This is a genomic window from Streptomyces sp. NPDC002911, from assembly GCF_053591835.1.
Genome location: NZ_JBSFUO010000033.1, coordinates 1 through 52226, shown reverse-complemented (window position 1 = coordinate 52226; position 52226 = coordinate 1). Strand labels below are relative to the sequence as shown.

General features: G+C 67.5%; 53 protein-coding genes and 8 pseudogenes. 29 read left to right on the top strand and 32 right to left on the bottom strand.

Annotated features, from left to right (window positions below):
* Together ACWD04_RS30010 and ACWD04_RS30005 are read left to right on the top strand one after the other, a co-directional pair.
* Positions 1-155 (top strand): annotated as a pseudogene (locus ACWD04_RS30010) (IS630 family transposase); the annotation flags it as partial.
* 158 nt (positions 156-313) lie between these two features.
* Positions 314-1308 (top strand): annotated as a pseudogene (locus ACWD04_RS30005) (IS3 family transposase); the annotation flags it as partial.
* Between the two features lie 85 nt (positions 1309-1393).
* On the opposite strand, the gene ACWD04_RS30000 reads toward ACWD04_RS30005, so the two are convergent.
* The 3 genes from ACWD04_RS30000 to ACWD04_RS29990 are packed head-to-tail and all read right to left on the bottom strand — an operon-like array spanning position 1394 to position 4197.
* On the bottom strand, positions 1394-2479 hold the full coding sequence (locus ACWD04_RS30000) for an alkene reductase (protein ID WP_451136879.1): 1086 nt from the start codon (positions 2477-2479) through the stop codon (positions 1394-1396).
* Between the two features lie 51 nt (positions 2480-2530).
* Positions 2531-3133 carry an NADPH-dependent F420 reductase gene (locus ACWD04_RS29995; protein WP_451136878.1) on the bottom strand — a complete coding sequence of 201 codons (603 nt, stop codon included), beginning with the start codon at positions 3131-3133 and terminating at the stop codon, positions 2531-2533.
* 20 nt (positions 3134-3153) lie between these two features.
* Positions 3154-4197, bottom strand: coding sequence for a zinc-binding dehydrogenase (locus ACWD04_RS29990; RefSeq protein ID WP_451136877.1), 1044 nt, complete (start codon positions 4195-4197; stop codon positions 3154-3156).
* Positions 4198-4268: 71 nt separating this feature from the next.
* On the opposite strand from ACWD04_RS29990, the gene ACWD04_RS29985 reads away from it, so the two are divergent.
* The 6 genes from ACWD04_RS29985 to ACWD04_RS29960 all read left to right on the top strand — a co-directional run bounded on the left by ACWD04_RS29985 (position 4269) and on the right by ACWD04_RS29960 (position 6471).
* Positions 4269-4877: a TetR/AcrR family transcriptional regulator gene (locus tag ACWD04_RS29985; protein ID WP_451136876.1), complete on the top strand. Its 609-nt coding sequence runs from the start codon at positions 4269-4271 to the stop codon at positions 4875-4877.
* 210 nt (positions 4878-5087) lie between these two features.
* The gene (locus tag ACWD04_RS29980) at positions 5088-5294 is read left to right on the top strand and encodes a hypothetical protein (protein WP_451136875.1); all 207 of its coding nucleotides are present in this window, start codon (positions 5088-5090) and stop codon (positions 5292-5294) included.
* 98 nt (positions 5295-5392) lie between these two features.
* Complete coding sequence (locus ACWD04_RS29975; RefSeq protein WP_451136874.1) at positions 5393-5545, top strand: hypothetical protein; 153 nt, start codon at positions 5393-5395, stop codon at positions 5543-5545.
* Between the two features lie 43 nt (positions 5546-5588).
* A complete protein-coding gene (locus ACWD04_RS29970) occupies positions 5589-5774 on the top strand; it encodes a transposase (RefSeq protein WP_451136873.1) in 186 nt (61 codons plus the stop codon).
* Between the two features lie 23 nt (positions 5775-5797).
* Positions 5798-6082: a hypothetical protein gene (locus ACWD04_RS29965; RefSeq protein WP_451136872.1), complete on the top strand. Its 285-nt coding sequence runs from the start codon at positions 5798-5800 to the stop codon at positions 6080-6082.
* The gene (locus ACWD04_RS29960) at positions 6079-6471 is read left to right on the top strand and encodes a transposase (protein ID WP_451136871.1); all 393 of its coding nucleotides are present in this window, start codon (positions 6079-6081) and stop codon (positions 6469-6471) included. Before ACWD04_RS29965 ends, ACWD04_RS29960 begins: the two co-directional genes overlap by 4 nt.
* 748 nt (positions 6472-7219) lie before the next feature.
* On the opposite strand, the gene ACWD04_RS29955 is transcribed toward ACWD04_RS29960, so the two are convergent.
* From ACWD04_RS29955 to ACWD04_RS29940, 4 genes and pseudogenes are all read right to left on the bottom strand, one after another.
* Positions 7220-8662, bottom strand: a complete 1443-nt coding sequence (locus ACWD04_RS29955; RefSeq protein WP_451136870.1) for a cytochrome P450 — start codon at positions 8660-8662, stop codon at positions 7220-7222.
* A gap of 443 nt (positions 8663-9105) precedes the next feature.
* The gene (locus ACWD04_RS29950) at positions 9106-9321 is read right to left on the bottom strand and encodes a hypothetical protein (RefSeq protein WP_451136887.1); all 216 of its coding nucleotides are present in this window, start codon (positions 9319-9321) and stop codon (positions 9106-9108) included.
* A 96-nt stretch (positions 9322-9417) separates the two neighbouring features.
* A pseudogene (locus ACWD04_RS29945) lies at positions 9418-9666 on the bottom strand (DDE-type integrase/transposase/recombinase); the annotation flags it as partial.
* On the bottom strand, positions 9666-9977 hold the full coding sequence (locus tag ACWD04_RS29940; protein ID WP_451136886.1) for a transposase: 312 nt from the start codon (positions 9975-9977) through the stop codon (positions 9666-9668). The pseudogene ACWD04_RS29945 and the gene ACWD04_RS29940, both read right to left, overlap by 1 nt.
* A gap of 1155 nt (positions 9978-11132) precedes the next feature.
* Here ACWD04_RS29940 and ACWD04_RS29935 point away from each other — a divergent pair.
* From ACWD04_RS29935 to ACWD04_RS29925, 3 genes and pseudogenes are all read left to right on the top strand, one after another.
* Complete coding sequence (locus ACWD04_RS29935) at positions 11133-11432, top strand: hypothetical protein (protein WP_451136869.1); 300 nt, start codon at positions 11133-11135, stop codon at positions 11430-11432.
* A 248-nt stretch (positions 11433-11680) separates the two neighbouring features.
* Positions 11681-11968 carry a YciI family protein gene (locus ACWD04_RS29930; RefSeq protein WP_451136885.1) on the top strand — a complete coding sequence of 96 codons (288 nt, stop codon included), beginning with the start codon at positions 11681-11683 and terminating at the stop codon, positions 11966-11968.
* Between the two features lie 94 nt (positions 11969-12062).
* Positions 12063-12380 (top strand): annotated as a pseudogene (locus ACWD04_RS29925) (RNA polymerase sigma factor); the annotation flags it as partial.
* 491 nt (positions 12381-12871) lie between these two features.
* Here the strand turns inward: ACWD04_RS29925 and ACWD04_RS29920 are convergent.
* Complete coding sequence (locus tag ACWD04_RS29920; RefSeq protein WP_451136868.1) at positions 12872-13261, bottom strand: hypothetical protein; 390 nt, start codon at positions 13259-13261, stop codon at positions 12872-12874.
* 25 nt (positions 13262-13286) lie between these two features.
* Here ACWD04_RS29920 and ACWD04_RS29915 point away from each other — a divergent pair, with 25 nt between their 5' ends.
* Positions 13287-13445, top strand: coding sequence for a hypothetical protein (locus ACWD04_RS29915; protein ID WP_451136867.1), 159 nt, complete (start codon positions 13287-13289; stop codon positions 13443-13445).
* 37 nt (positions 13446-13482) lie between these two features.
* Here the strand turns inward: ACWD04_RS29915 and ACWD04_RS29910 are convergent, their stop codons facing one another.
* Together ACWD04_RS29910 and ACWD04_RS29905 are read right to left on the bottom strand one after the other, a co-directional pair.
* Positions 13483-14070 carry a TetR/AcrR family transcriptional regulator gene (locus tag ACWD04_RS29910; RefSeq protein WP_451136866.1) on the bottom strand — a complete coding sequence of 196 codons (588 nt, stop codon included), beginning with the start codon at positions 14068-14070 and terminating at the stop codon, positions 13483-13485.
* Between the two features lie 911 nt (positions 14071-14981).
* Complete coding sequence (locus tag ACWD04_RS29905; RefSeq protein ID WP_451136865.1) at positions 14982-15191, bottom strand: DUF6193 family natural product biosynthesis protein; 210 nt, start codon at positions 15189-15191, stop codon at positions 14982-14984.
* A 337-nt stretch (positions 15192-15528) separates the two neighbouring features.
* Here ACWD04_RS29905 and ACWD04_RS29900 point away from each other — a divergent pair, with 337 nt between their 5' ends.
* Positions 15529-16779, top strand: coding sequence for a ParA family protein (locus ACWD04_RS29900; RefSeq protein WP_451136864.1), 1251 nt, complete (start codon positions 15529-15531; stop codon positions 16777-16779).
* Positions 16776-17864 carry a ParB/RepB/Spo0J family partition protein gene (locus ACWD04_RS29895; RefSeq protein WP_451136863.1) on the top strand — a complete coding sequence of 363 codons (1089 nt, stop codon included), beginning with the start codon at positions 16776-16778 and terminating at the stop codon, positions 17862-17864. The genes ACWD04_RS29900 and ACWD04_RS29895 overlap by 4 nt, the downstream gene beginning before the upstream one ends.
* Positions 17865-18293: 429 nt before the next feature.
* Here ACWD04_RS29895 and ACWD04_RS29890 read toward each other — a convergent pair whose 3' ends face one another.
* Positions 18294-18506, bottom strand: coding sequence for a hypothetical protein (locus tag ACWD04_RS29890; protein ID WP_451136862.1), 213 nt, complete (start codon positions 18504-18506; stop codon positions 18294-18296).
* Between the two features lie 145 nt (positions 18507-18651).
* On the opposite strand from ACWD04_RS29890, the gene ACWD04_RS29885 reads away from it, so the two are divergent.
* Positions 18652-18840 (top strand): hypothetical protein, encoded by a 189-nt coding sequence (locus ACWD04_RS29885; protein WP_451136861.1) that lies wholly within the window; start codon positions 18652-18654, stop codon positions 18838-18840.
* Between the two features lie 152 nt (positions 18841-18992).
* Positions 18993-19241, top strand: coding sequence for a hypothetical protein (locus ACWD04_RS29880; protein ID WP_451136860.1), 249 nt, complete (start codon positions 18993-18995; stop codon positions 19239-19241).
* A 219-nt stretch (positions 19242-19460) separates the two neighbouring features.
* On the opposite strand, the gene ACWD04_RS29875 is transcribed toward ACWD04_RS29880, so the two are convergent.
* Positions 19461-19955, bottom strand: a complete 495-nt coding sequence (locus ACWD04_RS29875) for a haloacid dehalogenase-like hydrolase (protein ID WP_451136859.1) — start codon at positions 19953-19955, stop codon at positions 19461-19463.
* Positions 19956-20402: 447 nt separating this feature from the next.
* On the opposite strand from ACWD04_RS29875, the gene ACWD04_RS29870 reads away from it, so the two are divergent.
* The gene (locus ACWD04_RS29870) at positions 20403-20687 is read left to right on the top strand and encodes a hypothetical protein (RefSeq protein WP_451136858.1); all 285 of its coding nucleotides are present in this window, start codon (positions 20403-20405) and stop codon (positions 20685-20687) included.
* A gap of 174 nt (positions 20688-20861) precedes the next feature.
* Here the strand turns inward: ACWD04_RS29870 and ACWD04_RS29865 are convergent, their stop codons facing one another.
* From ACWD04_RS29865 to ACWD04_RS29850, 4 genes are all read right to left on the bottom strand, one after another.
* Positions 20862-22598, bottom strand: coding sequence for an immunity 49 family protein (locus ACWD04_RS29865; protein WP_451136884.1), 1737 nt, complete (start codon positions 22596-22598; stop codon positions 20862-20864).
* 383 nt (positions 22599-22981) lie between these two features.
* On the bottom strand, positions 22982-25525 hold the full coding sequence (locus ACWD04_RS29860; protein ID WP_451136883.1) for a Helicase associated domain protein: 2544 nt from the start codon (positions 25523-25525) through the stop codon (positions 22982-22984).
* 38 nt (positions 25526-25563) lie between these two features.
* Complete coding sequence (locus tag ACWD04_RS29855) at positions 25564-26025, bottom strand: hypothetical protein (RefSeq protein ID WP_451136857.1); 462 nt, start codon at positions 26023-26025, stop codon at positions 25564-25566.
* Positions 26026-26306: 281 nt separating this feature from the next.
* Positions 26307-26912 carry a TetR/AcrR family transcriptional regulator gene (locus ACWD04_RS29850; protein WP_451136856.1) on the bottom strand — a complete coding sequence of 202 codons (606 nt, stop codon included), beginning with the start codon at positions 26910-26912 and terminating at the stop codon, positions 26307-26309.
* A 58-nt stretch (positions 26913-26970) separates the two neighbouring features.
* Here ACWD04_RS29850 and ACWD04_RS29845 point away from each other — a divergent pair, with 58 nt between their 5' ends.
* On the top strand, positions 26971-28005 hold the full coding sequence (locus ACWD04_RS29845; protein WP_451136855.1) for a hypothetical protein: 1035 nt from the start codon (positions 26971-26973) through the stop codon (positions 28003-28005).
* A 26-nt stretch (positions 28006-28031) separates the two neighbouring features.
* Here ACWD04_RS29845 and ACWD04_RS29840 read toward each other — a convergent pair.
* The 4 genes from ACWD04_RS29840 to ACWD04_RS29825 all read right to left on the bottom strand — a co-directional run bounded on the left by ACWD04_RS29840 (position 28032) and on the right by ACWD04_RS29825 (position 30263).
* A protein-coding gene (locus tag ACWD04_RS29840) for an IS5 family transposase (protein ID WP_451136854.1) occupies positions 28032-28852 on the bottom strand; the annotation gives its coding sequence in 2 pieces (ribosomal slippage) (positions 28032-28517 and positions 28520-28852; 819 coding nt in all).
* A gap of 60 nt (positions 28853-28912) precedes the next feature.
* Positions 28913-29095, bottom strand: coding sequence for a hypothetical protein (locus ACWD04_RS29835; protein WP_451136853.1), 183 nt, complete (start codon positions 29093-29095; stop codon positions 28913-28915).
* A 215-nt stretch (positions 29096-29310) separates the two neighbouring features.
* The gene (locus tag ACWD04_RS29830; RefSeq protein ID WP_451136852.1) at positions 29311-29457 is read right to left on the bottom strand and encodes a hypothetical protein; all 147 of its coding nucleotides are present in this window, start codon (positions 29455-29457) and stop codon (positions 29311-29313) included.
* A 293-nt stretch (positions 29458-29750) separates the two neighbouring features.
* Positions 29751-30263, bottom strand: a complete 513-nt coding sequence (locus tag ACWD04_RS29825) for a hypothetical protein (protein ID WP_451136851.1) — start codon at positions 30261-30263, stop codon at positions 29751-29753.
* Positions 30264-31250: 987 nt separating this feature from the next.
* Here ACWD04_RS29825 and ACWD04_RS29820 point away from each other — a divergent pair.
* The 5 genes from ACWD04_RS29820 (at position 31251) to ACWD04_RS29800 (ending at position 35498) form a co-directional block, all read left to right on the top strand.
* Entirely contained in the window at positions 31251-32327 is a 1077-nt protein-coding gene (locus ACWD04_RS29820) for a bifunctional DNA primase/polymerase (protein WP_451136850.1), read from the top strand.
* Positions 32324-33892, top strand: a complete 1569-nt coding sequence (locus ACWD04_RS29815) for a DNA primase family protein (protein WP_451136849.1) — start codon at positions 32324-32326, stop codon at positions 33890-33892. Before ACWD04_RS29820 ends, ACWD04_RS29815 begins: the two co-directional genes overlap by 4 nt.
* Before the next feature lie 126 nt (positions 33893-34018).
* Positions 34019-34402, top strand: coding sequence for a DUF6009 family protein (locus ACWD04_RS29810; RefSeq protein WP_451136848.1), 384 nt, complete (start codon positions 34019-34021; stop codon positions 34400-34402).
* A 479-nt stretch (positions 34403-34881) separates the two neighbouring features.
* Positions 34882-35121, top strand: a complete 240-nt coding sequence (locus tag ACWD04_RS29805; protein ID WP_451136847.1) for a hypothetical protein — start codon at positions 34882-34884, stop codon at positions 35119-35121.
* The gene (locus tag ACWD04_RS29800; protein ID WP_451136846.1) at positions 35121-35498 is read left to right on the top strand and encodes a fic family toxin-antitoxin system, toxin component; all 378 of its coding nucleotides are present in this window, start codon (positions 35121-35123) and stop codon (positions 35496-35498) included. Before ACWD04_RS29805 ends, ACWD04_RS29800 begins: the two co-directional genes overlap by 1 nt.
* A gap of 216 nt (positions 35499-35714) precedes the next feature.
* Here ACWD04_RS29800 and ACWD04_RS29795 read toward each other — a convergent pair whose 3' ends face one another.
* The 4 genes and pseudogenes from ACWD04_RS29795 to ACWD04_RS29780 all read right to left on the bottom strand — a co-directional run bounded on the left by ACWD04_RS29795 (position 35715) and on the right by ACWD04_RS29780 (position 37764).
* Positions 35715-36269 (bottom strand): hypothetical protein, encoded by a 555-nt coding sequence (locus tag ACWD04_RS29795; protein ID WP_451136845.1) that lies wholly within the window; start codon positions 36267-36269, stop codon positions 35715-35717.
* Between the two features lie 115 nt (positions 36270-36384).
* Positions 36385-36618 carry a hypothetical protein gene (locus tag ACWD04_RS29790; protein WP_451136844.1) on the bottom strand — a complete coding sequence of 78 codons (234 nt, stop codon included), beginning with the start codon at positions 36616-36618 and terminating at the stop codon, positions 36385-36387.
* Between the two features lie 74 nt (positions 36619-36692).
* The gene (locus ACWD04_RS29785; RefSeq protein WP_451136843.1) at positions 36693-37547 is read right to left on the bottom strand and encodes an oxidoreductase; all 855 of its coding nucleotides are present in this window, start codon (positions 37545-37547) and stop codon (positions 36693-36695) included.
* Positions 37544-37764 (bottom strand): annotated as a pseudogene (locus tag ACWD04_RS29780) (Atu4866 domain-containing protein). The gene ACWD04_RS29785 and the pseudogene ACWD04_RS29780 overlap by 4 nt, the downstream one beginning before the upstream one ends.
* Before the next feature lie 202 nt (positions 37765-37966).
* On the opposite strand from ACWD04_RS29780, the pseudogene ACWD04_RS29775 reads away from it, so the two are divergent.
* A pseudogene (locus ACWD04_RS29775) lies at positions 37967-38811 on the top strand (helix-turn-helix transcriptional regulator).
* A gap of 100 nt (positions 38812-38911) precedes the next feature.
* Positions 38912-39721: a transposase family protein gene (locus tag ACWD04_RS29770; protein WP_451136842.1), complete on the top strand. Its 810-nt coding sequence runs from the start codon at positions 38912-38914 to the stop codon at positions 39719-39721.
* Positions 39722-39732: 11 nt separating this feature from the next.
* On the opposite strand, the gene ACWD04_RS29765 is transcribed toward ACWD04_RS29770, so the two are convergent.
* Both ACWD04_RS29765 and ACWD04_RS29760 read right to left on the bottom strand, forming a co-directional pair.
* Positions 39733-40812 carry a lytic polysaccharide monooxygenase auxiliary activity family 9 protein gene (locus ACWD04_RS29765; RefSeq protein ID WP_451136841.1) on the bottom strand — a complete coding sequence of 360 codons (1080 nt, stop codon included), beginning with the start codon at positions 40810-40812 and terminating at the stop codon, positions 39733-39735.
* Positions 40813-41692: 880 nt separating this feature from the next.
* Positions 41693-42343: a TetR-like C-terminal domain-containing protein gene (locus ACWD04_RS29760; protein WP_451136840.1), complete on the bottom strand. Its 651-nt coding sequence runs from the start codon at positions 42341-42343 to the stop codon at positions 41693-41695.
* 216 nt (positions 42344-42559) lie between these two features.
* Between ACWD04_RS29760 and ACWD04_RS29755 the strand changes: the two genes are divergently transcribed.
* Positions 42560-43486 carry an NmrA family NAD(P)-binding protein gene (locus tag ACWD04_RS29755; protein WP_451136839.1) on the top strand — a complete coding sequence of 309 codons (927 nt, stop codon included), beginning with the start codon at positions 42560-42562 and terminating at the stop codon, positions 43484-43486.
* A 114-nt stretch (positions 43487-43600) separates the two neighbouring features.
* Here ACWD04_RS29755 and ACWD04_RS29750 read toward each other — a convergent pair.
* A pseudogene (locus ACWD04_RS29750) lies at positions 43601-43870 on the bottom strand (Tn3 family transposase); the annotation flags it as partial.
* A 278-nt stretch (positions 43871-44148) separates the two neighbouring features.
* Here ACWD04_RS29750 and ACWD04_RS29745 point away from each other — a divergent pair.
* Positions 44149-44348 (top strand): annotated as a pseudogene (locus ACWD04_RS29745) (mycothiol transferase); the annotation flags it as partial.
* 640 nt (positions 44349-44988) lie between these two features.
* On the opposite strand, the gene ACWD04_RS29740 reads toward ACWD04_RS29745, so the two are convergent.
* Positions 44989-45909 (bottom strand): LysR family transcriptional regulator, encoded by a 921-nt coding sequence (locus tag ACWD04_RS29740; protein ID WP_451136838.1) that lies wholly within the window; start codon positions 45907-45909, stop codon positions 44989-44991.
* A gap of 170 nt (positions 45910-46079) precedes the next feature.
* On the opposite strand from ACWD04_RS29740, the gene ACWD04_RS29735 reads away from it, so the two are divergent.
* The gene (locus ACWD04_RS29735) at positions 46080-47087 is read left to right on the top strand and encodes a DMT family transporter (protein WP_451136882.1); all 1008 of its coding nucleotides are present in this window, start codon (positions 46080-46082) and stop codon (positions 47085-47087) included.
* A gap of 643 nt (positions 47088-47730) precedes the next feature.
* On the opposite strand, the gene ACWD04_RS29730 is transcribed toward ACWD04_RS29735, so the two are convergent.
* From ACWD04_RS29730 to ACWD04_RS29720, 3 genes are all read right to left on the bottom strand, one after another.
* Positions 47731-48219 (bottom strand): IS5 family transposase, encoded by a 489-nt coding sequence (locus ACWD04_RS29730; protein WP_451136881.1) that lies wholly within the window; start codon positions 48217-48219, stop codon positions 47731-47733.
* The gene (locus ACWD04_RS29725) at positions 48201-48593 is read right to left on the bottom strand and encodes a transposase (protein ID WP_451136837.1); all 393 of its coding nucleotides are present in this window, start codon (positions 48591-48593) and stop codon (positions 48201-48203) included. The genes ACWD04_RS29730 and ACWD04_RS29725 overlap by 19 nt, the downstream gene beginning before the upstream one ends.
* Positions 48594-48790: 197 nt before the next feature.
* Complete coding sequence (locus ACWD04_RS29720; protein ID WP_451136880.1) at positions 48791-49714, bottom strand: aldo/keto reductase; 924 nt, start codon at positions 49712-49714, stop codon at positions 48791-48793.
* A gap of 230 nt (positions 49715-49944) precedes the next feature.
* On the opposite strand from ACWD04_RS29720, the gene ACWD04_RS29715 reads away from it, so the two are divergent.
* The gene (locus ACWD04_RS29715) at positions 49945-50580 is read left to right on the top strand and encodes an LAETG motif-containing sortase-dependent surface protein (protein WP_451136836.1); all 636 of its coding nucleotides are present in this window, start codon (positions 49945-49947) and stop codon (positions 50578-50580) included.
* A 172-nt stretch (positions 50581-50752) separates the two neighbouring features.
* Here the strand turns inward: ACWD04_RS29715 and ACWD04_RS29710 are convergent, their stop codons facing one another.
* Positions 50753-51343 carry a hypothetical protein gene (locus ACWD04_RS29710; RefSeq protein WP_451136835.1) on the bottom strand — a complete coding sequence of 197 codons (591 nt, stop codon included), beginning with the start codon at positions 51341-51343 and terminating at the stop codon, positions 50753-50755.
* Positions 51344-52226 lie beyond the last annotated feature (883 nt).

Sequence of the window (52226 nt, the reverse complement as noted above, 5' to 3'; positions counted from 1 at the left end):
TCTGGTCCCTGGTGAAGCGAACGATCGGCAACCTCGCCGCCGCAAACCTCGACCAGCTCGCCGCCGCAGTGAAGCGCAGCCTCAAGAAGACCCAGCACCGACCACACCTCATCGACGGCTGCCTCATAGGAACCGGCCTGACCCTGACCAGCTGACACGATCAAGCCGACATCACACATTCAAGTTCAGCATGAGGCGGTTTTGAAGCCTCCCCCCGCAGGGCGACTCCGAAGGGCCAAAACCTTCATCTTTCACACAGCACCATGATCGGGAGCTGCCCTACAAACAACCCCTTCTCACGCTCAGGACACACGAGAACAAGCAGCTCAAGGCCCGGGTCACTCGAGCTCGAGCGGGAAATCCTGCACCGGGCGGCCGAATATTTCGCGGGCGAGACGAACTGGTGATCCGCTTCCAGTACGCCGACCACCACGACGCCTACGGCGTGAAGCGGCTGTTCACCCCCTCCTGGCCATCTCCCGCTCCGGTTTCTACCGCTGGCGAGAAGCAGGCCAGGCCCGCGCCGAGCGCGAGCGGGCCGACCGAGTCCTTACCGAGCGGATCGCTGGGATCCACCAGGAGTCCGACAACACCTACGGTAGTCCGAGGATCACCGCCGAGCTGCGGGACGAGGGACAACCGGTCAACCACAAGCGCGTCGAGCGACTGATGCGCCGGTCTGGCATCGTCGGGGTGCACCTGCGCAAGAAGGTCCGCACCACGATTCCCGTACCCGACGCGACGCCGGTGCCGGACCTGCTCCAGCGGGACTTCGACGCCGCCACACCTAATCAGAAGTACGTCGGGGACATCACTTACCTCCCCCTCGGCGACGGACAAATCCACTACCCCGCAACGGTGTTGGACCTGCACTCCAAGCGCTTGGTGGGCTCGTCCATCGCCGACCACATGCGCACCGGGCTCATCGCCGACGCGCTACGGGCCTCCGCCGGCACGCGGGGCGGGAACCTGCGCGGAGCGATCTTCCACAGCGGCAACGGAGCCCGATACGCGTCCAGGGAGTCCGCGGCGCTCTGCGACCGGTTCGGCGTGATCCGATCACGCGGAGCCGTCGGCACCAGCGCCGACAACGCCGCTGTGGAGTCGTTCGACGCCAGCATGAAGCGCGAGACGCTCCAGGGCGCGAAACGCTGGCCCGGGGCTCGCGCCGCCCGCCTGGCCGTCTTCCGCTGGGTCACCCGCTACAACACCAGACGACGGCACTCCGCCCTCGGCCAACAGGGCCCGATCACCTACGAACTACGATCAACTACGCTGACTGGCTTCGTTGATCTCTCGTCGTATTGAGGAGGTGTGCGAACGCCGAAGCTCCGGGACGTGCGAGGGCTCTGCACGCGTCTGGCATGCTGCGGGGCACTTCCCTGTTCCTTGCTCAGCCGGTGGTGAAGGCGGGGTAGTCGGTGTAGCCCTCGGTGTGACCGGCGTAGTGGGTGTCCCGGTCGCCGTCGGCCAGCGGGTGGCCCTGTGCGAAACGCTCAACCAGGTCGGGGTTGGCGATGAAGGGGGCGCCGAAGGAGACCGCGTCGACTATCCCGTGGTCGAGGATCTCGTTGCCGAGGGCCTGGGTGAAGCCGAGGTTGGCGACGATGTTGCCCTGGTAGTGGGCGCGGTAGCGGGAGAAGAGGGCGCTGCGCTCCTCGATGGTGCCGGGGGTGCCCAGGAGGTGCAGGTAGGCCAGGTTGCTGTCGTTGAGCTTCTCGAGCAGCTGGTCGTAGTCGGCGAGTGTCTCCTCGTCCGCGGTAAACGCGGTTCCGCTGGTCCAGCCCGGGGACATTTTCAAGCCGATGCGGTCGCTGCCCCACACGTCACTGACGGCGTCGAGGATGTCAAGGAGGAACCGGGCCCGCTTCTCGCTGCTTCCTCCGTAGGCGTCGGTGCGCTGGTTGAGACGGGGGTTGAGGAACTGCGGGATCAAGTGGGATACCTGGGCGTGGAGTTCCACGCCGTCGAAACCGGCCCGGCGGGCGTTCTCGGCCGCATGACGGTAGTCGACAATGGTGTCGGCGATCTCAGCGGCGGTGTAGGCGCGCGGGGTGAGGGTGTCCTTCGGGCCGGAGGGGGTGAAGGACTTCTCGCCGGGGTTGATGGCCGAGGGGCCGGCGGGCAGGCGCCCGCCGATGTGGTCGGGGTGGGAGGCCGCGCCGACGTGGCCGAGCTGGGAGACGATCCGCCCGCCCGCCTCGTGGACGGCTTCGGTGACCTTCGCCCAGCCGGCGGTTTGCGTGTCGGTGTAGATGCCTGGGACGTTGATGAAGCCGATCGCGTCGGGGCTGACCCAGGTTCCCTCGGTGACGATCAGTCCGGCGGTGGCGCGCTGCGCGTAGTAGGTCGCGTGCAGGTTGGTGGGGGCCAGCTCGGCGTTGTGAGCGCGGGCGCGGGTCATGGGGGCCATGACGACGCTGTTGGGGAGCTCCAGCGCGCCGAGGCGGACGGGCTGCAGCAGGGGTTGGGCGGTCATGAGTAACTTCCTTGTGCCGAGGGGCGGATGAGGAGGAGGGCGAGAGCCGGCTCAGTCCTGTTTGAGGGCGTGGAGGCCGGAGAGCGGGCCGCCGAGTTGCATGAGGCGTCCGCCCTCGCGCAAGGAGCCGAGATCGACGGGGGCGAACCCGAAGGCAGCGGTGAGGTCCTTGACGGTCCTCTTGGCGTCGGCGTCGTCACCAGCGAGGAACAGCACCTGGCGTCCGGCCTGGTGGCGCGGGGCGGCGGCGATGTACTGGCCGTACAGGGTGTTGAACGCCTTGACGACGCGGGCTCCGGGCAGCAGTGAGGCGACGTATTCGCTGCCGGTCAGCTCGCCCAGGTCAGCGATCTTCGTGTGCGGGGGCGGGGAGACGAACTGGTTGGTGGCGTCGATGACGATGCGTCCGTCGAAGTGCGGCAGGCCGGCTGTCGCGTCCGGGATCTGAGGCCAGCCGACCGCGAGGAGTATGAGTTCCGCCGCGGCAGCTTCCTCCGGGGTGCCGGCGTGGGCGAGCGGTCCGAGTTCGCCGGCGAGCCCGGCCAGGGAGGCGGGGCCGCGGCTGTTGCTCAGTACGACCTGGTGGCCGTGGGCCACGGCATGATGGGCGATGGCCTGGGCGACGGTTCCGGAGCCGAGGGTTCCGATCTTCATGGCAGTGACCTTCGTGGGGTTCAGGATGCGGGACTGGTGAGCAGGACGGTTCCGCTCTTGCCGGGGCGGCGGACATGGTCGATGGCCTTCGCGAAGTCGGCGAGGTCGTAGTCGGCTGCGACCTCGAAGAGTTCCGGGGCGGTCGTGGCCAGACGGGCGGCGAAGGCGACGTCCTCGGCCCGTTCCTCAGGCGTGCGGGTCATCCACCGGCCGATGGACACGCCCCGCACGGTCAGGGCCCGCGGTGTCAGCGCGAGCGACTCCAGCGGCGTGCTGCCGGAACCGAGCTGTCCGTAGGTGATCAGCGTGCCGCCGTCGTCGAGCAGCCCGACCAGCTCACCGGTCAGGGATCCGCCCACCGCGTCCAGTACGACCTGGGCACCCCGGCCGCCGGTCGCGTTGCGGACCTGAGCGTGCCAGTCCGCGTCGGCCGTCGAGATGGTCGGCAGCCCCGGGAAGCGCTGCCGCAGGGTCTGTGCCCCCGTGGCACTGCGTACCAGGTTGACCAGCGGGATGTCGTGCTCGAGCGCTGCGGCGCTGACCATTTTCCCTACCGACGAACCCGCGGCCGTCTGCACCACCGGACCTGCCTGGCTGTGCTGGGCGTCCTCGACAGCCCGCAGCAAAGTAAGCAGGGTGAGCGGGTTGACCAGCATCAGGGCCGCAATCTCGTCGCTGAGGCCCTCGGGTACCGGAACCACCAGATCGGTCGGCGCCGTGAGGAGTTCGCTCCACGCGGCCTGCACCGGGAAGAACGCAACCCGCTGACCGGGCCGCAAATCCTGCACGCCCTCGCCGACGGTCTCGACGACGCCCATTCCCTCCAAGCCGGGAATCCGCGGCGAGACGAACCGGCGTTGCGGCGCACCCGGAAAGCCCTGCACTCCCGCCAGGTCGCCGGGGTGGATCGGCCGGGACAGCACCCGCACCTGCACCTGCCCGGTTGCGGGCGCAGTAGGGGGCGGCTGCTCGCTCAGGCGTAGTACCTGTCTGGCTTCTCCATGCTGGTCGAAGGCGATGACACGCATGACGCTCCCGCTCTGTGCATTATTGATGATGGGCATCATTGGAATCTTCGCTATGATGAGAGGTAACATCAAAAAGGTCAAATCGAGAGCGACGCGAGAGGACGGCAATGCCGCGGATCACCAAGGAGGACAAGGCCCGCAACCGGCAGAACATCCTCGAAGCGGCGGGCCGCATGTTTCGCTCGCAGGGCATCGAGGCGGTCGGCATCGCCGAGCTGATGAAGGAAGCCGGACTCACCCACGGCGGCTTCTACAACCACTTCGCCTCCAAGAACGACCTGGTCGTGGAGGTGTACGGCGCCTCCTTCGCTGCCTCACTCGGGAGCCTGGCCCGGACGATCGAGGACGGTCCGGACCAGGGCAGCCCTCCGCTGAAGCGGGTCGTGGCCGGATACCTGTCCACCGCGCACCGTGACGCCCCGGACGGCGGCTGCCCTTCCGCCTCTCTGGTCACCGACGCCGGACGGCACAGCGAAGCCGTGCAGGGCGCGTACGCCGAAGGGGTCGAGGGTTATCTCACCGGCTTCGCCGCCGAGTTCGTGCGCGAAGCCGGGGAGAAGGGTTACGAGCTCGACCCGGGCGAGGCCCGCCACAGGGCCATCCGCCTGCTCAGCGAAATGGTCGGCGCGCTGATGCTCGCCCGGGCCGTACGCCACGTCGAACCCGAGCTCTCCGACGAGATCCTGCAGACCGGCCGCAGCCAGACCCTCGACTGATGCGCCTCGGCCTGACTTCGTCGGACCGAGGCTCTGGCAACTTGGTGCGCCATCGGCTGGGCGACTGGTTGGGTAATCTGGATGGCAACCGCTTGGGCAACTGTTAGAGCGACCTGGGCGGTGCCGCAGGGCGTTCCCGAATGGGGTCATTCCGGTGATGTCGGGCCGATTCCGTGCTGATGTGCCCCACGTCGCGCCAGACTGGCCCTTATGGCACAAACGCTACAGATGTACGGCACCGAGCACGACGACCCGGTGACGGGGCCGCAACCCGGCCACACTTACCGCGAGCTGACAGGCGGGCCGCTGGACGGGCAGCTGATCGTGGTGACCGGCTGGACGGACGAGGAGATCACCAGCGGCGCGTACTTGATCACCCCTCACAGCGCATACGGGCCGGGCAGGCGGGCCTCTTAGCTTGACTCTGTCGGGGATCTTGGAGTTCGCGGTGCGGCAGCATGTCAATGGGCATGCTCGGGTGGTCCCGGTGACCGACCCAGCTGTCGAGGTGCCCGTTGTCCCTCCGCCCCCGTTCCGGTGAGCAAGTCTCGCCTCTGACCGCGCAGATCGCGCGGGCGAGCAACCCGAACGGCACGACGGCGATATGGGTGCGTGACCGGCTGAACGGGCTGTGGTGCGACAAGGACTTCGCGGTGGCGCCCGCGTGACGGGCGTCCAGGTCTCTCGCCCGCTCAACTGGCCGCCGTCTGCGTGCTGCAGTTCCGGCTCGGCCTGTCGGGCCGGCAGGCTGCCGAGGCGGTCCACTGCCGCATCGACTTCTGGTACGCCATGGCCATGGAGCTGGACGACCCCGGCTTCCACCACAGCGTGCTGGCCGACTTCCGCGACCGTCTCGCCGAAGGCGACCGTGTGACCGCCTCCTCGACCTCGCGCTGACCCGCCTCAAGGAGGCCGGCCTGGTGCGCGAGCGCACCACCCAGCGCACCGGCTCCACCCATGTCCTGGCCGCGGTGCGCGACCTGACCCGCCTGGAGCTGATCACCGAGCCGGTGCGAGCCGCACTGGAAGAATTCGGCGGCACCTCCCCTCCCCTGCTGGACGAGCTGGTCGACGGGGAGTGGGGACGCCGCTACGGCCGGCCGGTCCGCCTGGGCAAGAACCCCACCAAGCCCAAGACCAGGATCCCCGCCACCCGTCACCGGACCGCTGCCGGGCAACCCCACCCGACAGCACCGTCAGAATGAAGGCCTCGGCCGGGACGACTTTCACATACGACCATCGACAGGTCACCTGCCCCCAGGGCCAGGTCAGCCGGGGCTGGCACGGCCCCTACCCGGCCTCCTCGCCCACCACGGCCCCGCTGATCGTCGCACGGTTCACCAAGGGCCAGTGCCACCCCTGCCCGGCCCGCGCCCAATGCACCACCTCCCGCGCAAACGCCCGCAACGTCGGCTTTCCTCCACGCGACCTCCGCGACCTTCAACTCCGTGTCCGGACCGAGCAACAAACGCCCGAGTGGAAGACCCGCTACGCGGTCCGCTCGGGAGTAGAGAGCACGGTCAACGAGTTCGCCCACGGCCACGGCATGCGACGCTACCGAGGACAGGAAGGGCCCACATCCAGCACGTCCTGACCGCCATCGCCGTCAACATCGAGCGCCTCAGCGGACTGCCGCCGACCGAGGAAACCTACGCCCGGCCAGCCGACTGCCCTCCAGAACTACCTCGACCAGCGCGAGATCCCCCGGCCGAAGTCCTGGAGAACCCTGGGCAGCTGACCGCAGCGACTCCAAGATCCCCGACAGCCGAAGTCGGGTGCCGCCTGTGCGAGGTCCGTATCGCCGACCGCCGGGCCGCCAGGGCGCCGCGTAGGGGCCGGATCGAGAATGCAGACAGCGCGGCGCCGCGCCGCCTGGCCGGGGAAACGAGGAGGCGGCTGACGGACTGCGAGGAGCCTTCATGCCGGCAGCCGATCCCGGCGGCAAGCGGCCCACTGTGCCCGGACTGTCTCGCCGATGCACGGGAGGCGCAGGAAGCCGTGAGGCGGGCGGCACTCCGGTGGGACGCTGAAGCGAGCAGCCACCGCCAGGACTGCGCACTGGAGGTATCGCGCGAGGACGCTGAAACAGCGAGGCTGCGAGCCCGGATCGCCAACCGGTGGGGTACGCCGGAAGCGCTTGCCCCTACGGGGCCGGGGCCGAGGTCCGATGATCCTCGCCGGCAGGTCGGCCACGCGTCCCCCGGGAGAACTGCTCGCGCTTCCGGGGGGAACGGTGTCGGTAGCTCTACGGGGCCGTGCTGCGGCCCGGTGAGGCTCCCGCCGTCGTGGTCACCGCCGGCTTGACCGCACTGCTCGATCTCGGCCGTGGTGCGCGTGTCGTGTCATGCACCGGCGCTCTGTGCGTCGGGCTGCTGGTGGAACGTCATGGTCATCGCGTCCGGCTTGACAGTGACCACGGCTTGGGCCTTTGGGGGGCGCGAGGTGAGTTCCAACCGGGGCCACGTCTGGAGAATGGTGGCCAGGATGATCTGCAGCTCTGTCCAGGCGAAGTTCTCGCCGATGCACTTGCGTCGGCCGTCGCCGAAGGCAAGGAACGATCCTCGTGTGAGGTGGGCACGCTCTGCTGTCCAGCGGTCTGGATCAAAAGCCTCGGGTTCGGGGAAGAACGCAGGGTCGTGCTGGTGAAGGTAAGGGCTCCACACGACATCGGCGCCCTGGGGGATGTGGTGCCCTCCAAGGTCGACGTCCCGCGTCGCCGTCCGGGTCACCATCCACGCGGGACCGTACTTGCGGATGCTCTCCTGCAGAACCCTTCGCGCGTAGGGAAGGTTGTCGAGGTCGTCGTGATCCAAGGGGCGGTCAGCACACACGGAGGCGAGTTCGGCGCGGAGCCGCTCTTCTACCTGGGAATTCTGGGATACCTCGTAGAGCGCCCAGGCCAGGGTGGTTCCGGTGGTCTCGATCGCACCGGTCAGGAGCGTGATCGCCTCGTCCTGCAGCTGCTGGTGCGTAAGTGGATGCTCCGCGTTGAGCAGGGTGTCGAACAGGCCGGCCTCCTGCTGTGCTCGGCGGGCGTGGGGGCTGCCTGGGGATTCGGCTGCCTCGTCTACCGGACCTGGAGCGGGTGCGGAGGCTGCGCGGTGATCGATGGCCTGGTCGACAAGCTCACGGAGGCGCCGGACGCGGTCGGCGTGCGCTCGGTGGGCGGGCAGGGGCAGCCGGGTCAGCCAGGATGGAAGGACGGTCTGGCGGATCGTCCCTTTCATGATTTCGGGCATGAGGGCGGTGAATTCGCCCTGCAGGTGGGCGGGGAGATCGTTGCCGAACAGTGCGACGAGGAAGACAGCGAGGGCGACGTCGTTCATGTCCGCGAAGACGTCGCGTGGACTGCCTTCAGGCCAGGCTGTCACCATCGCGCGCACCTGGTCGGTCATGGCGGGGCTGCGAGTTTCGATGTGCGCCTTGTTGAACATCGGCTGCATCAGGCGTCGCTGGCGTAGGTGGATGTCGCCGTCGGCGACGGTGGCCAGGCCGTCACCGAAGAAGACGCGCAATGCGTCGATGATCTTGCCGCCCTTGGCGAAGTCCGCTGCGTCTGTCACCAGCACGCGTCGGGTGAGAGCGGGGTCAGTGACGACGTAGGCAGGCGTGGGGCCTATGCGAATGCGCACGACGCTGCCGTGTTCACGCAGTGAGGTGATGAACGGCAGAGGGTCGCGGGCGAGTCGGTGCACGTGGCCTATCAGAGGGAGGCTGCCGGGCGCGGCTGGCGTGGGGGGCAGAGGTGCGGTGGGGGGATGCACGGTGTCATCTGCTCCTGACATGGGGATCTGGGGTGCGGCCCATGCATTCCCACGATCACGTCGGCGGATGCCATTGGCCCTCGATCTTTGCATTGAACGAAGGTGATGTGATATAGGCTTACTGCCCTGCCGTGATACGGCGCCAGGTCAGCAAGAGTGCGTCTGTCTACCGCGGGCCACGCGGATGCACTCGAGCGGATTTCGAGTCCCGGCAACCCAGGGACCGAAGCGCTCGCCCGATCGCCTCCAAGAGCATCGCGGCGGGATTCGTGGGATAAGGGAGCATGCTGGCATCTCTAGACGATGCTCAACGACGACGAGGCCATACCCAGTGCGCTGGTAGGTCACGCTCCGCGTACTGAGCGCCGGACTAACAACGACTCGCGGCGGTCTTCACGCGGCACATCCGCCAGTCTGGTGGCGGCCTTCGGTGTGAGGTTCCCCCGGCGGGCGGGAGGTGCTGATCAGCTGGTCAGGGCGGGTTGATGGGTGTTCGGGTTCGCTTGTTCGGCCGTCGCCTGGTCGGCGTAGTACTTCTCCTCGAACTCGATGGGGGCTGAGGAAGCCCAGCCGCTTCTGGATCCGCCTTGCTGTTGTGGAAGGCGTCGATGTACTCGAAGAGCGCCAGGTTCGCCTCGGCCCTCGTGGCGGCCGCGGACGCACTCGGTCTTGATCAGCATCCACAAATTCTCGGCAAGTGCGTTATCGTACGAATCTCCAACCGATCCGATGAAAGCCTCAATTCCCGCCCGCAGTAGCCGTGTTGTGAGCTTCACAGACGTATATTGACAGCCGTTGCCAGCGTGATCACCAGCTGGCCGGGCTCGACCTCCCGGCTGGCCAGCGCGTACTCGAGCGAGGACAGGACCAGGTCGGCGTCCGCGCGAGCGGACGTCCCAGGCAACCACCCGGCGCGAGAAGGCGTCCCGGATCGCCGAGAGCCACAACGGTCCTTCACCCGTGGTGATTATCGTGAGGTCGGTGACCCACAGCCGGTTCGGCGCGGGCGCGGCGAAGTCCCGCATCACCAGGTCCGGGGCTCGGTCCCGGCGCGTGAAGCCGCTACGGCGCGGGCTGACGCCCGCGAGATCAGCCTCGCGCGCATCAATCGCTCAACGCGCTTGCGGCGATCGACCTCCACGTGCGGGTGCTCGGCGTCCGCAGGATTTCGTTCGCCCGGCTTGAGCTGGGTGTTCTCGCTGCGCAGGTCCGCGAGCTCCTCGCGCTCGGCGGTGGTCGGACGGTCGTCACGCTCGCCGACATCGACCTCGGCCTGCCAAATCCAGCCGCGCAGCGCCTCGGGATGCACCCCGAGATCGGTGGATAGCCGCTTGATCTGCGGCTTGGCTCAGCGGAGCGATACATCCCCACCGCACGATCACGCAACTCCTGCGAGTATTTTCTCGGTGCAGCCATGGTCAGAGCTCCTCTCATGAGACCCACCTGACCCGCTGTCACCACCCTCCGCACCTCCGGGAGCCTCAGCGCCCCCTTGAGGCGTCGCCGACCTATTACGGCGTAATAGGTCGGAGGTGGGCACGCACCTATCACGCCGTGATCGGTGCCGGTTCAAGTCGGCTTGTGCGAGCGGAACCGGCAGGGGGCGGGCGCCTATCACGGCGTGATAGGCCGCGACCGAGAGCGGCACCTGGGTCGGCATCGCGGAAAACGCCGGAGGGATCACGCAGCCCTCACCGCCTGCGAACGTCGGCAATCCACGGGCAACACCTGACGCACGGAGCACTGCGCAGGCCTCCGGTCCTGACCGGATAGATGGCCCTTACCGGCAATCCAGCGATGGTCATGGCTTTCCCGTTCTGGCGCCAGCGGCTCGAGAGGCAGCGGGCCCTGCCAACCCGAACTGTGCCTGGTAACAAACCAGGTCTGCGGAGCGAGTCGATGGGGACTAGCCGATGGCAATGAAGGCTCACACGCGATCGCTCATTTCGGTCATACATAGCTTCACACGCAAAAGCGACTCACGAAATCGACCCCTGTGCGCCCGATCTCCGACCTTCTGGTGTCATGGGCTACTGGGCCCCTTGAGAGGCCGTCAGATCGACGCACAGAGGATTGTCGGCGACTGCAGCCGCCCCAATCACCGATTTCGACGCTTCCAAGTGCCCCTCAAAGAGTCGGGGCGCAGCCGGCGCGGAAGCTTCGCGGCCGCTCACCGGCCTGCTGCCTGTCAGTTGGGCTACCTATTTTTCCTGTCGCGCTGCAACACAGGCGGTCGCTAAGCCTTGATCCACCGTTCCGATGGCTGTGGATGGCTCGTGGGGAACGAGAAAGTGCCCTGCGACCTACGATGATGGGAGTTCTTGAGGCTTCCACCACGCACGAACGACAGGGCACTTCCGAGATGCACGTTTCCCATATTCCGGCGGCGGTCCCCCGCGTTCGATGACCAGAATCTGATCGCGCATGCCGGGCTCGTGCCGGTGATGCGGCTGGCCGAGTGTGTGGCCTGTCCCGGCTGGTGGCCCAAAGGGTGAAACTGACCGGCGCAGGGAACGGTGCGGGGGCTGCGGCGGACGCCAAAGTCACCAGCCCCGTCGCCAGCACGGTTGCGGGCGCGGACAGTATCGACGACTTGGACGTCCTGCGCCATGGTGCGATGCCGACCATGTTCGCAGGCAATTGTGCCAAGTCCACAATCGGCACCTTCCTGCGCGCGGTTACCCACGGCCACGCCCTGCAACGCAACGCCGTGCCCCGCCGGTTGTCGGCGTACGGGAAAAATCTGCACGGGCGGGTACACGCAAACGTGCACCATTACGGGTGGCTGTAGTTGGGCGGAGGGCGCCGGATAGGTTGATCGTTTGGGCGGGTCAGCCCGCCGGTGTGGCCCGGAGGAAAGTCGGAGAGTTTTCTTCGTGGCGGATGTCGAGGAGGCGTGCCCGGCTCCGACTGAGGGGTGAAAGCGCGCCGAAGGGGTGCGCGGGACACAAAAGGGGACACCTGATGAAGTACGTCGCGATGATCTACGGCAACCAGGCCAAGTGAGAGTCCTTCCCGGCCGACGCCTGGCCCGAGGCGATCGCCAGGCAGGACGCGTGCAACAAGAAGTACCGCGACAGCGGTGAACTGCTCGATGCCTATGGCCTGGCAGACGCGGCCAACGCGCAGCTGGTGCGCCGCAAGGACGGCGCCCCGGCGGTCACCGATGGGCCGTACCTGGAGACCAAGGAGTATCTCGCCAGCTTCTACATGCTGGACTGTGAGTCCCTGGAGCGCGCGCAGGAGATCCCCGCCGACATGCCCTTCGCGCACACCGATCCGGTCGAGCTCTGGCCGGTCCTGCACGACGCCGCGAGGGACCTGTGAGCGAGAGACCCGGCGTCGAGGACCTGCTGCGCGAGCTGGCGCCGCAGGTCCTCGGCGCGCTCGTCCGCCGCTACGGCGTCTTCGACACCTGCGCGAGGCCGAGCACGTCGACGCCATCGACTGGCCACGGATCCTCGCCTTGTACGGCCTGCTGGAACACCTCGCGCCGAACCCTGTGGTCACCCTCAACCGCGTGGTGGCCGTCGCGATGGTGCACGGCCCCGCTGCCGGGCTCGGCCTGCTGGCGACCCTGCATTCAGACCCGCGTACGGCACACCATCATCGCCTGCTCGCGGTCCGCGCCCATCTCCTGGAACAAGTCGGCGACCACGACGCAGCGGCCCTCACCTACCGCGAGGCGGCCCGCCGCACACCGGAGCGACGCCACCTCACCTCCCGCGCGGCCCGCCTCACCCCTGGACGCCAACCCACTCGTGCATCACCGCTGTGCACGTTCGTCTGTACTCGCCTGCGCACTTCGTGGTGTACGTCGACAGCGGTTCCTCGGCGAACTGGCCACGCACACCCCGCTGCTGCTCGGCTCCGGCAAGAGGGCGTTCATCGACGTCGACTCCACCCACAAACGCGTCTCCGGACGGGCCGAGCAGGGCGCCGACTACGGCCGACGCAAAGGCATCCGCACTCCGCACCTCCTGCTCGCCACGATCTGCACCCCTCACACGAGGCCAGTGATCGCCGGAGCACGGATACGCCGCGGCAGAGCAGCAGACTCCCGCGGCGCCCCGAGATCCGTGGCTGAGACCCTGGCCACCTCCGTCAAGGCCGGCTGCACCGGGACCCGCATCTTGCGGGCCGATGCGCAGTTCTACAACGCCGGGGTAATCGCCACCTGCCGCAGGGCCGGAGCCCGCTTCTCGGTCACCACCGGCATGAGCCCCTCCATCAAAACGAGCCGTTCACAGCATTCCCGACGACGCCTGGCAGCAGATCACCTACCCGACTGCGCTGCCCGGCCCCGAAACCGGCGAACTCATCTCGGACGCCGAAGTCGCCGAGATACCCCAATACACCGCCTTCTCGAGCCGAAAGAAACCGGAGCGAGTCACCGCCCGACTGATCGTGCGCCGCGTCCAGGACCTCGCCAAAACGCCGGTTGCCGGTGAGCAGGGCGAGCTGTTTCCCGTCTGGCGCTACCACCTCTTCTTCACCGACCAGCCTGTCGCAACCCTGCAGGCCGAACAGGAACACCGCCACCACGCCGTCGTCGAGCAGGTCGTCGCCGACAGCAAAGCCGCCGCCCTGGCCCACCTGCCCCGGGCGCTTCCACGCCAACGCCGCCTGGCTGACTCCGTAGGCGATGACCTACAACCTGCTGCGGGTCACCGGCACACTGACCTCCACCTTCCATGCCAAAGCCACCACCGCCACCCTCCGCACCCACCTCGTCCAGGTCCCCGCCCGCATCGCCCGATCAGCACGACGCATCACCCCGCACCTGCCATACAACTGGGCCTGACAGCACGCCTGGACACAACTATCCGCCACCACCACCGTCAGCGTCCCGGCCACCGGCGCCCTGCGCCCGCTGCGCGACCCCGGACGCCCCGGACCTGGACGAGGACGACGACGGGAGCGGGCAGGAGTAGCACGCGCATGGCGCAAACGCCACCCAGGGCCCGCAGCAGGGTGGGGCCGGTGACGTCACGGCGGACGGTGCCGGCCGCGCTGCCGGCGTCGAGCAGCCGAGTAAGGACGTCGCCCATGCGGACGCGGCCGTCGTCGAAGACCGGTGAGCCCGTCGCCATGATGCCCTCCAGCGCGACGGACATTCCTTTGCCCACGGCGGCGTGGTCCACGAGCAGCAGCAGAAAATGCCGCAGGGCCTCATCCGGGGTGTGCCGGTCCAGCAGGTCGCCGGGCGCGGCGCACAGGTCGTCGACCTCCTTGCGGTAGACCTCCTCGATCAACGCCTCGCGGGTCTCGAAGTGTCGGTAGAGCGTTCCCACGGCGACACCGGTGCTGCGGGCGATGTCCTCCACGTGCGCGTCGGTGTCACCGCCGAGGAACGCCTGCGGGGCTGCGGACAGCAATGCCTCGTGGTTGCGGCGCGCGTCGGCGCGCAGCGGGCGTAATGCCGGCAAGGAAACCTCCAACTTCTGGCACCGACTGCTCGGCGGATCGACCACCCGCGCGCCCACCCACCACTTCATCCAGTCCCCCGGCCTGCCGGTGGTCGTCGTTCAGTCCGCGCCCGGACACCTCGTACCGAGCTGGCCGGAAGGAGCCTCCCAGCAGATGCACCTCGACTTCAGCGTCTCGCGACCGTCGACCGCACCGCCACCGAGGCCGCCGCCACCCGGCTGCGGCCCGCCGAGGAGCTCACCCCGCAAACCCGCACCGTCAGCCGCGGGTACGCCAGCCCCGCCGGACACCCCTTCTGCCTGCGCGCGCGACCTGAGGCCGCCACCGCTCACTGCTGGGAGCAAGCGGCTGCGTGCCTCCTGCCCGGCCTCGATGAGGGAGGCGGGTGAGCTTGGCCGTGGTAGCTCCGAGCTGGGACAGAACGCTTCGGCGAATAGTGCGGGCACACCTGAGGTAGGAGACGCGGTCCGAGTCGACGGCGGGTCCGGCGAGGGCTGCGGTGTGAGCGAGCCGACGGATCGTATGGTGGACGGCGAGGTAAGCCCACAGCTCCTGCCGGACTCCTTCCGGCGTGCGGGACCGGATCGGTCCGCCGGGGCCGAGGTGCTCGATCGACGTGGATGAGGTTCCGAGCTATCACGCCGTGATAGGTCCCCATGGACGTTGGCGGCCTATCACGGCGTGATAAGCCGGGGAGGTTTCGAACACCTCGCGCCGCAGAGTAGGGAGGACCGCCATGGGCCGTCTCAGCGGAGCTTGATTGATCTCACTGAGGGCTGCCCGGTGCCAGTTGATCGGACATTCAGGTTCCGGCAGGTGCTCGGGAAGGTGAGCTACTACCAGCGCGACCGAATCGGTGGCGGTGTCGCTCGCCGATGATGTCGCACCACCGGCAAGTCTTGACCCTGAATCACCCATCAGGGCTGGCTACCGCAGCCGGTGTCTCCGCGAGAGACGGATCGTCAACGTTGGAGCTGGAACAGAGGTCCCACATGCCGTTGCTGGAGAAGAGCTGCCGCAGCCTCGGTTCGGCCGCTGCAGCATCCAGTTGAGCAACAAAGCCCGAATAGTTCGCGTCGACGCCCCGCGCCCGTATCCGATGCCATGCAAGATCGGCCACATGGGTGGGGGCGGTCGCGCGCTGCAGCGCGCTCCGCCTTCGCCGGCCTCTGCATAGGCCTTCCGGGCCATGACGGCAGTGGGCCCCCTTCCTTGCCGGATCACTCTGCCCCAGGAACCGTCATTGTCCGCTGAGACTGACCGACCTCAGGGGAGTAGGGACAGTCCGCCGCCTATCACGCCGTGATAGAGCTTCCTCGCTTCGGCTGTGTCAGTGTTCGCAGCCTCGGCCGAATGTGTGGGGGTATCACGGCGTGATACCCCCACACAGCAAAAAAGATCCATAGCTAACGCGTGGCGTACCCAAATGATCTATTGCGTTAGTAGAGTGACGAACTATGACGACAACCCCACCCAGTGGCGACCGCGAGAAGGTCGTCTCGAAGCTGCCCTCCTGGCTCCGCCAGGAACTGAAGATCCGCGCTGTCCAGCACGGCATCGACATGCAAGACGCCGTCGAGGCCGGCGTCGAGGCGTGGCGCGGACTCGGGTCCAATCTCGGCCCCATCGACACGGGCGGCGCGGAATCCTTCGCAACGTTCCTGCCCCCTGAGCTGTGGTCCGGATTCCGCGCTGACTGCAAACTCCGCGGCGTATCCCTCATCCAAGGGCTCGCGCAGTCCGTGCAGATGTGGCTCGACATCAATCCGGCACCCGCGGTGAAGCGACCGGAGATCGTCCGACGCTTCATCGTCTGCAACCAGAAGGGCGGGGTCGGAAAGACCGCTATCACCGCCGGCACCGGAGAAGCCCTGGCCGAATCCCCCACCGCGCTCGTGCCCGTGCGCGTCTCCAAACACTTCGCGGCTCTCCTCAACGAAGACGAGACCAACACGCAGGACCCGCTCGTCCTCGAGGATCTGCCCGGGCTCGGCCAGCGAGTACTTCTCGTCGACTTCGACCCGCAGGGCCACCTCACCCGGCAACTGGGCCAGGAACCCCTCCCCATGGAGGGGGACTCCCTCACCAACCACATGGCCGGCGACGGCAAGGCCGACCTCCACGACCTCATCGTCCCCATCGACGAAGACCGGTTCGGTGACCGGCTCCATCTCCTGCCGGCCTGCACAGACGCATTCCTCCTCGACGTGCGCCTGGCATCCGTACGAGCACGCGAAGCGTCCCTGGAACGCGCCCTGGCCCCCATCGAGTCCGATTACGACGTGATCCTCGTCGACTGCCCGCCCAGTCTCGGCCTCAGCATGGACGCCGCCACCTACTATGGACGGCGGCGCCCCCAGGAGCCCCCGGGCAACTCAGGCGCCCTCATCGTCGTCCAGGCCGAAGACAGCAGCGCAGATGCCTACGGACTACTCACGTCCCAGATCGAGGACATGCGCGTCGACCTCGCCCTTGATGTCGACTACCTCGGACTCGTCGTCAACCACTACGACGCCCGCCGCGGCTACATCGCCACCTCATCTCTCCAGTCGTGGATGGACATAAAGGATCCCCGCGTCGTCGGCGTCATCGGCGACCTCAAAGAACAGAAGGAGGCCGTCCGCGCCAAGCGACCCCTCCTCGCCTACGCCCCCCGCTGCGACCAGTCCGTCGCACTGCGCGCCCTCGCCCGGGAGATCAGCAAGTGAGCAAGGCCAAGAATCTCGGCGCCGGAGCCTCCTTCGCTCAGGCCCGCCCCATCAGCGCCCGCCGCACCGCAATCGGTGCCGCCACCGGCGCACCCACCGACGGAGTTCCCGATCCCACCGAACTCCCCCTCGGTCTCATCAGCCAGAACCCCGACAACCCACGTAAGGAACTCCGCGACCTCGACGGGCTGGCCGACAGCATCCGCGAGATCGGGCTCATCAACGCCATCACCATCGCCAGCATCGAGGCCTACCTCGCCGAACGCCCGGAAAGGGCGGAAGACCTCGACGAAGGCGCCCGCTTCATCGTTATCGACGGCCACCGCCGCCTCGAGGCCGCCCGGCTCGCCGGCGCTCCGAAGATTCGGGTCAGCGTCGACAACGCCCTCGTCTCCACCGACGAATCGCTCCTCGAAGCAGCCTTCGTCGCCAACGTCCACCGCGACGACATGAACCCCCTCGAGCAGGCCCAAGCGCTGCGCAAACTTGTCGAGTTCTACGGCTCACAGAACAAGGCAGCCAAGAGGCTGGGCATCGGACAGTCGACCATCTCGTCGAAGCTCTCGGTCCTCGACCTCGACCCCGGACTCCAATCGGACCTCGTCGCCGGACGTCGCAAAATCGAGCACGTGCGTAACCTTGCCAAGCTTCCCCCGAAGGAACAGCGGGAGAAGGCGGATGCGCGAGCAGCTGCATCCGCCGAGCAGAAGTCCTCGGGCACGTCCAACGGGGGAGAAGCTCAGAAGGTAGCCTCGCCGCAGCCGAAGGAAGAGGTTGTTGCCCAAGTCACGCCGCTGGAGCAGCCGGACCTATCACGCCGTGATAACTCGGCCGCCCAACCGAAGGTAGAGGCCGTCCCTGAGGAGCTGCCCACCCAGCGAACAGAAGCCGACAGTCAACAAGCAGAAGTCGCTGAGCTCGCACCGGGGGAGTCCGGCTTCGCTCCGCTCAGCCGTGTCACCAAGATGCCGTGGCACGACGGCCACGCCGTGGCAGAACTCGTGCTGCAGAAGATGGACCATCAGCAGCAACAGGTACTCCTATCTCGGCTACGCACCGCTCACAGCGAGGTGGCTGACAGCTGAGCCAGACCACCGTCGGCTCAGTCAGAACACGTCGAGAAGACAACGCCCGGCGTCTGCCCCGCACATGTGGGTGCGGGGCAGACGCAACGCCTCCCGACCACATAGCTCGGGAGCAAGTATCCGGCCGCAAACGGCTTCAGCCTTGCTGAGTTCATGTCTCGGCAGATCACCGACGACATCCATGACCACCTCGTGTCCGTCGGTATGCGTCGGCCCGGCGCCTGCGGCCTACTACGCAAAACTGCCACCCCGCACACGTCACCACACAGATGCAGTGGCAACCCCAGGCGACACACGGATTGGCCGGGCAGCATGGCCCGTGCTCCAACAGCGGAAGCCGTGGCGACGTCCTGCCGGTCCGCCTCTACCGCAGTCTCTCCCACCCGCGCCTCCCACCACTGCTGTGCCCAGGACCATGCGCAGAGGGTTTCACCGCCACCCACACGAACCAAAGACCTCCCACACAGGCGTGGTGAGCTCCACCAGCAGCTCGGCCTTCCTGTCGGTAGGTAGCGATTCAGGCCCCGTAGGAAGCCCGTCGGCCAGGCTGACCAGGATGTCCATGTTGTCGACCATCCACTCGGTGGCCTCGTCAAGCTGCTTCACCCAACGAGCCCGCTCCGCCTCGACACGTCCACGCATGACCAAAGTCCAAACCGGGTCATCCTTGGCCGGCGCCTCAACGTCGGTCCCGGCCCGTCCAGCAAGAACACTGGCCCCGCGCACATGCGAAGTGGCCGCAGGGCCAGTACGAGCGCAGTCCTGTCAGAACGCTCAAGGCGACCGTATGGCGAGTGAGCTCATGGCGCACCTACAAATGGCCCTGACGACCGCAGACGACCGCTTGGTGATGACGCCCGTGCGCCAGGTTCCGGAGCACGCGCCGCCGGAGGGACGCACGGACGACGCCTTTCATCTCGACGTCTACACCCTGCGCCTGGCCACAATGTGGGAGCTCGAGCGCCACCGGCGCTGACCCGACAGCTCCAACCTCCACCTCTTCGTCACCCACAACACCGCCGTCGACGACTCCGGCCCGCCGATCAGCGTGGGTGTAGGGGAGCACCGGAAGAATGGCCCCATCGCCCCATAAGGCCCGCCCGGTCTGCTCGAAAGGCCACTGGCACGGTGCCGGCCGGGGGAGGGAAGGTCACTTTCGAGATCGATCAGTTTGATCCTCAGAGCCCCACAGGGGACAGGTACACGGGCGAGCGCTTCGAGAAGGCGCTGTACGTCACGCGCAGGTCGGTGGTCTTCCGTTCCTCCGGCCGTGACCTGACCACAACCGGTTCGTACATCGAGATGGCGTCCCGCGTCGCTGAGCCGATCCTGCTCGGCCGTGCCGTTCTGGCAGTCCGCAACCGCGTCGAACGCTGACCGTGCGGAAGCAGCCGGGTATGGGCTTTCATCGGTCGGCGAGTACTTGGATCACGCAGGAGGGGTCCGCAAGGTCTTGAGCAACGAGGTCTGCTCCGGCTTCTCGCAGGTCGGTGCTGGTTGAGCGTACGGGCGACCGCGAGGACGGGGACGTTGTTGTTTTGGCGGCGGCGACGCCGGCGTGCGTATCGCCGATCAGCAAGACATCAGTTGGCGCGATCAGGGTGTCCGAGCTGCGGCTGGCTCTGCGGATGGCGATACGAACGAGTTCGGCGCGTTCGTCGTCGTCCTCGCCGTATCCGCCGATCGGGAACTGAATATGCGTGTCGAGCCCGCACACCGGAGCTTGGTCACCGCTGCACCCCTGATGTTGCCGGTAACTACCGTCTGCTTCACGCCGCCCAGGGCGGCGACTGCCGCGAGTAAGGGGGCCATCCCAGGCAGGGCGTCGCGTCGTTCGCGAAGGTCGCCGGCGCGGAGCTCCTGCTCCTCGGCGGAGAGGCGGGCGAATGCTTCGACCATGGGCCGGTCGCTGGTGATGCCGTGGAGTTTCGCGGCCTCCCGGAAGATCACGGGCTCTGTCATCCCGTCGACCGCGGCCTGCTCACGCATGGGGTGCCCGGTGGCCCCTCCGAAGCAGTAGCCGAAGATCTCACGCCCGACCCTGCGGGTGGCGACGAGGGTGTGGTCGATGTGCCACAGCACCAGCTTCAACGTCAGTTTCCCAGTCCCTGCCGCCGTCCCCTCCAGCCGACCACGGTGCACGCGTAAAGCCAACTTCCGTCCGCTATCGCGGTCCAGGTGGACACAGTGCCGTGGAACAAGGGGTTGTCATCACGGTCCCGCCCAGCCTGCCGATCGGTGAACGCGTCCGAGAGCGCCTCAACCGCTTTGGTCGAACCCAGGCCGCAGTGGCCGGCCTGTACGGGATCACCACGGACTACCTCTCCCAGATCGAGCGAGGGCTGAAGACCCCTATCCAGCCACCTCCTGGCGCAGTTGGCGAGAGCTCCAAGTCACCGTGGGCTACTTCCTCAGCCACGAGCAGCAAGTCCGGCCCACCACCGCAACGGCGACTAACTCCATCATCCGCGCGCTTCTGGGCGGCCGCCAGGGCTCCCAGCCGGGGCCTCGCTGGAACCTGCCGATCTACGGAAGCGGGTGGAAGGCGGATGGCGGATCTGGCAGACGCCCCCCACCCGCTTCACCGACATCGAACCGCTCCTGCCTGACCTCATCATCGACGTCGACACCGCGGCACGCACCCACCGCACCACTCCGGCAGTACACCGCAACATCCAGCGCCTGACCGCCGACCTGTACGGACTGCTGCGCTCTTACCGCCGCCGCCCCGGGCGCACCGAACCCTCCCTGATGGTCGCTGACCGGGCCCTGCGAGCGGCCGAGGCAGCCGACGCCCCCCTGCGCATCGCCGTGGCGAAATAGAACCTGGGTCCCGTTCCTGCTGTCCGAGCCGGGCCAAGAAGACGACGCGGTCGACATGGCACTGGGCATCCACCGCTCCGATACCGGTCTTCTTATCGAAGCCACCGAGCTCCGGGCGTGCGCGCCCACCTGCGTCAAGCCGTTGACCACATACGCCGAAGTCCGGACGGGGCACTAGAAGGGTTCAGCGGCACACAGGACATTGTGTGGCAGGTAGGGGGACTCCACGCGGATGGCCCAGCCGCGGCGGCGGGCGTGGCAGGCCAGGGCGAGGACGTCAAGGTTGACGGATACATCGGGATCGTCGGCGCGGTCGGCGACCTGGTAGTAGGCGCGGTGGGCTTCGAGCGCGTCGGCCAGGGCCAGGTTGAAGCTCTCCTCGTCGCCCTCGACGAGCTGCGACAGCAGCACGGTCGGCGGCATCGCGAAGCCCCAGTCCTTGGCCTTCTCAGCCTCCTGCAGCGCCCGCTGCGCGGCCGCTTCGGGATCGGCGCCCTTCAGATAGGCGTGGAGGGCTTCGCGGTACGCGCTGAAGGCGGAGCCGTCCGGGCGAGCGAAGGTGGGGCCGGTGAGGACCAGCGGGGCGAGGTCCTCGCGTGCTCCGGTGATCAGGGCGAAGGCAGTGGCCCTCTGCCAGTGGCCGGCGCTGGTTTTCTCGCCCCGCTCGGCCGGGTAGCGCAGCGTGCGGCCGCCGATGGTCACTTCTGCCTCGGTGCCCGGCTCCGCCAGTGCGATGCGGAACAGGGCCGCCCCTATGTGAGAGGCCAGCCGCAGGGTTGCGAGCTGGGCGTCCGTGACGTCGCCGGCTTCTCCCGCCCGCCACTTGAAGAGGCGCTCCTGATCGCCCATGACGCCGGCGAGACGCCAGAGGCCAAGGGGCTTTCCGTCGGCGGGGGTGAACGCCTCACGCAGGTGTTCCTCGTACATGGCCTCGATCCGCGGGATCCCCTCGCGCTCGCAGGCCGGCCGCTCCACCACCAGCGTGCCCGCGGCGAGCGCGGCGACCGCGTCCGGCCGCCGGTTCCGGCCGAACTCCGCGACCCGCGGGCCCCGTGTCTCGAAGCCGGTAATCAGGGTGTACGGCAGATAGTCGGTACGGACGCCCGGCGCCCAGCCCAGTGTCCGGTACGCGAGCGCGGCAAGAGCGATGGGGACAAGCGGCAGGAGAGTGCGCGGGGAGGCCGCAGGGCCGTGCAGGGCGGCATACCTGGCCAGGAGGCCGGCTAGCGCAGCATCGAAGGCCTCCCGGTCCTCGACGGCCATCGCGCGCAGAATGTGGAGCGCCGTACTGTCCAGCCGGTCCAGGAGGGGCTCTCCGGTCTCTGCAGCGCGTGTACGGATGCGGTCGAGGGCCGCGTCGACGGCGGCGAGCTTGGCCTGCGCGCTCGGCGGGTACTCCTCGTCGTCGCCGGTGTCGTCCAGGACCACGGCCATCAATCCGGTAGCGAGCTCGCCAGCGGGCGTTCCCTTCACCTGCGCCGCGAACTTGTCGCGGGCGAAGTGGAAGGCCTCGCCGTGCCATTTCGCTTTGTCTCTGAGGACCGTCAAGCAGAGCGCGTCGATCCACTCCCCGGCCGTGACGCTCTCCTCGGGGGCATCCTCACCCGGGTCGTAGCTCATGCCGAAGTTCACGTACTCCAGGAAGACCTGGAAGCTGCCGTGCGGGTGGTACGCGGCGTAGGCGACGGCTCCGGCCGCGGCTTCGGAAGCGTCCTTGAGGGCGGCCTGGGCCTCCGGGTTGTCGAGGTCGCGTGTCTCGACGGAGAGGGCACCCAGGTAGTCGAGGAATCTGTCGGCGATGGACCACCATTCGTAGGCGGCCATCCGGCCGGCCCTCGACATGGACCGAACGTCGCCGCCGATGCGGTTCGTGAAGTCCTCGCGTACTGCCGACACTACGGCCTCGCCCACCTGGTGGCGCTCTATTCGCACTGCTCTGCTCCTCGATCGAATCTCTGCGACAGCCTAGGCGTGGGATCTGACAGGCCACCGGCTGCTGTGCACAAAGCTTCAGCGTCACCCTTCGCTTCTGACGAGCGGTGAGGCCCAGCTCGGAACGCGTCAGGTGCCGGTGTCCGGGCCCCGGCGACCGGGGGCCCGCAGAATCTCTGCCAGCTGGTGCGCAGCGCGGTGGCGACGTGGGCCAGGACCGACAAGAGCCTGACGAAGCGCACGGTCTCGGTCCAAGGCCCCTTGAAGCGAACCTGATCCGCCGCCCAGTCGCCAAGCCGCCTACTCGGGCGGAACCCGGCCAAGCAGGTAACCGGCAGCGAACGTGATGGCCACGGCGCCCATCACGCCCACCGCATGCCGACGGCAGACAGCTGCTCGACCCGCTCAGGGGTCAGTGTCGCAGCCCGCGCACGTTGATTCGCGACCCATGCTCCGAGACTCAAGGGACGCTCCTCTTCCTGGCCTGCACCAGCTCCGGGGACAAGGATCGTCTCGACGTGCTTCCTCGCGACCCTCAGGTGGCCTTCCCGCTCGAAGTACTGCCGTGCGGCGGCAAGATGCATCGCCCACTTCTGGGCCTGGCTCATAGACAGCTTCGGCCTTTCGGCTTCCTCGGCGGGCTCGATGCCGAGGACCTGTGCGCACATCCACTGCTGGGCCGCGGTGAGCTTGTCCCACCCGGTGCGGACCGTCTGGCCCCAGCGCCCCAGGTCTTCGCCCTGGGCCAGAACCTGACCGGGCTGCATGGGCAGGGGGTCGCCGGCTTCAAGATGGAGGCGGGTGAGGTGGAAGGTGCGCTGCCAGGTGACGGCCCAGGCCGGGCACCACGAGGCGTCGATCTCCTCCAGCTGCTCGCGCCGCTCCTCCGACAGCGTCCAGGTGGTCGTCTCAGGGGGGAGGCCTTCGGCCTGGCGGCGGGCGTTGTCGTCGGCCCTGCGGGCGGCGGCGCGGGCGTTCTTCAGGAAGATCCCGACCTTCGCACCCTCGTAGGTGGCATCCAATGGGGCCAGCAGGTGCCCGTGCAGGGCGGCCCAGGCGCGGGCGGCGGAAAGGCCTTCTTCCCAGGCGACGTCGACGGTGGACCAGATCATGCCGAGCTGCTCCAGCTGGGCGGTCCGGTCATCGGTCATGGTGCCGCGGGCGTACTGGCGGCGGGCGTCGGCAATCCACTGTCCGAGTGGGAATCCGGTCGGCGCCGCAGGAGTTGGCTCGGCCCCCTCGTCTTCCTCGACGTTGTCAGCGGTGCCGTCCTCGAGCCCGGGGGCGCGGTAGGTGAAGGGCACGCGCAGGTCGCCGTGCTCGCCGGCGTACAGGACAGCGGCTTCGATTCCGCGGCGCCAGTACTCGTGCTCGGGGTCCAGGACCCGGAGCTTGATGAAGGCGGCCAGCACAGCGGGATCGCGGGGGGTACTGAACTTCAGCAGCTCCCGCGCCGCGGCACTCGGCCCCGCCGCCTCTTCCCCCTCCTCCCGGACCGGCTCGGTGTCGTCCTCGTCCTCTTCGCTGTCGTGAGGCTCGGTGCGGGTGGGGGAGGGGGGCTGACCGAGGAGCTCCACGACACGGGCGTCGTGGGCGCGCAGGGCTTCGAGGAGTTTGGCGAGGTCTCCGTAGGCCTTGCTGGTGAGCATGTTCTCGGCGCTCTCGCCGGGCTTGAGGAGGATGGGGACGACGAGGGAGGCGGTCTTGCAGTCACCCGGCTGCACGCGCAGGGCGCGGCCGACGGCTTGGACCAGGTCGGGCATGGAGCCGCGGACGTCGGCGAAGAAGACGCTGTCGCAGGTGCGGGTGTCGACACCTTCGCCGAGGACCTTCACGGAGCCGAGGTAGCTCTTCTCGACCACGGTGCCGTCGCCGGCGATGCCGGTGGCGAACTCGTCCAGGACCCGGGCCCGGTGGAGCGGCTTGTGCTCGCCGGACAGCCAGTCGGCCCAGATGTGCCGGGGGTAGAGCTCTGGGTCGTCCTTGTGGAGCCGGGCCGCGACGTCGGGCATACCGGCGGTGAAGGCTTCGGCTTCCTTGACCAGGTGGTGGAAGGTCAGGGTGCGCCTGAACCCTTCCTCGGCCGAGGCCTTTACCAGGGCTGCCTGCAGAGCGGCGATCCTCGCCCCGCGCACCTCCTCGGTCGTGGCCTGGGAGCCGGAGCGCAGGGTGTCCTGGTACTCGGAGTCGGTGACGTCCACGCACACGACCTGGTAGCGGGCGCAGATTCCCCAGCTCACCGCGTCGGACAGCGTAAGCGTGTACGCCCTGGCGCCGAACAGGCCGTCGGGGTCGTCCTCCATGCTCGCGGCCAGCTCCCCGAGCCGGCCCGGGTTGTCCTCGTCCAACTGCCACACCCGAGGAGTCGCGGTCATGTAGAGGCGCCGGGCGGCAGGGATGCGCTGGTTGTCATGGACGACGGCCCAGGGCTTACCGATCCGCCCGGAGGTGCGGTGCGCCTCGTCCACAACGATCAGGTCCCAGCCGCCCAAGCCGGCCTGGTGCGCCCGCTCCAGGGTGCCCAGACCGAGAGAGGCGTAGGTCGCGAAGACCGTCACCCGGTCCAGGTTGCGGGTCCACTCCACGAATTCGTCGCAGTCGGTCGTGTTCGGGAAGGAGGCCTCCTCACCACGCAGTGAGGAGATCCCGATGACCGGCCCGGTGCGGCCGCTGTCGCGCCAGGCCCGCTCGGTCTGGGTGAGCAGATCCAGGGAGGGGACGAGGACGAGCACGCGGCCGGCCTGCAGCTCGTCCGCGCTGCGGGCTGCGACATAGGTCTTGCCCGAGCCGGTCGCCATGATGACCTGCGTCCTGAGTCCCCGGGCCGGGAGCCGGGCGCCGGGCGCCAGCTCCAGGGCGCGCAGGACCGCATCCACGGCTTCACGCTGATGAGAACGCAGCGGCATCTTCGTCACGATGGAACTCTCCGTCGGTAAGAGGCGCCTCATGCGCGCACGGTCCGGCGCTCCGTCTCCGCGTCCACGAACTGCTCGAGGCCCGAGACCATGCCGACCTCGCGGCGATGACCGCCTACGAACGGAAGTATGGAGTCCCTGCAGAGGGCAGTCTGCAAGGGTGGCACGACTTGGACGATCCTACCGAGATCACCCAGCATGAATTGAATCGACCTGGGCCGCTGCGCGAGAGACTCTCGACGTGGATCGCACCGAGGAGACGAGTTGATCACGGAGTACCTGCTGAGCCGCCGCAGCAGGTCGATCGCGGTCGGCACGGTGTCCTTGCCGATGCTCTCAGGGACGCAGCCGGTGCGGTGGACGAGAGCGGCACGTCGGATGTCAGAGTCCAACGTGGTGTCATCGGCGAGCGAGCCCAGCCAGGCCGTGGCTGCCGTGCGTGCTGCGGGCAGCCGCCCCGCCAGGAGGGCCATCGTCTTGACGACGAGCAAGCGTTCGACGATCCCGTCCTGGACCCAGCCGCGAGCGGAGGACGCCCACCGCGCGGTCGGCGCCGTCGAGGAAGAGGCCCAGGCCCTCGATCGCGGCACGTCGCACGTTCGGGTCCGCGTCGGCCGCCTAGACGGTTTCGTTTGGATCACGCTGGGGTGCCCCGCTCTGGCACCGCACCTCGCGGTGTTGTCGTTATTCAGTGACGCTCCGTGTCGACTCCTTCTTGCGATGCACGGCGCCAGACTTGCTCCCTGAGTCAGCCCGACTCGAACGAAGGACTTTAGGTGTGTCGGCCTTCCTGGTGCATGACGAGGGGGAGGAACAGTAGGTCCACGATTTCCTCCAAGTCGATGTCGGACGGGGTGCGACGGGCCATCAGAAGTTCATGGAGGACGAGGACAACCGGGAGTGCGACGAGCCGGTCGGGGAGCGAGGCTGCAGGGTCGATCTCGCCACGGTGGGCTGCCCGGTCGAGGACAGTTCGCATCCAGTCGCCCCCCGGGCCGCGATTACGGGAGGCCAGGTACGCGGATAGTTCCGTGTCTACCCTCAGCTCTGCGGCGAGCACCTGTCGCACCGGGGCGAGATCGAGCATCTGGCGGACGACGAAGCGCAGCAGGGCGATCACGTCACCGCGGAGATTCCCAGTGTCGGGCGGTTCGTTCGGTACGGGCGGAGCCTTACGGCTCAAGGCGGCCAACACGAGATCCCGTTTCGTGGGCCAGCGACGGTAGAGCACTGCCCGGCTCGTGCCGGCGCGGGAGGCGACCGCTTCATACGTCATCCCATCGAAGCCGCAGGCGCTCAGCTCGTCCCATGCGGCGTCGAGGAGCGCCGTTTCCAGCTCTGCCCCTCGTCGGCGCTTGCGTACCGGTTCTTTAGACACATCATGTATCTTAATCTCACATCGAAGATACACAGCGACTCTTATTGGAGGCGTCGGCATGCGCGGAAGAGGCATCCACTACGACACCGGCATGTATGTCCTCGGCAAACACTCCCGGCCAACCTTCGACCCCCGTGTCGTCGAGCGAGAGATACGGATCATCGCTGAGGATCTTCACTGCAACGCCATCCGCGTCATCGGTGACGATCCCGACCGGATCGACGTAGCGGCGCGATGCGCAGCAGCGGCGGGACTTCAGGTCTGGTACTCGCCCTTTCCCTGCGACATGACGAACGGTCAGATGCTGCCGTTCCTTGTCGACTGCGCGGAGCGGGCCGAACAGCTGCGCCGCGACGGCGCGGACGTGGTTCTCGTCACCGGCTGCGAGCTGAGCCTGTTCGCCCAGGGATACCTTCCCGGCGATACCTTCGCGGATCGCGTCCCGGTCCTCGCCGGCCCCGACCGCGAAACCGCCCTCCAAGGCATCCCTGACCGGGTCAACGCCTTCCTCCGCGAGATCGTCGCCGCCGTACGGCCCGTCTTCGGCGGCCCAGTCACATATGCCTCCAACCCCTTGGACGGAGTGGACTGGGAGCCGTTCGACATCATCGGCCTTGATGCCTTCCGCGGCCTGCGCAACGCCGCCACCTACCGCGACGACCTGCGCAAGGAATTCGCCCACGGCAAGCCGGTGGCCATCCTGGAAGTGGGCTGCTGTACGTTCCAGGGAGCCGGTGATTACGGTGGCGCGGGCTGGTACGTGGCGATGGAAGCGGACGGACTCACGCTCAAGTCCGACCTGGTGCGGGACGAGAGCGAGCAGGTCCGATACATCGACGACCTCATGCCCATCTTCGACGAGGAGGGCGTCGACTCCGTTTTCTGGTTCAGCTTCATCGACTGCCGCGCCCCGCACCGCACGGACGGTGCCCCGGATCTGGACATGGCCTCCTACGGCATCGTCAAACTCCTCGAGAAGGACCACGGCATCCCCTCGTCCTCACGCGCCTATCCCGACATGCCCTGGGAACCGAAGCGTGCCTTCTATGCACTCGCTGGCCGCTACCAATGCCTCGAAACCGAGGACTGCTAATCATCTAGAGCTAGTCCGTTTCTGGATCAGCGTGCGGACCAGAGGAAGATGCCTGCGATGTGGAGTCCGGCGAGGTAGATAGTCGCGGTCTTCTCGTAGCGGGTGGCGATGCCGCGCCACTGCTTCAGGCGATTGATGCACCGCTCGACAGTGTTGCGCTGCTTGTATGCCTCGCGGTCGAAGGCCGGTGGTCTGCCGCCGGCCCGTCCGCGCCGCGTCCGGTTGGCCTGCTGGTCGGCCCGCTCCGGGATTACCGCGCGGATACCGCGTCTGCGCAGGTGGTCGCGGATCGCGCGGGAAGAGTACGCCTTGTCGGCCAGGACCACATCCGGCCTGGTGCGGGGTCGTCCACGGCGGCAGGGAACGCGCAGGCGGGTCATCACGTCCGTGAAGGCGGGAGCGTCGCCGGCCTGGCCGCCGGTGAGGACGAACGCCAGTGGCCGGCACCGGCCGTCGGACAAGAGGTGGATCTTTGTGGTCAGTCCTCCGCGGGACCGACCGATGGCATGGTCGTCCGGCTCGCCGGCCGGGGCCCCTTTTTGCGGGCCCCGGCAGCGTGCTGGTGAGCCCGCACGATCGTGGAGTCCACCGAGACGGCCCAGCTGACGTCCTCGTCCGCGTCTGCCTGGGCCACCAGGGCGGAGAGCACCCGCTCCCAGGTGCCGTCAATGGCCCACATCCGTAGCCGGTTGTAAACGCCTCGCCAGTTGCCGTACTTCTCCGGCAGATGCACCCACTGGGTACCGGTCTGGAACTTGAAGGCGATCGCGTCGATCACCTCACGGTGGTCCCGCCAGCGGCCACCCCGCTTCGGCGTGCGGTCCGGGAGCAACGGCTCGATCCGCACCCACTGCGCATCAGTAACGGCACACCCGGACCAACGACCGACAGATCCAAACGAAACCGCCTAGGCAACAACGGCATCGGCGCGCTCGCGCATCATCGCGGCACCGTCCGTGCACGCCGCCGAGGCGGTGCCGTCCGGTCCGTAGTAGATGCCTCCGTCGTCGCGGTCGACAGATTCACGTCCGATGCTGAGCAGCAGTGCAACGGTGGAGGCGCGGTCGGGGGTCGCCGGGTCGTCTGCCATTACGAACAGGAACGGCAGACTTGCCACCGTGCACGGATACACGTCGCCCTGGTGTGAGCCGCGCTGTAGAAGTCGCCCTCTCCGGTCCCAGAGCTGGGGGTCCGGCGAAACCATCGCCCGGAGCGAGCCAGCTCGGACCAGTCCGGCAAGCGTCCCGCCTGAACAACGAAACAGGCCTGCACAGGGGCTGGTCCTTGCTCCCGTGGGACCCCTGCTTAGGCTGCCAGCGCCTGGTCGGAGCGTGGGTACGTCTCCTCGTCGAAGAGCACGAACCTCTCGATGGTCGTACGGAGCGCTGCCTCGCGGACCGTACGCACGGGAGTCCGGGCCCCGTCGTCTAGCGGCCAACCGTAGATCAGCACGATTCCCAGCTGGCCGTCGCCGTTCGACGGTCTCTCTCGTCCTGGCGAAAGACCGTCGAAAGGTAGCTGGGCAAGGAACTGCAGGCATGGGTGTTGAAGCCTGTGCGCAGTCCTGATCTGGGGGCTCCGCCGTGTGCAAGGAGCACCTGAACCTCCCCATACGACGCGGAGATTGTGAACTCTGCAACCCGGCGTACGTGTGCGGAGCCGTCTAATAGCGCAAGGCTCTCGTAGTGCTTCGTTCGCCTCGACGCACCGTCGCTCGCTCCCACACGAGGGCTGCCGCACGTCAGCTACTCGGCGACCATGGAGTCAAAGGTTGCGCGCAAAAGCTGGTCGATCGTACCGGGCCGTTCGGTCATGGAGTCGAAGAGATCAGCGAGCAGCCACAGCACGAAGTTATGGACCAGGGCTTCCTTCGGCGAAATCTGTCCGAACTGGTCACGCCACGCCACAGTGTCCATGCCCATCGCTGCGGCCATCAGGACACCGGTGACCATCGGCACCTGAGCAGGGTCGGCCGTCTCGAAAGTGGGGAGCCTGCGGATAACCGCCGGGATCAGATCGCTGAGCGGATCCAGACGGTTCTCCCCATGGTTCTGCTCGGCGATCAGGTAGCCGGTCAGCACACCCACCAGGAAAACTGTGCCCCGGGATACCTCCTCACGCCCGTAGGCGGCCAACGCAACCTGGACCCGTTGCTCGGCCCGCCGGCGTTCCTCGGGGGAAGTGCGCTTCTCCAGGACCCGGGACGAATCCCACGCTGCACGAATCGCCTCATCCATAACTACGCCGCCATTGGTCATGAGAAGACCGTAGACGAACTCCGAAGCGCCCCTTACGTCGCAGAGGCAGGATCAGCGCTGGGGCGATCTCCCGGCCGCAGCGTGCCGATCTCGTACAGCACGCTGTCGTTCTGGCAGGTGTAAGCGGGCCTGTGCACCGGCAAGGTCCTGTTCCTGTTCCTGTTCCCACGGCTTCCCGCCCTGCGCAGGACCGGTGGCTGGTGGTTGTCTTTTGCGGCTCTGCGGTCTTGGGGTGGGGGAGTCGCCGGCAGCAGCCTGGGGTGGCGTTGCCAGCGCAGCATCCTGCACCAGCCGGGCGGACGTCCTCGGGGGGCTGCACGGATACCAGGACAAGCTCGCTCGTGCAACAGCGGGTATCTACTTCGCGGGCACAGCAGGATTGCGGATGCGCCCGGCGCGAGACTGGAAGCGGCTCGTCTGCAGCTCAGTCCCTCTCTTGAGTCCCCTTGGCATAAGGCCAGGTCACAGGCTATGTCAGCAAAAATGTGAGGGTCTAAAGGGACTGAAGGGACCGAATTTTCCAGTTCCACGGATCACGTGTGCGTGTGTATGCGTGCGCATGAGAGTTAGTGACTGTAGTCATGGGTGGTTCATAACTGGAACTTTCAGTCCCTTCAGTCCCTCGAAAGCGACAGGCAGGCCACCTGACCTGCAGCTTTACGGGAGGGACTGAAGAGGGACCGAACAGGCCGGTGTCCTTCAGTCCCTTGCCCCGTGTGCCGAGGGCTTTGGAGCCGACACGCCCGGCCGGAAACACGGCACCAACTGGACGAGCAGACCTGCCGCCCCAACTCCCCAGGGACGCAAGGGACCGAAGGGACTCAAAGTTGGAGACGGCTACACCCGAGCCCGATGCTCTGTTGTAGGCTCTGGGCTCATTGGAAAACTCAGTCCCTTCGGTCCCTCGTTTGCCAGCTGCAACCGCCTGACCAGGTCTTTCGTGTCCGGGGACTGAAGGACTGTTGGCCCCCTGCAAGGACGATCAGCGTGCCGCGTCAAAGCGAGACCAGCGTTTCCCGTACCGCGGGACACGCCAGTCCCTACGATGTCGCGCGCTGGTGCGCCGCGAACGGCTGGCCCGTCCACCCTCTTGCCGCAGGACGCAAGACTCCCGCAGCTAACTGTCCATCCTGCCGGGAGACCACACACCGGCCTCACCAATGCCCCTGCCACTCCGCAGGTAGGTGGTGCCACGGCTTCCACGCAGCCACGACCGACCCCAAACTCCTGGACGCCTGGTGGGGGAGCAACCCCACCCTCGGGGTCGGAGTCTCCTGCGGGCCGGCGAACCTCGTGATCCTCGACATCGATGCCCACAGCGTGAACATCCCCGACCGCAACCGCCTCCTGCCCGGCATCCCCATTCACGAAAGCGTCAACCTCGACGGCCTGGCCTCAGGCTTCGACACACTTGCCCTTCTAGCGGCGCTCCGAGGCAAGAAGAGCCCAGCGGAAGACGACGCCACCCTCCGAGTCCGAACCCCCTCCGGAGGACTCCATGTCTGGTACCGAATCCCTAGCCACGGCCCCCGCTACAAGTCCTCCGTCGGCTCCAGCCCCAGAGTCGCCCTCGCCTGGCAGGTAGACATCCGAGCCACCGGCGGATACATCGTCACCCCCGCCACACGAACTCCCACCGGCACCTACCGTGCGCTTGGTACGACCCGCACTCCAGCAGCGCTGCCCAATTGGCTCGCCACCGAACTCCACCGCACTGGTCATTCCGTCAACAATGCCCCTGCGCCCAGCCTCCGCCCGCCCCCGAGCAGGACGGCTCCGGCCAGAAAGCAGGCACACGGTCTCCTTGAACCTCTCCTCGCCCAGGTCGAAGCATGCGCAGTCGCACCTGAAGGAACGGCGTTTACAGAGAAGCTGAACCGGGCTGCCTACACTGCCGGAGGGCTGGTAGCCGCTGGCCACCTCGACCACAACCAAGCACACGACCTGCTCACCGCAGCCGCCGACGCCGCGCGCCCCCACCGCCACCGCCACAGCAGCGGCGTCATTTCCTCTGCCCTGTCCGCCGGCGCCAGTCGACCGCTCCATCTCAAAGGACGCCCATGAGCAGCGCTGACAGCCCACGCTTCGACGTCACGGCAGCGGCTCAGCAAATGCTCGAGCTAGAAGTCCAGACCACACAGCCCAGCCTCCCCGCACAGCAGAACACCGCAAGCGTCACCGCCCACGCACCTGCCGTGCCCAAGGGCCTGCTTCCGGCGATGCTCACCGACCGCGGCAACGCCAAGCTGTTCGCCGTCATGTTCGCCGACCAGTTCCGGCACGTAGAGGGCCTGGGCTGGTACCACTGGGACCAGTACCGGTGGAAGCGCACCGGCGGAGAGAAGGCCGCGGTCTGGGCAGCCGGCGACCTCGCCGAGCAGATGCCGGCCACCGACCCGACAGGCACCTTCAACGAGCGGGAAATCAACGCCCACCGCCGCAGGTCCATGTCCACCCCCGGCATCAAGGCGCTCCTCACCCAGGCCAAGGCATCCCCAGCGCTCGCACTGGACCCCGACGTCCTGGACGGCGACCCCTACGCCCTATGCACCCCGGCCGGCGTCGTCAACCTCCACAGCGGCGATCTCCACAAACCCGACCCCGAAGCCGACATGCACTCCAGGGCCACCAGCGTCGCCCCTGAAACGATGCCCACCCCCCGCTGGCACCGCTTCCTCCACGACACCTTCGGCGAAGACACCAAAGGACAGGAGACCATCCATTTCCTGCACCTGCTGCTCGGCTACTCGATCACAGGAGACGTCGGCGCCCAGGTCCTGCCCTTCCTCTACGGCACAGGCGCAAACGGCAAGTCCGTCCTCCTCGACGTCATGACCCAAATCCTCGGCGACTACGCCCAGGCCGCTCCGCCTGGCTTCCTCATGGAGAAGGGCAAGTTCTCCGAGCACTCCACCGAACTGACCGAACTCCACGGCCGCCGCATCGTGGTGTGCTCTGAACTCAAGCCCAACGACAAGTTCGACGAATCCCGGGTCAAGCTCCTGACTGGTGGCGACCGCATCATGGCCCGCCGCATGCGGCAGGACTACTTCAGCTTCAACCCCACCCACAAGCTCTGGCTGCTCGGCAACCACCGGCCCGAGGTCGGCACCGGCGGCCACGCCTTCTGGCGCCGCATCCGCCTCATCCCCTTCGAGCGCGTTGTGCCCGCCACCCGCAAAATCGACAACCTGGCGAAGGAGCTCGTCCAGAGCGAAGGCCCCGGCATCCTGCAGTGGCTCGTCGAAGGAGCCAAGCTCTACCTCGCCACCCGAGACCCCCTCGCAGGCCCCGCCACCGTCCGTTCCGCCACCGAGGCCTACGCCACCACCGAAGACCACATCGGCCGCTTCCTCACCGAGTGCTGCACCACCGACAGCCCCGACAAGAGCCCCGATCGAACAGCCGGAGACCTCCGCGTCGAGCAAGGCCTCCTCTACGCCACCTACAGCAGCTGGTGCCAGGCCGGCGAAGGAATCCGCCCCGCCACCGCACGCGCCTTCGCCACCCGGGTCCGCCAAGAGCTTTCCCTCGCCTCACCCGCAGACATGATGAAATCCAGCGGCAAGAAGTACTACCCCGGCCTCGGCCTTCTCGCCGACGAAGCCCCCCAGGCCGACCATGCGTAACACTCGCGCCCTACGCACCCTCTCCCCGGCCGCCTATCCTGGACACGGTGCCCCCACCAGGGATCGTGCTCACCACACAACAACCGACCCGCAAACGGGCGAAAACAACGAAAAGGGGCTGCAGCCATGAGCTCGCTGCTGAACGAGAGCGACCTCTGCCACGAGAACGCAGTGGTCTGGCTGGAGAACCCCGACGAACTCGACTACGTGCGCCAAGCTCTCGACAAAACCCCCCGGCGCCGTGGCAAGCCCCGCTACGAACGCGACGGACGCATGGTCGGCTACACAGAACTCGACACCGAAGCCGAAGCCGACCCCGACAGCGGCCTTCAGCTCCGCCGGGTCTTCTTCCTCCTCCCACACGACCGCGACGCCAACCCCGACGGCCCCTACCACGAAGGCGCCCCCGGCGAAGCAGTGGACCCCCGCACCATCGAACCCCGCCGCGTCGGCGACAAAACCCCCCGTTCCCAACGCGGCCCCGCCGCGATAGCAGCCACCAGCAACTGACCCCCTGCAAAAAAGCCGACGCACAGCCCAACCTGGCCCCCTGGCCTCTTACCTCACTACGACTCCGGGTTGTGTCGCACGAGCGAGACGTGCAGCGCGGTAGCGAACAAACACCAGACGGCGTACGGGGTGAGCGCGGCCTGCCGGTCGGTGGCCGCCATACGCCGAATGGCGACTGCCGCAAGCACTCCCGAGCAGTGCCCCAGGCCGCCGGAGACAGGGTGGCCGCCGTGCCCGTGTGCCAGCCCTGACCGCAGTGCCGGTGAAGGATCCACGCGTACCACCAGAACGCAACTCTGATGCATCGTCCCGCCGGGCGGGACTGAGCATCCGCTCAACTTGAGGTCGCAGGGCAGAGGACGGAATAGGGCCGGATGTACTTTCGTGAGAACGGGTCCTTTTCCCAGGACGGGGACGTGCAGTGCACCGCCCTGGCATAGCCGCCGGAACATTGCGGTAACAGCTGTTACCATGCGGGTATGGCGAAGACACAACTGGGCGCTCGCGTGGACGAGGACGTCGCGGAACTCGCGAAGAAGCGCGCCGCCGACCTAGGACTGAGTATCGGCGACTACCTCGCCCGCCTGGTGCAGGACGACGCCAGCGGCCTGCGCGCCCATGCGGTTGACGCAGCTGCCCGCTTCCTGGCCGAACACCAGGCACTCTTCGACGAAGCCGAAGATGCGGGGCAACCCGCTCGGGGAGCGCGCGCGGCCTGATGGATCTGCACATCGACGTCCCCTGGATCTTGCAGGTCGCTGAGGCTGCCGGGGTCAACGATCCGGCCCCCGACGACTACGGCGTCCCGGTCTCGGCGGTGGCCCGCCACCGGGCTGAACTGTTCGAGCAGCCCGTCTACGACGGCCCCTACGCCAAGGCCGCCGCTCTGGTGCACACCCTTGGCCGCTGCCGCTGGCTGGAACGCTCCAACATGGCCGTCGCCGCCGCCACGGGCGTCATGTATCTCGAGGCCGCCGGGATCGCCGTCAAGCCCGCTCGCGCGGACGCCGTCGCCCTCAAAGACCTGCTTCTGGATCCGGCCTGCACCGCGCAAACGATCGCCGCTTTGCTGCGGACCTGGCCTACCGCCACCTGATGACTCGATCACCTGGACGAAGGTGACGGCTTACGACCTTGATGGCGGTCACGATCATGTGCGACCTGTTCGGAATCCACAGGAACACCGCCACTCAGTGGGCGGCTCCGGCCCAGGACAGCTGGGCCGGCTACATCGTGGCTCGCACCTGATCTTTAACTCATTTTGTTCCGCGGCCTGGTGACGTGGTGCGGTCGGTGGGTTATGCCTACCGACTCATTTCGTTCTCAGGTTGCGGTTTCCGGCTCGGCTCTTCGCGATGTTTCGTATCTTCTTGCTGCTGCCTGACTCGGCGAGCGGGGCGAGTACCGCCAGCGACATCGACTCCTCGGCGAGGACGCGCCGCATCCAGTCCGTGACCTTCGCCCACTCGGTCGACGTCGACACGTGACCGTTCTTGATGGACAGGTAGAACTGCCAGTCGTGGATGCGGCAGCGAATGAACTTGCGGTACCCCTCCGTCTTGAGCCGGTCGATCTCTGGCAGTAGTTCGGCCGACCACTGCCGGAACTCGGCAGGAGCCGTCGCCTTCCTCGCAATCCTGTCCAAGAGGGCGACCACCGCCGTCTTGGACCCCATCTCGTTGGGATCCCGCAGGATCGTGGCCACAATCGCGCGGTCTCGGTCGCGGCTCCGCGAGGAAGCGGTTACTGAGACGACGCGTTGGTACGCGGACGATCGGACGTGCTCGTCCGCGACGGCATCGTCGACATCCCCGTCGAGGATACCGGCCCCCGCTAGCAACTCGGCCACATCGGAATGCAATGTCATCGCTTCATCCCTTGTCGCACGGCTGGGCCTTGGCGGCCTCGCGCCGCTCCCGTCCAGCCTGCTCCTCAGCCTGATGCAGAGCCGCCGAATAGCGCACCACCGGAATGTTGCCTCTTCACCAGTACGCCGGCCCCACGGACAGCCGCACCCTCGTCACAGGCATCACCGTCCTCGCCTCGGCCGCCGCCTCCACCATCACCCTCCACGGGCTGAGCCTGCGCTCCGCCTCCTTCGTCCAGGCCGCTCCACCCTCTGCCGCACGCTCGCCGCGTACGACGAAGCCGCGGCAATGGGCCGAGAGCCAGACGAGAGCCGTCCGGCCCAACCCCATCAGGGGGGAACCACTCATGAGGCGCACACCGCCGGCACCTGACCGGCCTCACCCGACGTGCTTGCCCCCGTGCCGGATCATGGCGCTCATGCCTACGGGGCGTCGGCAGGGGCGTAGTCGGTGGAGAGGGTGAGGTCTTCCCAGGTGTCGAGGTCGCGGTCGACCGCGTCCCGTCCGGCCCGGACCAGGCGCAAGGCGTCGGATCCAAGGACCAGGTGGGCCGGAGGGTCCGGTGCGTCGAGGATGCGCAGAAGGGCGGCGGCGGCCTTGGCCGGGTCGCCGATCTGGTTGCCGCTGGCGTTCTGCCGGGCGGCGCGGATGGGCTCGAACATCTCGTCGTAGTCGGGGATGGTCCGCGGTGCGCGGATCATGGAGCGGCCCGCCCAGTCGGTGCGGAAGGAGCCGGGCTCGACGGCGGTGACGTGGATGCCGAAGTTGGAGACTTCCTTGCCGACGGCTTCGAGGATGCCTTCGAGGGCGTACTTGCTGCCGCAGTAGGCGGAGACGCCGGGGAAGGAGGCAAGTCCGCCCATGGAGGTGACGGCCAGAATGTGCCCGCGGCGCCGTTCGCGCATGAACGGCAGAACCGCCTGAACAGTGGCTGCCGCACCGAAGACGTTGACGTCGAACTGCGCGCGCAGATCGGCCAGCGGAGTCTCCTCGAAGGTCCCTTCCAGCCCGTACCCGGCGTTCGCGATCAGCACGTCGACGGGTCCCACCGACTCCTCAACCTCGCCGACCACGGCGAGGACGGCCGCGTCGTCGGTGACGTCGAGCAGGCGGGCATGGGCGCGCTCCGGGTGCAGAGAGTTGAACGCTTCCGCGTCGGCGCACCTGCGGACGGTGCCGACGACCGTGTGGCCGGCGTCAAGGGCGGCCGTGGCGAAGGCACGGCCCAGACCGCTGCTGACGCCGGTGATCAGGAAGACCTTGGGGGTGGGTGTCATGCCTTGCTCTCCTTGTACAGGACGAGGTGCTCGTGGAAGGGCACACCGTCGCGGATGTCGCCGGTGGCGGTGAAGCCGGTGTCGTCGACGTAGATGAGGTGGCTGTCAGTCACGGTGCCACGGCCGGTGCAGGCGTTGCGGCGGGTGCCGCGGGCCTCGTCGTAACGCCCGTCGGGCAGCAGTTCCTGGCGGATGTCCCGTCCGCGGTCACCCACATCCCGACCACGTCCACGTCACCGGTCCCGTGCCCGGGGTTCTTCTGCCGCGGGGGGTTCGACTGGTTTTTCACCATGAGCTCCTTCTCGTGTCGGGGTATTGATCACCAGCCTGCGCGGGCCGGAGGAAGGAAGCCAGGACACCTCGTGCCTGGTATAGGGCACCCAGGCACACGGGTGGCGGGTGCGGCTTGGCCTGGAGGGGTGACCAGCCACGATCTCGGAGATTTCCTGCGCGCCCACCGCGCCCGCCTGCGCCCGGACGACGTCGGGCTCTCGCCTTCCACGGTGCGCGCCGGGTGGCGGGGCTGCGGCGGGAGGAAGTCGCCGTCCTGGCCGGGATGAACAGCGACTACTACGCCCGCCTCGAACAGGGCCGCGAGCGCAGCCCCTCTCCGCAGATCCTTGAGTCCATCAGCAGCGCGCTGCTGATGGATGACCAGGCGCGCGAGCACATGTTCCGGCTGGCCGGCACCGCGCCGGAAGGTGAGCGGCCGCAGCCTCGGGAAACGGTGAGTACGGCGCTGCGGCAGCTGCTGGACGGATACCCGACCGCGGCGGCGTTCGTCCTGAACCCGGCCAACGACTACTTGGCCTCGAACGCACTGGCCGACGCCCTGTTCTCACCGTTCGAGCGCATGGACAGCATGGCCCGCATGACGTTCCTCGACCCGGCCGCGCGGCGATTCTTCACGCAGTGGGGGCGGGCGGCGGAGGCGGTCGTTGCCACTGCGCTACGCCACGGGCCTGGACCCGCACTACCGGCGCCTGCACGACCTGGTCGCCTCCCTGACCGAGGCGAGCGAGGAGTTCGCCGCCCTGTGGTCCTCGCACGCAGTCCACGGCAAGACCCGTGACGCCAAGGACCTCCTCCACCCCGACGTCGGGCCTCTCGCCCTGCGACCTACCAGACCTTCGACGTCCGCGGAGCGCCGGGCCAGCAGTTGGTGATCTACCACGCCGAACCGGGAAGCCCCAGCGGTCAGGCGCTGTCCTTGCTCGGCAGCCTGCACGCCACCCACCGCCAGCAATCCGCCACGGAGCAGTAGCGTCCCGACATGCAGGTGAGCCCGTCGCACGACTGTGCGGTGGGTTCACCTGTGCAAAGGGCGCGGCTACTCGGGAAGCTGGTGGCGCAGGGCCGGCAGGGTGAGCAGCACGCCCAGCACGCCCAGCACGCCCAGCACGCCCAGCACGAGTGCCGCGACGCGCGGGATGGTGCCCGGAGCTCTGGCCGACCTCGGCTTCGTCGGCCTCGACGATGCTCCGGTCATCATCACCGGCCGCAAGGCGCCCCGCTCCCACCGCCTCACCGACGCCGAGAACAAGGCGAACCGGCTGGTCAGCCGCGAACGCGCCGCCATCGAGCACGGCTTCGCGAACCTGAAGACCTGGCGCATCCTGACCAAGGTCCGCATGGACGCCCCATCACACCACCACGCTGCTACGGGCCCTGCTCGTTCTGGCGAACTGCGACGTCCAGCGGTGACAGACGATCACCCGACGACGATCACTCCGCCTGCCAGCACGAGGACCGCACCACAGGCTCACACCAGTACCGCGAACTGCGAGTTCAAGGTGAAACGATCCCGTTGGGTGAAGGTGAGCGAAGCCTCGCCAGCAATGTCCTCAAGCCGGTCGAAATCCTCCGGCAGCACGTCGAGCAGGAAGTGCTCGACTGCCGGCCCCCTTGATCAGGACGACGCAGCGGTAACAGGGTTTGGGAGGATGCTCAAGAAACATCGCTCGCGGAGACCTCGTCGCATCGTCGGTCAGGTACTGATCAAGCCAACCAGGCTCGCGTTCCCTGACGAGGTTGAGGCGCTCGCTCTTGAGTCCTTCTGGCCTGACGCGACGCAGAAGGACATAACCACGAGGTCCCGCCCGGTCGAAGTGATCGGGCGGGATCTGGTCAACCGCTCCCGAGCCGGCTCAAGAACAGCTGAGGTCAGGCAGTAGTGTCCTTGAGGTCACCTCAGCTGCACGTCGCAGGTGGATGCGAAGAACTCGCCCGTCTTGCCTCCGTTGTCGCCGTCGGGGGTGTCGGGGCCGCCGTGGCCGCCCCAGATGTGCACGACGGCTGCCCTGCCGGTCCGACGCGGGAAGGTGGCGAACTCCCACTTGTCGGATTCTTCTTCCCTGTGCGAGCCCTGGACCTCGACCATGAAGGGGGTCGGTTCGAGGTCCTGCCAGCTCAGGCCACTACGCGGATCCCAGCTGTCACGGGTGATGAACCATCGGTGGGACCAGGACTCCGACGTGTGGTAGGCCGTGTAGTCGTAGGTGAAGGTCTGGCTGGGGGCGGAGGTGTCCAGCTCGGTGAGGGGCCACTCTCCCAGTGTGGCGTCCGGCGCCAGGTCCAGCCCGCGGAAGGCCGGGTTGCCCGTAGACGGGACGGTGCTGTCCTGGAAGAACTTGCGGTACTCCAGATACTTCAGGGCGTTGTTCCACGGGTAGTCGGCGAGCATCCGTTCGGCGCCGGGCACCACCTCCTGCCAGACGGTGCTGGTGTTCAGGTTGCGGGCCTCGACGCAGATCTTCGCGGGATCCTCGTCCCGGATCGCGGCGGCCGCGCGGCTGCGCGGATGGTTGACGGTGCCGTGCCGCGGTGCCGCGCCCTTGCCCTGGGGGGTCTGCCGTGGCTGTTGCGGGGACGACCAGGGCCGGGAACGCGCCGGGGTCACGGCCACCTCGTTGGTGAACGGCGTGAACTGGCCGTCGACCTTGGCACGGATCTTCACTCTGTACTCGCGGCCCGGCTCCTCGCCCAGGTCCACCCAGTGGGAGTTGGACGGCGCCCAGTCCCAGGCCGGCCAGTAGAGGAAGACGGTCTGCCTGGCCTTGCCGTTGATCCACACCTCGTAGACGTGCGGGTAGGGCGCCTGGCCGTCGTTCCAGTCCGCCGGGGGAGGCCACGTCCCCTGCTCGGGACTGTTGCCGCCGATCTGCCACCGCAGGCTGATGCCGTACATCGTGTGCGGGCCGTCAGCGCGGTGCCTGACGTCGGCGCGAAGGCCGGACGGTGCCGAGTTCTGAGAGTTGCCGCTCAAGAGGTCCTCTTCCTGGAGATGCGTCCCACGGGGGACTTGATACCTGACGCACAGTGACGCACGTCCAGGCCTCGACACGCCCGGCAAGGACCTGCGGTCACCCATCCGTGTGGCCCATGACCGAATGAGCACCCGTCGGGAGCCTCGCGGAATCCATGCGAGGTAGGCACCGGTTGACCCGGGTGCAGTTGACGGGGAGCCGACCCCTCTTGTGACGCTCCGCTGCCAACTCACAGAAGTTGCGCCAGAGCCCGAGTCTCGACAGCGTTTATCAGCGGCTCGGAAGGTGCCCGGATCAGGCCGGGCCCGTTGTTCACGAGAATGGGAGGCGCCCTGAAGGGTCGGCTTGCTCGTTCGAACAGGGTCAGGACAGCCGGCCGGAAGGGGCCACCAGCCGTGCTCGGGCCGCAGCTGATCATGCGCCACTCTTTGCCGGGTTAGGTGAAAGTGCGTCAGGGCGTCGTGTGGCGCGCTAACGTCCCAGGTCACGCAGTCTGCTCCCCGCGCACGCGGGATGGTCCCCGCGATCAAGGCCGCGAACTATCTGCGGGACCCCTGCTCCCCGCGCACGCGGGATGGTCCCACCGGGGCCGCTGTCGGACCGATCCCCCTGGGCTACTCCCCGCGCACGCGGGGATGGTCCCCCGAGCTACGCCGGCCGCCGAGTGTTCCAGGGCTGCTCCCCGCGCATGCGGGGATGGTTCCGGTTCCAAGTCCGGCACCGTCATCAAGGCCGGCTGCTTCCCGCGCGCTGGGGATGTCTGTCCCGGAGCTGGAGCATGTCATTGGCGGGGGTGGCTGGGCTGTGTATCGCGTATGGGTCATGGTCTGCAGGGGCCGAGCAGGCATGGCGCGGGTTCGGGAAGCCGGCCGAGGGGTTTCAGTCGGTGGTGGTGGGGTTGATGAGGGGCAGCAGTACCTGGTCTACCAGGCGGGCTATTCCGTCGACGTCGAGGACGGCGCCGAGCAGGTCCTCCTGGAGGACCATCACTCCGACGGCTGCGGCGATCTCCATCCTGTCCGGTGCCAGCAGGAGCTCGGCCCTGTCCGCGGTGATCTCGCCGCGTTCTTGGGCGCGGTGGAGGCAGGCGGCGATTCCCTCGCGCTGCCCGGTGATGTAGCGCTCGCGCAGGGTGTCGGTGATCTGTGGGTGGGAGCCGGTGGCGGCGGCCAGCACGGCCGAGAAGCGACGCCCTTGGGGCTGCAGGCACGCGGAGCTGTGGGTGAGCGTGGCGATGAGGTCCTCGCACAGTGTTCCATCGGCCGTCATCTCGGCCGGAGCGGCGGGGAGCATGAGGCTTTCCAGTGCGTCGGCGACCAGGTCCTCGCGTGAGGCCCAGCGGCGGTAGACGGTGGCCTTGGCCACCTCCGCGCGTGCGGCCACCGCGGCCATGGTGAGATCCGCGTACCCGTTCTCGATGATCAGGTCCAGGACTGCTTCGATGATGCGGGTATTGCGCGTCTCGTCGCGGACGGGCCCGAAGGCGCCACTGGGGCGCTGGCGTCCAGCGGGGCGGGTTGTCCTGGTCATACGCACGACGGTACTGCATCCCCTTCCACTGCCACCGGGCCCTCCTGCCCTTCCCGCGGGTAGTCGCGGGAAGGGCCGTGGCACCGCCTTTACATCTTCGCTCAGGCAGACGATCAACTAGGAACACCAAGACTCGATACTCTACAGTCTTTAGTTATCGGGTGTGTTCGTGCCCGTATGCCGACAACACATGACCAACCGAAGGCAAGGCGCGCTATGACACATAACGACAGGGCGAAAGTACTGGTCACCGGAGCAACAGGGATGCAGGGCGGCGCCGCCGTCCAGGCACTCCTGCGCGCGGGACACCCCGTAACCGCATTCGTCCGCAACCCCTCCTCCGCTCCCGCCCAGGCGCTCGCCCGGCAGGGCGTCGCCCTCGCGACCGGGACCATGGACGACCCCGCATCCCTGGAGGCTGCCGGATCCGGACACGACGCGGTCTTCTCCATGCAGATGCCGGGCGTCGACCCGGCCGATCCAGGCGCCGAGCAGCGCCAGGCCCGCAATATCGCCACCGCGGCCAAGCGGGCCGGCATCACTCAGATCATCCACACATCCGTGTCCGCGACCGGATGGCGCAGCCAGCACCCGGACATCGAGGACATCCACCCTGTGACAACGGCGTACTGGGACGAGAAGGAGGCCGCGGAGGACGCGATCCGGCAGTCGGGCCTGGAGCACTGGACCATCTTCAAGCCCGCCTTGTACATGGACAACTTCCTTCCGCCCAAGCGGGACTTCATGTTCCCCGACCTGCCTCAGGGCAAGCTGGTCACCGCTGCGAGCCCGGAAGCCGTGCTGGCGCTCATCTGCGCGGACGACCTCGGAGCGGCTGTCGCCGCCGCCGTGGCCGAGCCCGAAAAGTTGCACGAATCCGAGATCGAGTTCGCGGGCGACGCGCTGACCCACACCGAGATCGCGGACACCCTCTCCAAGGCCACCGGCCGCGAGATCACCGCCGTCTTCATCTCCCGGGAGGAGCAGGATCAGCGCCTCGGCGCACCCACGACGGACAGCCAGATCTGGAACGACCGCGTCGGCTACCCCGCACGCCCCCACCACGCCGCCCGCTACGGCCTGACTACGACCACCTTCGAGCAGTGGGCAGCACAGCAGGACTGGACTATCCCGGCCGCCTGAACTTCGGCAGCCCTCCAGCTTCACTGCGCAGCGGTTTCCCGGAGGCGCTCCGCCGCCGGGACCACCACCTCCTGCGCGAGGACCACCGCGTCCCAGCGGATCCTCGGCACCGGCTCAGTCCTCGCGGCCGTCGTCGTCCTCGTCCAGCTCCGGCGCGTCCGGGTCGCGCAGCGGATGCAGGGCGCCGGCCGCCGGGGTGGAGGCGGTGAAGCTGTAGCGGCCGAGCAGGTTCAGGTTCCGGTGCTTGAGCGGGGAGAGCCGGGCGATGTCCTCCTCCCGGAGCTCGTGGCCTTCGGCCCGGAGCTGGGCGACGGCGGCGTCGATGTACTTCGTCGTCCAGAGGACGATGGCGTTGAGGACCAAGCCGAGCGCGCCGAGCTGGTCTTATCCGAACTAGCCCAGCACAAGGGAGAGTTGCCGATTCCTCGGGCTCCGTAAAGGAACGCGGCTTTAGGCAAGTTGGGCTTCCGCGGCTCGTCGGGCGTGTCGCGGAAGCCTCTTGTGGTGTTACTGAGGTCGCAGTTCAAGGCGTCGACGCAGCGACATCACCCATCAAAAGACGAGGGCCCGCCCCGCGGCATCATTCGAAGATCACCAGTTCATCGCGGACGAGCCCGTCACTCAGGTGCCCCCTCCCGACTTCCCTGGTAGCCTGCGCCGCCATGTCATCGGAACTGGAACGCCCCCCGCGCCAAGCAGATGAACGCACTGCGCTCATCGGCTGGCTGGACCTGCAGCGGCAGATTCTGCGCTGGAGATGCGAAGGGCTGAGCGACGAGGACGCGCGCCGCCCGGTCATCCCGACCTCACCGGACATGACGATGGTCGGTCTATCTCCCACATGCGCTGGACCGAGCACACTCAGCACACACGGTCAACGACACGACCGATCAAGAAGACACGCCATCGCAGACCGCACATGACCAAGCCCTACTAGCCCTTCACGCACATGCCTCCAGTCCCGTTGCATCGAAAACTGTCAGCATAGGCCCGCGTCCGCCCGGCGCGGGAGCAGCCGTAGGCGGCGACTCTCAGCGTGCGCAGGCGGCCCGCGGGGCGGAGGTCGGTCAGCAAATTGCGGTAGGGGTCGAACGCCCGGCGGTCCTGGGACGGCGCGGAGGGATGCTCACCGTGCAGGGTCAACTGGGCCAGTGAGGTTTACCCTTCAAACGTGAGTATGGCATAACCCCATCGGGGGGTGCCGTAATCACCCCAGCCGCGTAAGCCCGCCAGGCGGCACTGGCCGCGGCATACCAGCGACCGGCGACCGACGCCGCCATGGACTCCGGCTTCGGTCGATACGCCGAGATCAATGTACCCGCCGGCCGGAGGCCAAGCGGCTGCGGCTGGCGGACTCCGGCCAGGCCGGGGTCAGCGCCCCGGAGGCTGGACCTGAAGATTTCCTCCAGCGTCGTATCCCTGGACCGTTGCACCTGCCGCTCACAGTGCCTGACATGTGCCAACGCCACCGGTGATGTCGGCATGCTCCACACGGGCGGCGGTCAGTTCACCCGAGGCCCATCGGGCGGGTCGGCCGCGGCGGCCGCATCCCGCAGCGCGTGCAACAGGCCCCGCAGGGACGGCTGGTCGAGGGCGATCTCCCGAACAAGCGCCGAGATCACCCGGACCGGTTCGGGGTTGCGGACCGGGCGTACGACGACGCCGGGGTGTTGGCTGCGCAGCCCCAGCCTCGGCATCAGCCCGACACCGAGGCCGGCCGCGACGAAGCCCTGCGCGGTGGCGTAGTCCTCGCTCTGGATGACGAAGTCGGGGCTGAAGCCGGCCGCGGCGCAGGAGTCGATCACAGGTTCCAGGCATGGACCTGGCGGCTCGCTGCCCACCCACTGCTCGCCGGCGAGCTGGTTGAGGTCGATCACCTCTGTGTCGGCGAGTGGATGACCGAGCGGCAGGACGGCGGCGTACGGGTCCTCGACGAGGCGGATGAGCCGGAAGCCCTCGCCAGTGCGGTCCCGTGCCTGGACGACCACGGCCAGGTCTGCCCGGCCCCGTACCACTCCCTGGAACGAGTCCTCGGAGTCGGCAAGTTCCAGGTCGACGCGGACACCGGGGTGCCCGGCGCGCAGCCGGGCGAGGGCGGGCGCCACCAGCGTGGAGCCCGCCGTTGCGAAGTAACGGACCGACAAACGCCCGGTGCGCCCGGCACGGAGATCAGCGAGGGCGGTCTCCGCCTGGGCGACCGCCGAACTGATCAGGGCCGCGTGCTCGGTGAGCAGCAGGCCGGCCGCCGTGGGCCGCACGCCGCGGCCGACCCGCTCGAGGAGCGCCGTACCGGCCTGCTTCTCCAGTGCCGCCACCTGCTGGCTGACGGCGGATGGTGTGTAGCCGAGGTGCGCTGCCGCGGCGGTCACCGTGCCGCTGGTGACCACCGCACGCAGGACCTGGAGTCGCCTCACATCAAGCATGTAGCACAGCTTAACAAACAAGGTGGAATCATTTGCTTGTCCTCAAAGCCTGGGCGGGGCACATTCGAAGGATCCGGACCGGACCGCACTCCGGCCCTTTCGCCGAACCGAACGCCCGACCACATGGAGGAAGCGTCGTGAACAGCAGTACAGGGAGTTTGCGGGGCGGAATGCGGGTGGCTGTACTCGCTCTGCTGTGGGGATCGACTTTCCTCTGGATCGAGCTGGCACTGCGAGGGCTCTCTCCGCTCCAGGTCACGCTTGCCCGTTGCGTCCTCGGAGCGCTCGTCCTCACCGTCTTCTGCTACGCGACCGGCCAACGCCTGCCGCAGGGTCGTGACCTCTGGCGCCACATCGTCATCGCGGGCTTCTTCTGCAACGCCCTGCCCTTCGCGCTCTTCAGTCTGGGCCAGCAGACCGTCGACTCCGGCCTCGCCGGCGTCCTGAACGCCACAACCCCGCTCTGGTCGATCGCCCTCGGTCTGGCCCTCGGCTCGGAACGCGAACTGCGCCCTGTACGCCTCGCCGGGCTCCTGCTCGGCTTCGGCGGCACCGTGGTCATCTTCGCCCCCTGGCAGACCACCGGAGCCACCGGCTGGGGCACCCTTGCGATCCTCGGCGCGGCCGCCAGCTACGCCGTCGCGTTCACGTACATGGGCCGCACCCTCGTCGGCAAGGGCATCCCCACCATCTCGCTCTCCACAGCCCAGCTCATCGCCGCGAGCGGACTGACCGCCGTCGCGATGCCGATCGGCGGCCTGGAGTCGATCGACGTCGGCCCGACCGTCCTGATCGCGGCCGTCGTTCTCAGCGTCTTCTGCACCGCGATCACCTTCCACCTCACCTACCGGATCATCAACGACGAGGGTGCCACCAGCGCCGCCGTGGTCGGCTATCTGCTGCCCGTGGTCTCCGTGCTCCTCGGCGCGGTCGTCCTGGGGGAGAACCTCAGTGTCCGGGTCGTCCTGGGCATGGCCGTCGTCCTCGTCGGTGTCGGGATGACACGGCGCAACAAGGGGGCCGCGGCCTCGGCGAATGAGGAGGCCCCGGAGAACGAGGCGCCCGGTGCGGGGGGAAGCGGTCGCGGTCGCGGTCCTCTCCGATCCGGCGGCGCCGCGTACGCCGCCGGCGGGCCAAGCCCTCTGAACGTGAGCAGCACGAGAACTCCCGCCGGCTGACTTGCAGGCCTGAGCTGCCCTGAGAAGCTGTTGTCTTTCCGTACTTGATCGCTGACTTTCTGCTGGTCAGGCATGGTGTGGCGGGTTCTGTGGCAGACAGGACACGTCGTGTCATCTTGGTCGTGGAGGTTCGGGGATGCCGTCGGTGGTCGGTTTGCGGGAGGAGCGGGAACGGGGTGCCCGGCAGCGGGTTGAGGTATTGCGTGAGGAAGCGGACCGGGTCCTTGCCGAGCTGCGTGACGCGGAGCTGTTCTGGGAACGGTTCGTGACTGCGCGGGAGGTTCTCGTCGAGGTTCTCGCTGGTCCAGGCGGTGGTGCTGACGTCGAGGAGACGGCCGTGCCGGTTACGGAGAACACTGCCCCGACGCCGACGCCGACGCCGACGCCGACGCCGACGCCGAAGGGCGGGAGGGTGCCGGGGTCGGTGGTGCCGGTCAGGGGTGAAGGCGTCGAGGTGTCGGGGCTGTCGCCGGACTATCAGCGGATCGTCGGGGTCCTGGCCGCCTCTTCGGCGGCGTTGGCCTGCGGGGAGATCGCTTCGGCGCTCGGCCTGGAGCGCGTGCCGGCGAAGGTCGAGGGGGTGCGGTCGAAGGCGGCCCGGACGGCGGAGCGGGCTGGCTGGTCAAGGAACCGTCGGGGCGGTTCACGCTTGTGCCCGGGCTGCGAGGCGGCGGGTCATGAGCATGGTCATCGACCACAGGATCATCGCCTCGGACGTGTCGGGCCGCCGCTCGTAGTCGCGGGCCAGCCGGCGTGAGCGCATCAGCCAGCCGAACGTCCGCTCCACCACCCACCGGCGCGGCAGCACCACGAAGCCGGAGACGTCATCACTGCGTTTGATCACGGTGACGACCAGGTGCAGGACGGCCAGGGCCCAGGTGATCAGGGTTCCGGTATAGCCTCCGTCGGCCCATAGTTTGGTGATCGTGGGGAACCGCTCACGCAGGGCGGGCAGCATGTCGGTGGCTGTCTGTCGGTCGGTGACGTCGCCCGCGGTCACGTTGATCATCAGCAGCAGGCCGGCCGTGTCGCAGATCAGATGCCGGCGCCTGCCGTTGATTTTCTTGCCTCCGTCGTAGCCCCGGCTGTCGGCGCCGACGACCGCGTCGGCCTTTACGGGCTGCGAGTCGATGACCGCGGCCGTCGGTCTGCTTCCCGCCCGGCCTGCTCGCGGACCTTCCCACGCAGCCGGTCGTGGAGCTCAGCGATCAGTCCGGCCTCGCGCAGCTCCTTGGCGAAAAACACGCTGGCAGCCTTCAGGATCTCGTTCGCTCGCCGCAACTCAGCTGTTTCTTTGCGGAGTTGTACGAGTTCGGCTCGCTCGGCAGAGGTGAGCAGATCGGGCCGACTGCCGCGGTCGGCCTCGGCCTGGCGGACCCACAGCCGCAATGCTTCCTTGTGGACACCGAGGTCCCGAGCCACCTGGGCGACCGGACGGCCAGAGTTCTGTACTTCACGGACGGCTCGCTCGCGGAGCTCGTCAGGATACTTCCGGGGTGCGGGCATCAGACCTGTGCTTCCCATCTGCCGGGGCGATCATGCCCGGCTTCAGGGCCGCTACGAAATCCGGCTCAGCTCATTGCATACGTGAGCCCACCAGTACCAAGGCCGTGGCAGGCTTATGCCTTCGGATGGTTCAGCCTCTGCCTTGTTGCCCGTTGGCCGACCACGCACTCCTCAGGCCTCGATCGCCGGGCAGCGGGTTAACGGGGATCTCCTGCAACGTCCTCGGGCGGTGTGGCGCGGGCGAGTTGTTGTTGCTGGTCACCGTCCCACACCAGTCGTGCCGCCTCCACGTGCTCCCGCAGGTGCTCCCGGACGTGCGTGCCGGGAATGGCCACTATGTCGGCACCTGTTCCCAGCAGCCACGCCAATGCAGCCTGCTCTGTGCTCACTCGGTGGCTCCGCGCAATTTCCTCCAGTTGGCGCAGCAACCGCAGGTTCGACTCGAAAAGGCTCTGCTCGAAACGGGGAAACCGAAACTTCAGGTCATCTTCCCGGTGGTGGTCGGCCGCCGAGCTGAGGGGTCGGGTGAGGAGACCGCGCCCCATTGGGGAAGAGGCCACGAATCCGATATCAAGTTCTCGGGTCGCTGCCAACACACCGTTGACCTCGACTCGTCGGCTGAAGAGAGAGAACTCCGTCTGTACCGCGGACAACGGTGCGCAGGCGTGAGCGCGCCGAATGGTGGCCACGGACGCTTCGCCGATGCCGAGGTAGCGGATCTTCCCGGCTGTGACGAGTTCGCTCAGGGCGCCGAAGGTCTCCTCGACCGGCACCTGCGGGTCGACCCGGTGCTGGTAGTAGAGGTCGATGTGGTCGGTACGCAGATGCCGTAGCGCCCGTTCCACACTGCGTCGCACATAGGCTGGAGCCCCAGTCGGGCCGCCGGTCACGTTTCCTTCGTCGTCCAGCTGTGCGCCACCGAACTTGCTCGCGATGATGGCCTCGTCACGGCGTCCGGCCAGGGCCCGGCCCAACAACCTCTCACCCCTGAAGGGCCCGTAGACGTCCGCGGTGTCGAACAGGGTGACCCCCATGTCGAGCGCTGTCCGTACTGTGCGTGTCGACTCGTCCTCATCTGCGGCACCGTGGGCGCCAGTCATTCCCATGCAGCCGAGGCCCACCGAGGAGGTCGCCAGGCCGCACCGCCCGAGTACGCGTTTCTCCACTACCCTCACCACAATCACACTGTTATTCGGATTCCGAAGCTACAGCACACTATGCCGCATACGATGGTGGAGCCGCGGCCCGCATTTGGACCGAGCCCGTTACGGCACGTGTGGGCACAGGCGTGCAGACAGTACTGTGCGGTCCACCGCCAACCCGACGGTGTGATCGTACGAAGGAAGAATCCATGACCATTCCCAACAGATCGTGGCGTGGCGCGGGAGCGTTTGCGGCCACCGCGGTTGTCGCCCTGGTCGGCGGGGCCGTCTCCGCAGGTCAGGCCGCAGCTCACACCCCCATCTGGGCCGTGACCTGCTCCGAGGTCACCCTTGACCTGACGGCCTACTCCGGTGGGGCCGTCAATGAAGTCACAGTCTCTGTCGAGGGTGGTGAGGAACTACTCCCCACGACGAAGTTCGGCCGGGAGTACCGCACGACGACCCCCCTTCAGCTTCCCGCGCACGAAGAGGAGCTGACTATCCGTCTCGTCATCAAGGCGGGCGACGACGACAAGTTCTCGCGCAACGAGTCGAAGGCGGCCCCGGTGTGTGAAGGCAGCACGCCGCCGAGCGCGCCGACTCCGTCGGAGACGCCGAGCACGGAGCCGTCTGTTTCGGTGCCACCCGAGCCAAATGCCACCCCGAGCGAGACCGCCACGGAGACGGCGCCGGCCCCGGCCGAGCCGAGCGCCAGCGCACCGGGCCTGGCCGAGACCGGTTCGTCCTCCGTCACTTCCGTCATCGGCGGCACCGCGGTCGCGGTCCTGCTCGCCGGCAGCGGCATCCTGTGGTCTGTCCGCAAGCGCCGTACCACGCAGGACTGACGCATCCCAGGTAGTACGGCCGACAGGGCGTGCTGCATCAACTCTGATGCAGCACACGCCCCCATTGCGTTCCGCGCTCCCTCCAGCGGGGGAGCGCGGACTGCTCGTTGACCGGCCCGGGGTGCCCTGTGCGCCCTGGCACGGGTCGCTCTGCGTGTCTCAGGGCAAAAGTTCAGTTGAGCTGCCCGAAGGTCACCGCGGTCACTACAGCTCCGAGAGCAGCGCCCGCGATGGTCTGCGCCGTGGTGTGATCACGTAGTGCCACCCGGGACCAGCCGACTGCGGCAACTCCCAGTGCCAGAATGGTCATTTCTGCACCGAACACAATGATGAGGATGACGACGGTCCCGGCGGCCACCGCAGTGTGCACCGAGATTTTCCACATGACGGTGACGGCCGTGGTCGCCATGAGGCCCGCGAGCATCGCCACTACCAGTGCGAAAACCTCGCGGGGTGCATCAAACACGGCCAGGAGCGTTACGCCTACCAGGACCGACCCCATCGCGACGCTCAGCGGAACCGCGCGTTGCGTCCGCTCCCTGAGGTGCTTGTCCGTCCAGTGGCCGAGCCTGACCCCGAGCAGAATGACGGCAAACGGCAAGCCTCCGCAGAACAGGGCAGCGAGAAGCCCCCATCCGACTCCCTCCCAATTGCCGGTGCTGTGCCAGCCTATGAGGGGAAGAACGCCCATCACCAGGTATGCGGGAGCAAGTACGTCGGTCACCGCACGGGCAAGACGGACGGGCTGTTCGGTGCGACTCATGCGATGTCCTGACTCTTTCATGCGGCACAGGCTGCTTTACGGTTGACAGGTGGGCCCCGCGAGGCACCCTTCCGATGCTGGAACTCCGCTCCGGCGTGCCACGCTCCGACGAACCGACGAGCGGTACACCGAGGTTGTACTGCTGCGTGTACCCGTATCGGAAGTGACACGTTGTGGCGTCGTATGCCGAGTCGCCCACTCGTTCTAGGCCATTGATCATACGCGGCGTGCCGGTCCGGCCCAGCTCACGCAGTCGATCTTCCGCATTGCGGAAACTAGGTCCGCAGGACTGGAAGCAGAGGTGTGGCACCGGCGAGTGAAAAAATGTCCGGGAAATGAACATGCTTCGCGCCTTGTGAGCACCCTCGGACCGAGCAGACGTACCAGCGAGGCATCGCACTGTGGCCGTGTGTGCGTGGCGCGAAGCAGGGTGTTCGACGTGTCCGGCTTGTACCTCGAGCTGCTGAGCCGCAGATGGGAGCCAGTGGCCGGGCACCCTCAGGGCTTTGTTTGACCAGATCGTGGGCGATTTTCATCCGCAGCGCCCAAGGTGGCGTCCCCTCGGACGCCTTGCCCCCAGCGCGGTGCGTGGCCGTAGCCGGCCCACCTGGAAATGCCGCCTCTGAGCTTCTGCGCGCAGTTGCCTTGGGTCTGTTGTTTCGCGTAGTCAAAAGGTTGGGATAACACTGTATGTTGCGTCCAAGTGCAACCTGGATGTTGCGCTGAATGATGGCCGGTCGGACCGATCTCTCCTAGATGTTTCCGTGTTGTTTCCCTATCCTTTTTCCTGCGTTGGGGGGTGTGTGTTGTGGGTGATGGGCCGTCGGTGGATGGGTTGTTGTTGGTGTTGACGGGGATGCGGCGTCCGAGGGCGGATGGGGGG

What these genes read in the sequence shown, in the direction of transcription:
- ACWD04_RS30000 (WP_451136879.1), bottom strand. Translation starts at nt 2,479, where the DNA reads ATGACCGCCCAACCCCTGCTGCAGCCCGTCCGCCTCGGCGCGCTGGAG.
- ACWD04_RS29995 (WP_451136878.1), bottom strand. Translation starts at nt 3,133, where the DNA reads ATGAAGATCGGAACCCTCGGCTCCGGAACCGTCGCCCAGGCCATCGCC.
- ACWD04_RS29990 (WP_451136877.1), bottom strand. Translation starts at nt 4,197, where the DNA reads ATGCCCATCATCAATAATGCACAGAGCGGGAGCGTCATGCGTGTCATC.
- ACWD04_RS29985 (WP_451136876.1), top strand. Translation starts at nt 4,269, where the DNA reads ATGCCGCGGATCACCAAGGAGGACAAGGCCCGCAACCGGCAGAACATC.
- ACWD04_RS29980 (WP_451136875.1), top strand. Translation starts at nt 5,088, where the DNA reads ATGGCACAAACGCTACAGATGTACGGCACCGAGCACGACGACCCGGTG.
- ACWD04_RS29960 (WP_451136871.1), top strand. Translation starts at nt 6,079, where the DNA reads ATGAAGGCCTCGGCCGGGACGACTTTCACATACGACCATCGACAGGTC.
- ACWD04_RS29955 (WP_451136870.1), bottom strand. Translation starts at nt 8,662, where the DNA reads ATGTCAGGAGCAGATGACACCGTGCATCCCCCCACCGCACCTCTGCCC.
- ACWD04_RS29950 (WP_451136887.1), bottom strand. Translation starts at nt 9,321, where the DNA reads ATGCTGATCAAGACCGAGTGCGTCCGCGGCCGCCACGAGGGCCGAGGC.
- ACWD04_RS29915 (WP_451136867.1), top strand. Translation starts at nt 13,287, where the DNA reads ATGACCTACAACCTGCTGCGGGTCACCGGCACACTGACCTCCACCTTC.
- ACWD04_RS29900 (WP_451136864.1), top strand. Translation starts at nt 15,529, where the DNA reads ATGACGACAACCCCACCCAGTGGCGACCGCGAGAAGGTCGTCTCGAAG.
- ACWD04_RS29890 (WP_451136862.1), bottom strand. Translation starts at nt 18,506, where the DNA reads ATGCGTGGACGTGTCGAGGCGGAGCGGGCTCGTTGGGTGAAGCAGCTT.
- ACWD04_RS29885 (WP_451136861.1), top strand. Translation starts at nt 18,652, where the DNA reads ATGGCGAGTGAGCTCATGGCGCACCTACAAATGGCCCTGACGACCGCA.
- ACWD04_RS29860 (WP_451136883.1), bottom strand. Translation starts at nt 25,525, where the DNA reads ATGCCGCTGCGTTCTCATCAGCGTGAAGCCGTGGATGCGGTCCTGCGC.
- ACWD04_RS29845 (WP_451136855.1), top strand. Translation starts at nt 26,971, where the DNA reads ATGCGCGGAAGAGGCATCCACTACGACACCGGCATGTATGTCCTCGGC.
- ACWD04_RS29835 (WP_451136853.1), bottom strand. Translation starts at nt 29,095, where the DNA reads ATGGCAGACGACCCGGCGACCCCCGACCGCGCCTCCACCGTTGCACTG.
- ACWD04_RS29825 (WP_451136851.1), bottom strand. Translation starts at nt 30,263, where the DNA reads ATGACCAATGGCGGCGTAGTTATGGATGAGGCGATTCGTGCAGCGTGG.
- ACWD04_RS29815 (WP_451136849.1), top strand. Translation starts at nt 32,324, where the DNA reads ATGAGCAGCGCTGACAGCCCACGCTTCGACGTCACGGCAGCGGCTCAG.
- ACWD04_RS29810 (WP_451136848.1), top strand. Translation starts at nt 34,019, where the DNA reads ATGAGCTCGCTGCTGAACGAGAGCGACCTCTGCCACGAGAACGCAGTG.
- ACWD04_RS29805 (WP_451136847.1), top strand. Translation starts at nt 34,882, where the DNA reads ATGGCGAAGACACAACTGGGCGCTCGCGTGGACGAGGACGTCGCGGAA.
- ACWD04_RS29800 (WP_451136846.1), top strand. Translation starts at nt 35,121, where the DNA reads ATGGATCTGCACATCGACGTCCCCTGGATCTTGCAGGTCGCTGAGGCT.
- ACWD04_RS29795 (WP_451136845.1), bottom strand. Translation starts at nt 36,269, where the DNA reads ATGACATTGCATTCCGATGTGGCCGAGTTGCTAGCGGGGGCCGGTATC.
- ACWD04_RS29790 (WP_451136844.1), bottom strand. Translation starts at nt 36,618, where the DNA reads ATGAGTGGTTCCCCCCTGATGGGGTTGGGCCGGACGGCTCTCGTCTGG.
- ACWD04_RS29785 (WP_451136843.1), bottom strand. Translation starts at nt 37,547, where the DNA reads ATGACACCCACCCCCAAGGTCTTCCTGATCACCGGCGTCAGCAGCGGT.
- ACWD04_RS29760 (WP_451136840.1), bottom strand. Translation starts at nt 42,343, where the DNA reads ATGACCAGGACAACCCGCCCCGCTGGACGCCAGCGCCCCAGTGGCGCC.
- ACWD04_RS29755 (WP_451136839.1), top strand. Translation starts at nt 42,560, where the DNA reads ATGACACATAACGACAGGGCGAAAGTACTGGTCACCGGAGCAACAGGG.
- ACWD04_RS29740 (WP_451136838.1), bottom strand. Translation starts at nt 45,909, where the DNA reads ATGCTTGATGTGAGGCGACTCCAGGTCCTGCGTGCGGTGGTCACCAGC.
- ACWD04_RS29735 (WP_451136882.1), top strand. Translation starts at nt 46,080, where the DNA reads ATGCGGGTGGCTGTACTCGCTCTGCTGTGGGGATCGACTTTCCTCTGG.
- ACWD04_RS29725 (WP_451136837.1), bottom strand. Translation starts at nt 48,593, where the DNA reads ATGCCCGCACCCCGGAAGTATCCTGACGAGCTCCGCGAGCGAGCCGTC.
- ACWD04_RS29715 (WP_451136836.1), top strand. Translation starts at nt 49,945, where the DNA reads ATGACCATTCCCAACAGATCGTGGCGTGGCGCGGGAGCGTTTGCGGCC.
- ACWD04_RS29710 (WP_451136835.1), bottom strand. Translation starts at nt 51,343, where the DNA reads ATGAGTCGCACCGAACAGCCCGTCCGTCTTGCCCGTGCGGTGACCGAC.